General features: G+C 74.0%; 40 protein-coding genes. 22 read left to right on the top strand and 18 right to left on the bottom strand.

Features of this window, described 5'->3' with window-relative positions:
* A partial coding sequence (locus tag IO30_RS0127060) for an FHA domain-containing protein (RefSeq protein ID WP_031147069.1) occupies positions 1-297 on the bottom strand: 297 nt, incomplete at its 3' end.
* Between the two features lie 175 nt (positions 298-472).
* Between IO30_RS0127060 and IO30_RS0127055 the strand changes: the two genes are divergently transcribed.
* The 5 genes from IO30_RS0127055 (at position 473) to IO30_RS40845 (ending at position 5,739) form a co-directional block, all read left to right on the top strand.
* On the top strand, positions 473-1,579 hold the full coding sequence (locus IO30_RS0127055; RefSeq protein WP_031147067.1) for a cation diffusion facilitator family transporter: 1,107 nt from the start codon (positions 473-475) through the stop codon (positions 1,577-1,579).
* Positions 1,580-1,616: 37 nt separating this feature from the next.
* Positions 1,617-2,096 carry an NUDIX hydrolase gene (locus IO30_RS0127050; protein WP_031147065.1) on the top strand — a complete coding sequence of 160 codons (480 nt, stop codon included), beginning with the start codon at positions 1,617-1,619 and terminating at the stop codon, positions 2,094-2,096.
* Positions 2,097-2,144: 48 nt separating this feature from the next.
* Complete coding sequence (locus tag IO30_RS0127045) at positions 2,145-3,401, top strand: Tm-1-like ATP-binding domain-containing protein (protein WP_031147063.1); 1,257 nt, start codon at positions 2,145-2,147, stop codon at positions 3,399-3,401.
* A 110-nt stretch (positions 3,402-3,511) separates the two neighbouring features.
* On the top strand, positions 3,512-5,143 hold the full coding sequence (locus IO30_RS0127040) for a serine/threonine-protein kinase (RefSeq protein ID WP_031147061.1): 1,632 nt from the start codon (positions 3,512-3,514) through the stop codon (positions 5,141-5,143).
* Complete coding sequence (locus IO30_RS40845) at positions 5,140-5,739, top strand: hypothetical protein (RefSeq protein ID WP_051902613.1); 600 nt, start codon at positions 5,140-5,142, stop codon at positions 5,737-5,739. The genes IO30_RS0127040 and IO30_RS40845 overlap by 4 nt, the downstream gene beginning before the upstream one ends.
* Before the next feature lie 12 nt (positions 5,740-5,751).
* Here the strand turns inward: IO30_RS40845 and IO30_RS0127030 are convergent, their stop codons facing one another.
* Both IO30_RS0127030 and IO30_RS0127025 read right to left on the bottom strand, forming a co-directional pair.
* Complete coding sequence (locus tag IO30_RS0127030; protein ID WP_031147058.1) at positions 5,752-6,084, bottom strand: DUF6191 domain-containing protein; 333 nt, start codon at positions 6,082-6,084, stop codon at positions 5,752-5,754.
* A gap of 293 nt (positions 6,085-6,377) precedes the next feature.
* A complete protein-coding gene (locus IO30_RS0127025) occupies positions 6,378-7,667 on the bottom strand; it encodes an ATP-binding protein (protein WP_031147056.1) in 1,290 nt (429 codons plus the stop codon).
* A gap of 231 nt (positions 7,668-7,898) precedes the next feature.
* On the opposite strand from IO30_RS0127025, the gene IO30_RS0127020 reads away from it, so the two are divergent.
* Positions 7,899-8,687 carry a trypsin-like serine peptidase gene (locus IO30_RS0127020; protein WP_051859080.1) on the top strand — a complete coding sequence of 263 codons (789 nt, stop codon included), beginning with the start codon at positions 7,899-7,901 and terminating at the stop codon, positions 8,685-8,687.
* A gap of 9 nt (positions 8,688-8,696) precedes the next feature.
* Here the strand turns inward: IO30_RS0127020 and IO30_RS0127015 are convergent, their stop codons facing one another.
* The 3 genes from IO30_RS0127015 to IO30_RS0127005 form a co-directional block, all read right to left on the bottom strand.
* The gene (locus IO30_RS0127015) at positions 8,697-9,221 is read right to left on the bottom strand and encodes an NUDIX hydrolase (RefSeq protein ID WP_051902611.1); all 525 of its coding nucleotides are present in this window, start codon (positions 9,219-9,221) and stop codon (positions 8,697-8,699) included.
* A 36-nt stretch (positions 9,222-9,257) separates the two neighbouring features.
* Positions 9,258-10,910, bottom strand: a complete 1,653-nt coding sequence (lnt, locus tag IO30_RS0127010) for an apolipoprotein N-acyltransferase (protein ID WP_031147051.1) — start codon at positions 10,908-10,910, stop codon at positions 9,258-9,260.
* Between the two features lie 132 nt (positions 10,911-11,042).
* Complete coding sequence (locus IO30_RS0127005; protein ID WP_031147049.1) at positions 11,043-11,558, bottom strand: hypothetical protein; 516 nt, start codon at positions 11,556-11,558, stop codon at positions 11,043-11,045.
* A gap of 128 nt (positions 11,559-11,686) precedes the next feature.
* On the opposite strand from IO30_RS0127005, the gene IO30_RS0127000 reads away from it, so the two are divergent.
* On the top strand, positions 11,687-12,169 hold the full coding sequence (locus tag IO30_RS0127000; protein WP_031147047.1) for a VOC family protein: 483 nt from the start codon (positions 11,687-11,689) through the stop codon (positions 12,167-12,169).
* A gap of 38 nt (positions 12,170-12,207) precedes the next feature.
* Here the strand turns inward: IO30_RS0127000 and IO30_RS0126995 are convergent, their stop codons facing one another.
* Positions 12,208-13,326 carry an FAD-dependent oxidoreductase gene (locus tag IO30_RS0126995; protein ID WP_031147045.1) on the bottom strand — a complete coding sequence of 373 codons (1,119 nt, stop codon included), beginning with the start codon at positions 13,324-13,326 and terminating at the stop codon, positions 12,208-12,210.
* An 89-nt stretch (positions 13,327-13,415) separates the two neighbouring features.
* Here IO30_RS0126995 and IO30_RS0126990 point away from each other — a divergent pair, with 89 nt between their 5' ends.
* Both IO30_RS0126990 and IO30_RS0126985 read left to right on the top strand, forming a co-directional pair.
* On the top strand, positions 13,416-14,006 hold the full coding sequence (locus IO30_RS0126990) for a TetR/AcrR family transcriptional regulator (protein WP_031147043.1): 591 nt from the start codon (positions 13,416-13,418) through the stop codon (positions 14,004-14,006).
* A complete protein-coding gene (locus IO30_RS0126985; protein ID WP_031147041.1) occupies positions 14,003-14,968 on the top strand; it encodes an ADP-ribosylglycohydrolase family protein in 966 nt (321 codons plus the stop codon). The genes IO30_RS0126990 and IO30_RS0126985 overlap by 4 nt, the downstream gene beginning before the upstream one ends.
* Here the strand turns inward: IO30_RS0126985 and IO30_RS0126980 are convergent.
* Both IO30_RS0126980 and IO30_RS0126975 read right to left on the bottom strand, forming a co-directional pair.
* Positions 14,908-16,584: an ABC-F family ATP-binding cassette domain-containing protein gene (locus IO30_RS0126980; protein WP_051902607.1), complete on the bottom strand. Its 1,677-nt coding sequence runs from the start codon at positions 16,582-16,584 to the stop codon at positions 14,908-14,910. The two genes, IO30_RS0126985 and IO30_RS0126980, sit on opposite strands and share 61 nt — an antisense overlap.
* Before the next feature lie 210 nt (positions 16,585-16,794).
* Positions 16,795-17,586: a glutamate racemase gene (locus tag IO30_RS0126975; RefSeq protein WP_031147037.1), complete on the bottom strand. Its 792-nt coding sequence runs from the start codon at positions 17,584-17,586 to the stop codon at positions 16,795-16,797.
* Positions 17,587-18,034: 448 nt separating this feature from the next.
* Here IO30_RS0126975 and IO30_RS0126970 point away from each other — a divergent pair, with 448 nt between their 5' ends.
* From IO30_RS0126970 to IO30_RS0126950, 5 genes are all read left to right on the top strand, one after another.
* On the top strand, positions 18,035-19,213 hold the full coding sequence (locus IO30_RS0126970) for a glycosyltransferase (protein ID WP_031147035.1): 1,179 nt from the start codon (positions 18,035-18,037) through the stop codon (positions 19,211-19,213).
* 246 nt (positions 19,214-19,459) lie between these two features.
* Positions 19,460-19,969, top strand: a complete 510-nt coding sequence (locus IO30_RS0126965; RefSeq protein ID WP_031147033.1) for a DUF6643 family protein — start codon at positions 19,460-19,462, stop codon at positions 19,967-19,969.
* Between the two features lie 59 nt (positions 19,970-20,028).
* The gene (locus IO30_RS0126960; RefSeq protein ID WP_031147031.1) at positions 20,029-20,853 is read left to right on the top strand and encodes an MOSC domain-containing protein; all 825 of its coding nucleotides are present in this window, start codon (positions 20,029-20,031) and stop codon (positions 20,851-20,853) included.
* Positions 20,854-21,063: 210 nt separating this feature from the next.
* The gene (locus IO30_RS0126955) at positions 21,064-21,684 is read left to right on the top strand and encodes an Rv1733c family protein (protein WP_234321630.1); all 621 of its coding nucleotides are present in this window, start codon (positions 21,064-21,066) and stop codon (positions 21,682-21,684) included.
* Between the two features lie 114 nt (positions 21,685-21,798).
* Entirely contained in the window at positions 21,799-24,258 is a 2,460-nt protein-coding gene (locus IO30_RS0126950; RefSeq protein ID WP_031147028.1) for a right-handed parallel beta-helix repeat-containing protein, read from the top strand.
* Here IO30_RS0126950 and IO30_RS0126945 read toward each other — a convergent pair.
* Positions 24,200-26,647, bottom strand: a complete 2,448-nt coding sequence (locus IO30_RS0126945; RefSeq protein WP_425338115.1) for a hypothetical protein — start codon at positions 26,645-26,647, stop codon at positions 24,200-24,202. The genes IO30_RS0126950 and IO30_RS0126945 overlap by 59 nt on opposite strands.
* Positions 26,648-26,852: 205 nt before the next feature.
* Between IO30_RS0126945 and IO30_RS0126940 the strand changes: the two genes are divergently transcribed.
* Complete coding sequence (locus IO30_RS0126940; RefSeq protein ID WP_031147024.1) at positions 26,853-27,341, top strand: SRPBCC family protein; 489 nt, start codon at positions 26,853-26,855, stop codon at positions 27,339-27,341.
* A gap of 33 nt (positions 27,342-27,374) precedes the next feature.
* Here the strand turns inward: IO30_RS0126940 and IO30_RS0126935 are convergent, their stop codons facing one another.
* Complete coding sequence (locus IO30_RS0126935; RefSeq protein WP_031147022.1) at positions 27,375-28,103, bottom strand: hypothetical protein; 729 nt, start codon at positions 28,101-28,103, stop codon at positions 27,375-27,377.
* A gap of 98 nt (positions 28,104-28,201) precedes the next feature.
* Complete coding sequence (gene cds1 / locus IO30_RS0126930) at positions 28,202-29,338, bottom strand: L-cysteine desulfhydrase Cds1 (protein WP_031147020.1); 1,137 nt, start codon at positions 29,336-29,338, stop codon at positions 28,202-28,204.
* A 198-nt stretch (positions 29,339-29,536) separates the two neighbouring features.
* Between cds1 and IO30_RS40840 the strand changes: the two genes are divergently transcribed.
* Positions 29,537-30,085 (top strand): ATP-binding protein, encoded by a 549-nt coding sequence (locus IO30_RS40840; protein WP_031147018.1) that lies wholly within the window; start codon positions 29,537-29,539, stop codon positions 30,083-30,085.
* Between the two features lie 40 nt (positions 30,086-30,125).
* Here IO30_RS40840 and IO30_RS0126920 read toward each other — a convergent pair whose 3' ends face one another.
* Positions 30,126-31,391 carry an ROK family protein gene (locus IO30_RS0126920; RefSeq protein WP_031147016.1) on the bottom strand — a complete coding sequence of 422 codons (1,266 nt, stop codon included), beginning with the start codon at positions 31,389-31,391 and terminating at the stop codon, positions 30,126-30,128.
* A 43-nt stretch (positions 31,392-31,434) separates the two neighbouring features.
* Entirely contained in the window at positions 31,435-32,088 is a 654-nt protein-coding gene (locus IO30_RS0126915) for an alpha-ketoglutarate-dependent dioxygenase AlkB family protein (protein WP_031147014.1), read from the bottom strand.
* 38 nt (positions 32,089-32,126) lie between these two features.
* On the opposite strand from IO30_RS0126915, the gene IO30_RS0126910 reads away from it, so the two are divergent.
* On the top strand, positions 32,127-32,867 hold the full coding sequence (locus tag IO30_RS0126910) for a maleylpyruvate isomerase family mycothiol-dependent enzyme (RefSeq protein ID WP_031147012.1): 741 nt from the start codon (positions 32,127-32,129) through the stop codon (positions 32,865-32,867).
* Positions 32,868-32,984: 117 nt separating this feature from the next.
* Positions 32,985-33,491, top strand: a complete 507-nt coding sequence (locus IO30_RS0126905; RefSeq protein ID WP_107066932.1) for a hypothetical protein — start codon at positions 32,985-32,987, stop codon at positions 33,489-33,491.
* 16 nt (positions 33,492-33,507) lie between these two features.
* On the opposite strand, the gene IO30_RS0126900 is transcribed toward IO30_RS0126905, so the two are convergent.
* Positions 33,508-33,948, bottom strand: a complete 441-nt coding sequence (locus IO30_RS0126900; protein ID WP_031147008.1) for a hypothetical protein — start codon at positions 33,946-33,948, stop codon at positions 33,508-33,510.
* 100 nt (positions 33,949-34,048) lie between these two features.
* Between IO30_RS0126900 and IO30_RS0126895 the strand changes: the two genes are divergently transcribed.
* On the top strand, positions 34,049-34,642 hold the full coding sequence (locus IO30_RS0126895) for an SMI1/KNR4 family protein (RefSeq protein WP_031147006.1): 594 nt from the start codon (positions 34,049-34,051) through the stop codon (positions 34,640-34,642).
* Here IO30_RS0126895 and IO30_RS0126890 read toward each other — a convergent pair.
* Positions 34,639-35,640 (bottom strand): spherulation-specific family 4 protein, encoded by a 1,002-nt coding sequence (locus IO30_RS0126890; protein ID WP_234321629.1) that lies wholly within the window; start codon positions 35,638-35,640, stop codon positions 34,639-34,641. The genes IO30_RS0126895 and IO30_RS0126890 overlap by 4 nt on opposite strands.
* A 204-nt stretch (positions 35,641-35,844) precedes the next feature.
* Positions 35,845-36,543 carry a TetR/AcrR family transcriptional regulator gene (locus tag IO30_RS0126885; protein ID WP_031147002.1) on the bottom strand — a complete coding sequence of 233 codons (699 nt, stop codon included), beginning with the start codon at positions 36,541-36,543 and terminating at the stop codon, positions 35,845-35,847.
* A 172-nt stretch (positions 36,544-36,715) separates the two neighbouring features.
* Here IO30_RS0126885 and IO30_RS0126880 point away from each other — a divergent pair, with 172 nt between their 5' ends.
* Positions 36,716-37,174, top strand: coding sequence for a nitroreductase/quinone reductase family protein (locus tag IO30_RS0126880; RefSeq protein WP_031147001.1), 459 nt, complete (start codon positions 36,716-36,718; stop codon positions 37,172-37,174).
* 40 nt (positions 37,175-37,214) lie between these two features.
* On the opposite strand, the gene IO30_RS0126875 is transcribed toward IO30_RS0126880, so the two are convergent.
* Positions 37,215-38,699, bottom strand: a complete 1,485-nt coding sequence (locus IO30_RS0126875; protein WP_373316413.1) for a geranylgeranyl reductase family protein — start codon at positions 38,697-38,699, stop codon at positions 37,215-37,217.
* Between the two features lie 66 nt (positions 38,700-38,765).
* Here IO30_RS0126875 and IO30_RS0126870 point away from each other — a divergent pair, with 66 nt between their 5' ends.
* Positions 38,766-40,130, top strand: coding sequence for a dipeptidase (locus tag IO30_RS0126870; protein WP_031146997.1), 1,365 nt, complete (start codon positions 38,766-38,768; stop codon positions 40,128-40,130).
* Positions 40,131-40,250: 120 nt separating this feature from the next.
* Entirely contained in the window at positions 40,251-40,946 is a 696-nt protein-coding gene (locus tag IO30_RS0126865) for an MBL fold metallo-hydrolase (RefSeq protein ID WP_031146994.1), read from the top strand.
* The last annotated feature ends 252 nt before the right edge of the window (positions 40,947-41,198 follow it).

Raw genomic sequence — 41,198 nt, 5'->3', positions numbered from 1 at the left:
CGGGCCGTCCTCGACGCTGCCGAAGCGGAGCTCGCTGCCGGGACCCACGCTCCAGGCGTGGATGCGGTGGCCGTCGGCCCAGGTCCCGTTGGTGCTGTTCTCGTCCTCCACGGTCCAGTGGTCCCCGTCGGGGCGCAGGACCGCGTGGTGCCAGGAGACGCGGGCGTCGTCGAGGCAGATTTCGCAGAGGGGGTCGCGGCCGACGTGATAGATCCGGCCCGGACTCATCGCGGTGGAGCCCCTGTCGGTCTCCATGACGAGCTCGGGCGCGGTCGGCGCACCGGGGCGCTGGACCATGACCAGATTTTCCCACGATCTGGCCGGGGCGGCAGCGGCCGGACATCGTCGCAGGTCAGAGGCCTCTTATGGGTAATGACAACGGTCCCCGTTGCAGCCTTTGCCCATCGCGCCGCAGTGCGCTTCACTTCACGCGACGGGACCGAACAGCGGGCCGAACAGAGCAGGGGACGTCATGAGCGTGCACGACCACGCCCACGGCACGGGCCGGGTGCCGGACCACGGTCCGGACGAGCACGAGCACGGTCACGAGCCCGGCGGCCACGGTCACGAGCCCGACGGTCACGGGCCGAACGGCCACAGCCACGGGCCGGGCGGCCACAGTCACGGGGTCGCCGCGGACGCCGACCGGCGGTGGCTGGCGATCGCGCTCGGCCTGATCTGCTCGTTCATGGCCGTCGAGGTGGTCATCGGCATCATGGCCAACTCCCTGGCCCTGATCTCCGACGCGGCCCACATGCTGACCGATGCCGTCTCGATCGTCCTCGCACTGATCGCGATGCGGCTGGCCGCCCGCCCGGCGCGCGGCGGGTTCACGTACGGCCTCAAGCGGGCGGAGATACTCTCCGCCCAGGCCAACGGCCTGACCCTGCTGCTGCTCGCGGTCTGGCTGGCGTACGAGGCGGTGCGCCGGCTGATGGACCCGCCCGCGGTCGAGGGCGGCCTGGTCGTGGTGACGGCGCTCGCGGGCATCGTGGTGAACGTGGCCGCGGCCTGGTGCATCTCCCGGGCGAACCGTTCCTCCCTCGTCGTCGAGGGCGCCTACCAGCACATCCTGAACGACCTCTTCGCCTTCATCGGTACCGCCGTCGCCGGTCTGATCGTGCTCACGACGGGCTTCCGCCAGGCCGACGCGATCGCCACCCTCGTGGTGGTGCTGCTGATGGTCAAGGCGGGCTACGGCCTGGTGCGCGAGTCCGGCCGGATCCTCCTGGAGGCCGCGCCGGCCCATGTGGACCCGGACGCGGTGGGCGACCGGCTGGTCGGGCAGCCGCCGGTCACCGAGGTGCACGACCTGCACATATGGACGATCACATCCGGCCAGGCGGCGCTGTCCGCCCACGTGCTCGTGGAAGCGGAGGGCGACTGCCATGCGGTGCGCAGGGATCTGGAACAGCTGCTGGCCAAGGAGTACGGGATCACGCACACCACGCTCCAGGTGGACCACGCGCAGGACTGGCTGCTGACCGTCGGCCGCGCGGGCGAGGGCTCCGCCGACCGGGATCCGCACTGCGCGGACGCACACGGTCCGGTCCACCGGCAGGGCCCGCACGACCACTGATCACTGACCCGGGCGCGTACGGGGCATAGATGGGTCCATGACGCGCAAACGCAGTGCCGGCCTGCTCCTGTTCCGTAGGACCGGCGAGGAGCCCGGCCCCGGGGTCGAGGTCCTGCTGGGCCACATGGGCGGCCCCCTCTGGGCCGGCCGCGACACCGGCGGCTGGGCCATCCCGAAGGGCGAGTACGAGCCGGACGAGACGCCCCGGGACGCGGCGCGCCGGGAGTTCACCGAGGAGATCGGGCTGCCGCCGCCGGAGGGCGACTACCTGCCGCTGGGCGAGGTGCGGCTGGCCAGCGGGAAGCTGGTGACGATCTGGGCGGTGGAGGCGGACCTGGACCCGGCACTGATGGTGCCCGGGACCTTCTCCATGGAATGGCCGCCGCACTCCGGGGACGTACAGGAGTTCCCCGAGCTGGACCGGGTGGCCTGGTTCACCCCGCAGGTGGCCAAAACCAAGGTGATGCCACCTCAGGTCCCGTTCCTGGAAAGGCTGTTGGAACTCCTGAAGGGTTGACCCGACCTTGACTTGCCAACACACAGGACCTGCGTGGACATTACACACATGACGAACGTCGTGCTGGTGGGAACCCTGGACACCAAGGGTGTGGAGTACGGCTGGCTGCGCGAGAGGCTGCTGCGCGCCGGCGTCGAAGTGGTACTGGTCGACACAGGAATCATGGGCGAACCCCGGGTGCCCGCCGACGTGCCGCGGGAAGAAGTGGCCCGGGCAGCGGGAGCGGAACTGTCGGAACTGCGCGCGGCCGCCGACCGGGGTGCGGCCGTGACCACGATGGCGCAGGGCGCGGAAGCGACCCTGTCACGGCTGTACGCCGAAGGCCGGCTGGACGGGGTGCTCGCGATCGGCGGCAGCGGCGGTACCTCCATCGCCAGCCGGGCGATGCGGGCCCTGCCGCTGGGCGTACCCAAACTCATGGTCTCGTCCATGGCGTCCGGGGACGTGGCCCCGTACGTCGGATCCGCGGACATCACGATGATGTACAGCGTGGTGGACATCGCGGGGATCAACAGCATCTCCGAGCCGGTCCTGGCGAACGCGGTGGAGGCGGTGGCCGGCATGGCCAAGGCCCACGCCCGCGCCGCCCTGGACCTGCACCGTCCGCCCCGGCTCGGTGCCGGGTCCCGCCCGCTGATCGCGGCGAGCATGGCGGGCGTGACCACGACCGGGGTGGACGCGGCCCGGGAGCGGCTGACCGAGCTCGGCTACGAGGTGCTGGTCTTCCACGTGAGCGGAACCGGCGGCCGCACCCTGGAGACCCTGGCCGGGCAGGGCGTCTTCGCGGGGGTGCTGGACCTGACGCTCAGCGAGATCGCCGACGACCTGTGCGGGGGCATCCTCACCGCGGGCCCCGACCGGCTCACCGCCGCCGGGCGCGCCGGGATTCCGCAGGTGGTGAGCCTGGGCGCGCTGGACATGGTGAAGTTCGGCCCGTTCGAGACCCTGCCCGACCGGGCCCGCTACCGGCGGGTCCACGTGCACAACCCGTCCATCACGGTGATCCGCACGACCGAGGACGAGTGCACGGAGCTCGGCCGCCGGGTCGCCGCCAAGCTGAAGGCGTCGACCGGTCCCACGGCCGTCTGCGTCCCGCTCCGTGGACTGTCCACGCTCGGCGCGCCGGGCGGCCCCTACCATGACCCCGGCGCGGACCGGGCTCTGTTCTCGGCGCTGCGCGAAGGCTTGCGGGGCAGTGCCGCCCGGCTCTACGACTACGACACCCACATCAACGACCCGGCGTTCGGCCGGGCAGCGGCCGACCGGCTGCACGCCATGATCGGAGCGGTTTCGGCCGCCGCCTGAGACACCCCCCGCGGTCGGGAACCGGCCGTGGCGGAATCCGTGTCCCAGGGGGTGGCCGGTCGGGACCGGCCGCACTCGGGGCACGAAGTCACGGCAGGGGGGCGGGAACGATGGACGGTACGCGGACGACATGGTCGGTCCCCGGTTACACGGAGGTCAGGGAACTCGGTTCGGGGGGCAGCGGCCGCGTGGTGCTCGCCGTCCACGACGGTACGGGCACCGCGGTCGCGGTGAAGTACCTCAGCGACCGGCTGCGCGAGGACCCCGTCTTCGTGGGCGGGTTCCGGGCCGAGGCCCGTCTGCTCGGCGGGCTGAGGTCCCCGTACGTGGTGGGCCTGTACGAGTACGTGGAGGCGCCCGGCGGCGCGGCCATCGTGATGGAGCTGGTGGACGGCATCTCGCTGCGGGCGCTGCTGAAGCGTTCCGGGAAGGCCGACGCCGAGGCCGCGCTCGTGGTGCTGAAGGGTTCCCTGCTGGGGCTGGCCGCGGCGCACCGGGCCGGGGTCGTGCACCGGGACTACAAGCCGGAGAACGTGCTGGTCGCCGCGGACGGCTCGTCCAAGCTGGTGGACTTCGGCATCGCGGCGGACCACGGGGCGACACCCGGGGTGGCGGGTACGCCCGCCTACATGGCCCCCGAGCAGTGGCAGGGCCGGCCCGCCTCGCCCGCGGCGGACGTGTACGCGGCGACCGCGACCTTCTTCGAGTGCCTCACCGGGCGCAAGCCCTACGACGGGGAGAACTTCGCCGAGCTCGCGGTGCAGCACATCGAAGCGCCGGTGCCGGAGACCGAGGCGCCGGAGCCCGTGCGCCCGCTGATCCGGCGGGGACTGGCCAAGCAGCCCGAGCAGCGTCCGGAGAACGCCGAGGCCTTCGTCGCGGAGCTGGAGGGCGTGGCGCTCGCGGCGTACGGGCCCCAGTGGGAGGAGCGCGGTCAGCGCAAGCTGGCGGCGCTGGCGGCCCTGCTGCCGCTGCTGTTCCCCTCGGCGGGCGGGCCTGCGGCCGGCACCACCGACGTGGCCACGACCACGCTGAACAGCGGCTCCGGCTGGGCCCCGGGCAAGAGCGGCTGGCTGGCCGCGGGTCTCGCGCTGGTGCTGGGGACGGTGCTGCTGGTGACGACGGACGCGATCGGCGCGGCCCCGGACGGCGCCTCGGCGCTGACCGCGTTCGCCACGACGAGCCCGGCCCCGACCGGCCAGGCCTCGCCCGCCCCGGGCGCGGACCCGAGCCCTTCGGCGTCGGCGAGCCCTTCTCCGTCCGCTTCCGCCTCCCCCTCCCCGTCCCCGACCCCGTCCCCCTCCGGGACGCCGAGCCCGACGGTGACCGCCTGGCCGACGGGGAGCTGGTCGCCGACGGCGACACCCACCCCGACGCCCACTCCTACGCCCACGCCCACCCCCACGCCGACCCTGAAGGTCACGAAGGTCGACGTCTCGCTGAAGCCGGGGATCTACCGCGGCGACGCGACCGTCACGGTGGCCACCCAGGGAACCGGCCCGGTCACCGTCGTGCTGGAGTGGTACCTCGGCAGCACCCCGGGCGCCTTCACCGTGCCCGACGGCACGGACACGGTGGTGATCCCGTCCGGCTCGACGAGCGTGGTCCAGACGCACGCCTTCAGCCGGGGACGCGGCTGCTACGGCGGGGTCCGGGTCACCACCAAGCCGGCCGCCGGGAACAAGTCCGCGTCCGCCTCGCAGCAGCTGCTGCGCTGTCAGGACCAGGAGCCCCCGCGATGAGCGATCCGCGCGCCCCCGAGGGCGACGACTACAGCGCCACCGTTCTCGGCAGCCACTGGTTCACCGGACCGCCCGAGCCCGCGGAGGTGGCGCCCGACCGGGTCGAGGGGTCCGTGATGCGGTTCGGGCCCGGGGTCACCGCGGCCATGCCCGCACCGTTCCCGCTGACCGCCGCCGTCGCCCCGCCCCGGCGGCGCCGGTACGCCGGCCTGCGCCGGTACACCCTGGCCGCGGTCGTCCTGCTCGCGGTGATCGCGTACCTGGGCTGGCAGCGGCTCGGGCCCGGCATCGAGGTCCGGGACGTGGCCGTGACCACGGACACCGCGGGTCCGCCCTGCGACGCGGCGGCCGACGTGGTGGCCGTCGTACGGACCAACGGGCGCCCGGGGACCCTCACCTACCGCTGGATCCGCAGCGACGGAACGCAGTCGGACCAGCTGACCGAGCGTGTGCCGCGCGGGCAGCGCGAGGCCCGGCTGCACCTGCTGTGGACCTTCCAGGGCGCGGGGACCTACCCGGCGCGGGCCGAACTCCAGCTGCTCTCCCCCGACCGGCGCACGGCCGCCGTGGACTTCACCTACCGCTGCCGCCCGTAGCCACGGTCCGGGCTACGGTCCGGTCCGGGCAGGGGGCGCGGACGGCAGACGGATCACGGCGATCCGGCCGTCGAGGTCGACGCGGGAGCGCGGCGGTGCGCCGTCCTCCTCGTCGTCGCGCATCACGAGGGCGCTCTGGCGCTCCTTGAGCTCGTTCTGCTTGCCCGGCGAGAAGCTGGCGTGCAGCTGCTCGAAGCCGGTAGACGAGATCTGCCCCTGCCGCCCGTTCCACCGCCAGGGCAGCAGACCGGCGCGGCCCGCCCGCAGCAGCGCCAGGTCGAGGAACGCCACCGCGGTGAGCAGCAGCGCCAGCCCCGGAAGCGTCATGAAGATGACAAAGCCCATGGCCCGACATTAACCGACCCCTGCTGCAGCCGTTCAGCCGTTCGGCCGAGCCGGATCCGGCCGTCCGGCCGAAGCGCCGGTAGCCCGTCCGCTGGTTGACTCGTAAGCGTTGACGAGGGCTCAGGGTCGCCCTCAGGCACCCATGCGTGTCACGTTCCAGCCGGCGAACACCCCAACCGGAACGTGGCCGTCCCGCACGGATGCCAAGTCCGCGCGGGAGGCCCGCAGCCGCTTTGGGGAGGGGCTGCGGGCCATTCGCGTATCCGTCCCCCGCCGCAACCGGGGGACGGAGATCAGAAGCGGGCGTGCGCCGTGATGTCGGCCTCGAACTCGCCCGTCATCGCCGGCGTGACCGTCGGCCGGCACTGCCCGGCCGCCGCCAGGTAGTCCTGCGTGGTCGCGCCGAGCTGTGCGGCCGCAGCACCGCGGGCGCCCACAGCCTCCAGGTCCCGTTCGAAGGACACCTGGGCCGCGATCCGCGCCGCGTGCTCGATGTCGGCCGGGGTGAACAGCTCGGTGGCCGCCACCAGGGCCGTGACGTCGACGTCCGGCCGCCCGGCCGTGTAGCGGGACCAGATCGCGGCGCGGGCCCCTGCGTCGGGGGTCCCGATCGGGATCAGGTAGTCGAAGCGTCCGGGGCGCAGGAAGGCCGGGTCGAGGGAGCGGATGGAGTTCGTGGCACACACCAGCAGCCGCTCGTCCCCCTCCCGGAAGCCGGGTATCAGCTTCAGCAGCTCGTTCGTGACCCCGTGGATCCCGCCGGGCTGCGCGGGCTCGGTGCGCACCGGGGCGATCTCCTCGACCTCGTCGATGAAGACCAGGACCCGTTCCAGTTCGGCGATCCGGGCGAAGGCGTCGCGCAGCGCCGCCGCCAGGTTGCCCTCGTCCGCGAGGCGGGAGGGCAGCAGTTCGACGAAGGGCCAGCCCAGCCGGGAGGCGATGGCCCGGGCGAAGGTGGTCTTGCCGGTGCCGGGCGGCCCGAAGAGGGTGATGGCGCGCGGCGGCCGCACCCCGTGGGAGGCGGCCCGCTCCGGCTCGGCGAGCGGCAGCACGACCCGCCGTTCGATGAGGTCCTTCTCCTTCTCCATGCCGGCGACCTTGGCCCACAGGTCGTTGGGCAGGAACCGTCCTCCGAGGTCGTCGAGGAGGCCCGCGGCCGGTCCGTGCAGCGGCTCGGTCTTCTCGAAGTAGGCGACGGCGGGCTGCCGCGTGTACCCGGCGTTGAGGAGGCCCTCGCCGAGCAGGTCCTCCTCGGGAAGGACGTAGGCGATCCGGCCGACGCGGGCGGCGATGAGCCTTCGTTCGAGCTCGACGAGGAGGGCGCTGGCCAGGCCCCGGCCGCGCCATCCGGCGGCGATGGCGATGCGCATCACCCAGGCCCGCTCACCGGTGACGCAGGCCAGGGCCGCGCCGATCGGGACGCCCTGGTGGACGGCGACCACACAGGGCTGGCGGTCGGTGAGGGCGCTGATGCACTCGGCGAGCGAGAAGACGGACTCCTGGCCGAGCTCGGCCGTCGTGTCGATCAGATGGACCACCGCTGCGAGATCGCTCTCGCGGTAGTCGTGGATGAGCCAGTTCACCGGGTACCGCCCCTCGTTCGTGCTCCTGCGGCGAGGCTAGGCGCGGTGGTGCCCGCCGCTCACGCTCCGTCGTGCACAACAGGCGGTACGTGAACCCGCCGCGCCGTCCATAGACTGCCGCGCCCGGTCCGGGCGGCGTCGTCCGGCTTTCACACGGGGTCCACCGGATTCACAGCTGATTCATACGGAACTTTGGGCTCCGGACAAAGGTTCGGCGGGCAGGCTCGGATCATGATCCACCGCCTGCTCCCGCACCCCCGACCGGCCGGCCGCACCCGGGCCCGGGCCCGGCGGACGTCCAGGATCCTGCTGACGCTGACGGCGATGGCCGCCCTGATCAGCGTGGACCTGCCCGACGCCGCCGCGCGCCCGCCGCTGGGCGTCACCGCGCGGGCCGCGTCCGACGCCGCGGCGGACCGGGTGGGCGCCCTCTTCGCGGGCGGTCTCGACGGCGGGCACTTCTGCACCGCCTCCGTGGTGCGCAGCGACGACCGCGATGTGATCGCCACGGCCGCGCACTGCCTGGGCGATCCCGGCGGCACGGTCTTCGCGCCGGGCTACCGGGACGGCAGGGCCCCGTACGGCACCTGGAAGATCACCGGCGTGTACGTGGCCCCGGGGTGGACCGAGGGCGAGGACCCGGACGACGACATCGCCTTCGCGACGGTGGCCCCGGCCGAGGAGGGCCGGACGGGCGCCGTCGAGGACCTCGTCGGCGGGTTCCCGGTGGCCGCCGGGCAGCCGGACGACGCCACGGTGACGGTGATCGGATACCCGCGGGAGGAAGAGGCCCCGCTGCTGTGCACCAACACCACCGACCTGTTCTCGGACACCCAGCGCCGGATCGGCTGCCCGGACCTCAGCGGCGGCACCAGCGGAAGCCCCTGGCTGGTCGACGGCACGCTCGCCGGGGTGCTCGGCGGCTACGAGGGCGGGGGGACGGTGCCGGAGGTCTCGTACAGCGCGGTGCTGGGCGACCAGGCGGTGGAGCTCTACCGGGAGGCGGCCGACGAGGGCTGACGCCGGTGCTCAGCGGGGGCTGTGATCGGCGGGCTCGGAGGGCTCGGCGGGCTCGGCGGGCTCGGCGGGCAGCTCGAACCAGGTGGGTTCGTCCCGGAGCGCCTGGTGGATCCGGTCCAGCGCGAACCGCTCCAGCGGCGGCAGCGCGTCGACCTCGAACCAGGCCACTTCGAGCGATTCGTGGTCGTTCGCCCGGGCCTCGCCGCCGGTCGCCCGGCAGCGGAAGGTGATGTCCTGGAACTGGCAGACGTCGCCGTTGGGGTAGGTGATCGGGGTCAGCATCTGGACGAGGACGACCCGCTCAGGGACGCACCGCACCGCCGTCTCCTCGTACACCTCGCGCACCGCCGTCTCGGCGGGCTGCTCCCCCGGTTCCGCGATTCCGCCGATCACGGACCACCGTCCGGTGTCGGACCTGCGGCCGAGCAGCACCCGGCCCAGGTCGTCGAGCACGATGGCCGTGACGCCGGGCAGCAGGAGCAACTGGTGCCCGGCGGTGGCGCGGATGGCACGGATGAAATCGGGTGTGGTCATCCCCCGACCCTACGAGGCCCCGGGCCCGGACCGGCCTCAGGCGGCGCGGCGGGCGCGGATCCGGCGGCTCAGGACCCAGCCGAGCCCGGCAGCGGCGGCGGCCAGCAGGGCGTACTCGGGCAGCGGCCCGACGAGGGTGGCGGGGGTACGGCTGGAGCGCAGCGGGATCTCGGCGACCAGCGCGTCGGCGGTGAACAGCTCCGTCTGCTGGACGATCCTGCCGTCGGGGCGGATGACCGCGCTGACCCCGCTGGTGACGGGGACGAGGACGGTCCGGCTGTGCTCGATGGCGCGGATGCGGTCCATGGCGAGCTGCTGGTAGGTCATCTGGGACCGGCCGAAGGTGGCGTTGTTGCTGGGCACGGCGATGACCTGGGCACCGGCCTGCACGGTGGAGCGGACCGCGTCGTCGAAGGCGGCCTCGAAGCAGGTGACCATGCCGACCCGGCTGCCGGCCATGTCGAAGACGCCGGGGTCCTTGCCGGGGCCGAAGTCGCGGCGCACCCGGTCCACGTCTGAGCTGAAGAGCCGCACGACGGAGCGCATCGGGATGCGTTCGCCGAAGGGCTGGATCTTGCGCTTGTCGTAGGTCTTGGTGGGGCCCTTCACCGGGTCCCACAGGATCATCGTGTTGCGCAGCGGGCCTGATTCGGGGACCAGGACGGAGCCGATCGCCACGGGCACGCCGATGGCCTTGACCGCGGCGTCGATGGCCTCGTAGGCGTCCGCTTCGAGGTACGGGTCGAGGTCGGAGGAGTTCTCCGGCCAGACGACGAAGTCCGGCCTGCGGGCGGTCCCGGCCTTCACCTCTTCGGCGAGCTGGGTGGTCCGCAGCGCGTGGTTGTCGAGGACCTGGCGGCGCTGGGAGTTGAAGTCGAGCCCGAGGCGCGGGACGTTGCCCTGGATGACGGCGGCCACGACGGTGCCGTCCTCGGCCGCGTCGGTGACCAGCGGACGGGCGGCGAGTCCCGCCACGACCGGGGCGCCGACGGTGAGCACGGCGAGGGCGGCGGTGGCGCGGCGCGGGTGGCTGCGGGCGATACGCAGGGCCTCGTAGATCCCGAATCCGCACAGGGCCACGGCGAAGGACAGCACCGGGGTGCCGCCGAGGGCGGCCAACGGCGCGAAGATCCCGTCGGCCTGGCCGAAGGCGAGCTTGCCCCACGGGAAGCCGCCGAAGGGGGCCCGGGACCGCACCGCCTCTCCCGCGACCCACACGGCCGCGGCGAACAGCGGCCAGGCGGGGAGCCTGCTGACCAGGGCGATGCCGAGGCCGGTGAGGCCGATAAACAAGGCTTCGACGGCGGCCAGCGCCAGCCAGGGCACCGGGCCGACCTCCTCCCCGGTCCAGACGAGCAGCGGCAGCAGGAATCCCAGCCCGGCCAGGAACCCGATGCCGAAGCCGGACCGGGCGCGACGGCCGTACAGGCAGCCGGCCAGCAGGGCGAGGGCGAGGGGGGCGAGCCACCACAGCGGGCGGGGCGGGAAGCTCAGGTAGAGCAGCACCCCGGCCAGTGCGGCGAGGACGGCACGCGGCCAGAACTCCCTCCGCCTGGCCGACCGCGCGTCCTTCCGGGCAGCTGCGGCGTCTGCGGAGGCTGCGGCGTCTGCGGGTCCGGGGACCGCTCCGGTCCGGTCTGCGGGCTGCGCGGGCTCGTTACCGGCCGCGCGGGTGGCACTGCTGCTCATCTGGCGGAGTGTACGTCCCCGCGCGCCGGGACCCGGTAAGGACCTGCGGGTGTCCGCGGGTCCCCTCCGGCGTCCGTCCCGGCCAGGACGGACCCGGAGGGGACCCGAACGCGCCCCGGCGAAGGGTCGGGGTCAGCGGGCGAGCGCGCGCAGGTGGGTGCGGATGACCCGGACGGCGTTCTCGGCGTCGTCGACGGTGACGGTGAACCGCTTGCCGTCGTCGAGCTCCAGCACCAGCCCTTCACCACGCCGGACGATGATCGCGGTGCCCTTCTCGGGCCGCCAGCGGTGGCCCCAGCCGCCCCACTGCTGCGGGGTGATGCGGGGGAGGAACTCGGCGGAGGTGATCTGCGCGAGGCGGATCTTGCGTCGGGGAAGCCCTATGTGACCGCAGCGCACCTCAAGGGCCTCGGCGTCGACGGTCACGGCGACGTGGACGAAGGCGAGGGTGCCGTAGAGGATGAGCAGCCCTGCGGCGAGGCAGCCGATGACGGCCATGAGCAGCGGGATCATGCCGGCGGTCCAGGCGTTGTCCACGGCGAGTTCGATGCCGAGCGCCAGACAGGCCGCACCGGCCGCTGCGAGCAGCCACTGTGCACGGTTGGAGGCCCGGCCCGTCCAGAGCGGACCCGGGGGGTGACCGGTCATGAGTAGCAGCGTACTCACGTTCCGCATGCCTGCCACCGCCTCTCGCCCACTCGGTGCAGCGCGGTGTGCGCACGGCGCGTCTGCCCGGTGTTGACCTGAACCAAACTTGAGGTCCTACGTTCGTCCTCATGACCACTCACGAGGCAGTTCAGCCCACCCCCGAGACCCCCGAGCGCTACCGCACGGCCGTGGTGCCGCACGTCATGGTGTCCGACGCGGACGCCGCCATCGCCTTCTACGAGCAGGCCTTCGGCGCGGTCGAGGAGTTCCGGCTGGCCGCGCCGGGTGGCGGCGTCCTGCACGCGGAGATACGCATCGCCGAGGCCGTCCTGATGCTCGGGGACACCTCCGAGGGGCCCTTCGCCGCCCCTTCGGCCCTCGGCGGGACCTCGGTCGCGCTGCACGTCTTCGTACCGGACGTGGACGCGCTCACCCGGGCCGCCGTGACGGCCGGGGCCGAGGTGATCGAGGAGCCGGCGGACCGGTTCCACGGCGACCGGAGCGCCATCCTCCGCGACCCGTTCGGGCACCTGTGGGTGTTCCTGACCCACCTGGAGGAGGTCTCGCAGGAGGAACTGACGCGGCGCCTCGCGGACGCCGCGCAGGCGTAGCCGCGCACCCGCGCGTACCCGTGCGCTCACGTGCCGGGTCAGGGCCGCCGCAGGACGGGTTCTCCGCCGCCGGGGAGGAGGCGCAGGAGGGCGTCGCGCAGCCCCGGGCGGCCGGCCGTGACGAGGCGGTGCAGGCTCCGGGAGCCGAGGGCCACGCGCTGGGCGCTGCGTCGGCGCTCGGCATCGTAGGCGCGCAGGGCGGCGGGCAGCAGGGCCGGGCCCGCCGCGGCCACGGCGCGGGTCAGGGCTTCCGCATCGAGCAGGGCCGTACAGGCGCCCTGGCCCAGGTTGGGCGTCATCGCGTGGGCGGCGTCGCCGATCAGGGCGACCCGGCCGGCGGCGGTGAAGGAGGGCAGCGCCGGGTGGAGGTGGCGCATCTCGTACCGGATCCAGCCGGCGGGGTCGGTCTCGGCCAGGACGCGCGGGATCGGGTCGTGCCACCCGGCGAAGGCGGCCCGCAGCTGCGCGGCGGCGCCGTCGGCCGGTCCGGGGGCGGTGGGTGCGGTGGCAGCGGGGGCGGGAGGCGCCGGCACGGCGGCGTACCAGTTGGTGCGTCCCGGCTCCACGGGGGTCATCCCGAAGAAGCGGCCCTCGCCCCAGGTCTCGCCGTACAGCCCGGTCTCGAAGTCCGCGATGCCGATCCAGGCGACGGTGCCGACCGTCCGAGGGCGGCTCCGTTCGCCGAAGTACACGGTGCGGACGGTGCTGTTGATGCCGTCGGCGCCGACGACGAGGTCGGCGCCGAGCCCCGCGGGGTCGGTGAGGTGCTGGCCGTACGCGATCTCCACCCCGCCCAGCCCGTCGAGCCCGGCCAGCAGCGCTTCGATCAAGTAGGGCCTGGAGAGCAGGAGTTCGGGGCGCCCCGCCTTGCGCTCGATGCGTTCGAGCGGCAGCGAGGCCAGTACGGAGCCGTCGGGACGCCGGATCCGGGCCCCGCGGTACGGGACCGCGCGCGACCCCAGCGCGCCACCGAGGCCGAGCCGCTCCAGCGCGGCCTGGGCGGTGGGGTGGATCCCGAAGGCGGTTCCGTAGCGGTCGAGCGAGGCGCGGCGTTCCAGGACGGTCACCGCCCAGCCCGCACGGCGCAGCCCGATGGCGGTGGCGAGCCCGCCGACCCCTGCTCCGACGACGACGGCCGTGCCCTTCGCGCTCCCCATGACGGACCCTCGCTCCCGCGGCCACCCCGGAAATCACCACAGCCGTGTTACCACATCTGTGGTACCACGGCTGTGGTTAGGCTGGCAACGTGAATCAGGACCGGAGGGACCGGCTGCGGGACGCAGCGATCGCCGTGCTGGCTGAATCGGGCGGGCGCGGGCTGACGCACCGGGCCGTCGACGCGGCCGCGGCGGTACCCGCGGGCACGGCCAAGAACTACTTCCCCACCCGCGACGCACTGCTGCGGGGCGTGGCGGAACGCTGTCTGGAGCAGTACCGGGAGGTGGCCGCCGCGCTCGCCGGGTCAGGCCCGGGGCCCGCCGACGCCCGGCAACTGGCGGCGCTCCTCGCCGGGATGCTGCGGGACGTCGCCGGGCCCGGCCGGGTCCGCGTACTGGCCTATCTGGAACTCCAGGCGGAGGCGGCCCGGCGGCCCTGGCTGGCCGCCCTGCTCGACCCGATCGGCGCGGCGGACTTCGCTGCGTACGCGCACCTGCTGCGTTCGGCCGGGCTGCCTGCCGGACCCGGGCACGTCCGCGCCCTCACCCTCGCCCTGCACGGCGCCCTCCTCCATCTGCTGGCCGGCGCCCCCGCCACGCTGGCCGCGGCCGGCCTCGACGACCTGGAGGGCTTCGCCCGCGACCTGCTGTCCGCCGTCCTCCCGGAGGCGGCGCCGTGACCGGCCGCACCGACCGGGTCGACCGGGCCGTGGGCGCCGTACTCGGCTCGGCGGTGGGCGACGCACTCGGCGCTCCCTACGAATTCGGGCCCGCCGGGCAGTTGACCGCGCGCGGGCAGGAGATGCGCAGGGGCGGCGGCTGGGATCCGGGCGAGGCCACGGACGACACCCAGATGGCGGTCCTGGTCGGCGAGTCCCTGCTGGAGTGCGGCGGCCTCGAACTCCCGGACGTCTTCGCCCGGTTCCAGCAGTGGGCGGCGGGAGAGCCCAAGGACATCGGGCTCCAGACCGAGGACGTGCTGACGAACGGAGCGGCCTGGGACCTCGCCGCCGCACTGCACTTCCAGGTCAACCTGCGGGCCGCGGGCAACGGTTCACTGATGCGCGCCGCCACCTCGGCGGTGTACTTCGCCCCGGCCGGCCGGCAGGGCACGATGGACGCGGCCCGGCGGATCGCCGCCCTGACGCATGGCGACCGGGCGGCCTGGGAGGGCACGGCCCTGCTGCACGAGCTCGTACGGGTGGCCCTGGACGGCGCCGACCCGCTGGCCGCCCTCCCCGCGGCGCTGGACGCCGTCCATCCGGACCACCGCGAGCGCTACGGGCGGGTGCTGGCCCCCGACTGGCACCCGGACCTGGCCACCGAGTTCAACGGGGCCGTCTGGCCGTGTCTGGGGTCGGCCGTCTGGGCCCTGCGGACGACCACCGGGTTCGTACAGGCGGTCCGGGCGGCGGTGGACCTGGGCGGGGACACCGACACGGTGGCGGCGGTGACCGGAATGCTCGCCGGGGCCCGGTACGGGCAGGCCGCGGTGCCGGAGCAGTGGACGGGCCCGCTGCACGTACCGCTGCCGGGCTTCGGGGACCGCGTCCTGGACGCGGACGACCTGGCGGCGCTGGCTCAGCGGCTCGCGGAGGCGGGCTCCGCGGCTGCTGCCGGCTCGGCGGGCGCGGCCGGCTGACGCCCGGGGGCGAGCTCCAGGCGGCGGCCCCGGAAGGCCGTGCGCAGCCGCCGGTCGTGCGTGACCAGCACCAGGGTCCCCTCGAAGTGGGCCAGAGCCGCCTCCAGTTCCTCCACCACGGCCGGGGCCAGGTGGTTGGTCGGCTCGTCCAGGAGCAGCAGGTCCAGCGGCTGCGCCACCAGCCGGGCCAGTTCCAGCTTCCGGCGCTGACCCGCCGAGAGGTCGCGCACCGGCTTGGCCAAATCGCCGGGGTGGAGCAGCCCGAGGGCCGCGACCCGTTCGGCCTGCTCCTCGCCGAACGCCTCGGCCGCGCAGCGGTGTTCACGCGCCCACGGGTCGTCCTGCCGGAGCATCCCGGCCTGCGGGGTGGTGCGTACCAGGCCCTGCTCGGCCTGCACTTCACCGGCCAGCAGCTTCAGCAGGGTGCTCTTGCCTGCCCCGTTGGGGCCGGTGACCAGGAGCCGCTCGCCCGGTTCGAGCCGGAGGGAGAGCGGCGCCAGCCGCCCCGGCACGGCGGCCCCGGCCAGCTCCACCACGGGTGCGGCGCCCGCGGTGAACCGCCCGGTGAAGACGAGCGGGCGCGGCGGCGGCTGTACGGGGCGTTCGTTGAGCCGGTGGAGCCGTTCGCGGGCGGCGCGGATCCGGCCGGCCGCGCCGTGCGTACGGGAGCGGGCCCGGAAGGCACCCGCTCCGCTGAAGCCGCGCGGCATCTTCCGCGGGATTCCGGCGAAGCGCGCGATGTTGGTGTCGGCGAGCCGCTCGGCTTCGCGGACCTGCTCGCACCATTCCTCGTGCTCGCGCTCCCAGCGGGCCCGTCCGGCGGCCTTGGCGGTCAGGAAACCGGCGTAGCCGTTGCCGTAACGGCGCACCGTACGGCGGTCGGCGTCCACCTCCAGGACGGCGGTCGTGACGCGGTCGAGGAAGATCCGGTCGTGCGTGACGGCGACGACGGTGCCGCGGTGGCCTCGGAGCCGCTCCTCCAGCCAGGCGACGGCTTCGTCGTCGAGGTCGTTGGTGGGTTCGTCGAGGAGCAGCAGTTCGGGCCCGGCGGCGAGGGCCGCCGCGAGGGCGAGCCGGGAGCGCTGCCCTCCGGACAGGGTGCCGAGGCGGCGGCCGGGGTCGAGCGGGGTGCGCTCGCCGAGGTGGCGCAGGGTGGTCGCGACGCGGCGCCCGGCGTCACGGCCGCCGCGGGCCTCGTACGCGGCGAGCAGGTCCCCGTACGCGGCGAGCCCCTCGGCACCGGCCTCGTGCAGCCGGGCCTCGGCGGCGCGGATCCGGCGCTCCAACGCGCGCAGGTCTGCGAGTGCGAGGTCGATCGCGTCGCCGACGTGGGCAGTGGGCGGCAGGTCGAGGGTCTGCGCGAGGTGGCCGAGTCCGCCGGGCGCGGTGACGCTCACCTCCCCGTGGTCGGGGCGTTCGCGTCCGGCGAGCAGCCGCAGGAGGGTCGACTTCCCGGAGCCGTTGTCGCCGACGATTCCGACCCGCTCGCCGGGCCGGACCGTACAGCTGACGCGGTCCAGGACGACGCGGGTGTCGTAGCTCTTGGTGACCTCGGACAGGACGATCTGGGTGGAGGCGAGTGGAGCGCGCAAGGGCAGTTCCTCAGTCGGAGACATCGATACAGACAAGACGAGACGGGCCGTCTCGTTTGATGACAGTAAACGACCCGTGGTGACAGCGCAAGACGTTTCGTCTCGCCTTGGGAGGTGAGTCGCCGACGACGGGACTTCGGTACGACCGCTACGCAGGACGTTCAGGGCGCCGGCAGGGGCAGGCGTTCGGAACCGTGGAACACGGGCCCGGCGCCGCCGGTGCGCAGTCGGGCGTTACGCGACGACCGCGCCGCGACCCGCGAGCAGCCGGCCCTCCGCGTAACCGAGCGCTGCCGCGGGCAGCGCCTCGGTACGCCCGCTGCGCAGGACGGTCAGGGTGCCGGTGGCGGGCAGGGCGGTGGCAGACCCGGCCCCGATACGACGCAGCGCCTGCACGGCGACGGCCTCGGCGGAACCGTGGAACACGAGCCCGGTGCCGCCGGTGCGCGAGGCCAGGGCGGTGCGGATGGCGCCCGCGACCAGCTCGTAGTGCGTGCAGCCGAGCACCACGTCGGTGACGTCGGCCGGGGTCAGCTCGGCGGCCGCGGCCACCGCGGCGGCGACGGCGGCCTCGTCCGCGAACTCCACGGCTTCCGCGAGCCCGGGGCAGGGCACCTCGGTGACGGCGGCTCCGGCGGCGAAGTCACGGATGAGCCCGCGCTGGTAGGGGCTGCCGGTCGTGGCGGGGGTGGCCCAGATGGCCACGCGGCCACCGGCGGCCGCAGCCGGCTTGATCGCCGGGACGGTCCCGATCACGGGGATCGTGGGCTCCAGCTCGGCCCGCAGGGCGGGCAGGGCGTGCACGCTGGCGGTGTTGCAGGCCACGATCAACGCGTCCGGCCGGTGCGACGCGGCGGCCCTGGCGACGCCGAGCGCGCGCTCGGTGAGCGAGGCGGGGGTCCGCGGACCCCAGGGCATCCCGTCGGGGTCGGAGGAGAGGAGCAGATCGGCGTCCGGCCGCAGCCGCCGCATCGCGGCGGCCGCCGCGAGGAGGCCGATTCCGGAGTCCATGAGCGCGATCTTCACCTGGCCACCTTAGTCGAAGCCCCCACCGAAACGGCCCTCGCACACCCCACGCCACATCCCGACGCCCCCGGACCACTCGCCGGAACCCACGGACCCGCGACCCGTACCGCCGAGCGAAGTCCCAGGCGCCGAAGCACGCACCGCCGGGGCACGAGCCCAAGACCGACGGACGCAGAGCCGGGCAGGAACCCCGGGTCCGAGGCAGGCAGGCAGGGCAGGTGTCCCCGCCGGACAAGCCGCGCCCGTACACGGGCTGACGGGCTGCGGGAACGGCCAGAGGCGGACTCCGCGGACCGTCGGGCTGCGGAACCGGCGGAGGCCACCTCCGCCCCACCGGGCCGCGGGAAGCCGCCGAGGTCGGCGCAGCCCCGGCGGGTCCCGTGGACCGGCCGGGCCCCGCACGGGGTGGAGGCGCGACAGGGGGCGGGGGGAGCGGCACACTGCCGGGATGGGCCTTCTCCTCGCCGCCTGTGCGGCCTACGCCTCCCTCGCCGCCTGGCTCTGGCTCACCCTCGCCCAGGGCATGTTCTGGCGCACCGACGTCCGCCTCCCGCCCCGTACCGCCCCGGCCCGCTGGCCGTCCGTCGGGATCGTCGTGCCCGCCCGGGACGAGGCCGCGGTGCTCCCGTACAGCCTGCCCTCCCTCATCGCCCAGGACTATCCCGGCGAGGCCGAGGTGATCCTGGTCGACGACGGCAGCACGGACGGCACCGGCGAGCTCGCGCTGCGGCTGTCCCGCGAACACCCCGGGCTGTCCCTCACCGTGGTCTCCCCCGGCGATCCCGGCCCCGGCTGGACCGGGAAGCTCTGGGCCCTGCGCCACGGCATCGCCCTCGCCCGCACCGCCCACGCCGACGAACCCGACTACCTCCTCCTCACCGACGCCGACATCGCGCACGAGCCCGACAGCCTCAGCGAACTGGTCGCCGCCGCTACCTCCGCCGACCTCGACCTGGTGTCCCAGATGGCCCGGCTCCGTGCCGTCAGCCGCTGGGAGCGGCTCGTCGTACCGGCCTTCGTCTACTTCTTCGCCCAGCTCTACCCCTTCCGCCGGATCAACCGCCCCGGCTCCCGCACCGCGGCGGCCGCCGGCGGCTGCGTCCTGCTGCGCACCGCGGCCGCCGTCCGGGCGGGGGTGCCCGACTCCATCCGCCAGGCCGTCATCGACGACGTCTCGCTCGCCCGCGCGGTGCAGCGTTCGGGCGGGCGGATCTGGCTGGGGCTCGCGGAGCGGGTGGACAGCGTGCGCCCGTACCCCGCGCTCGCGGACCTGTGGCGGATGATCTCGCGCAGCGCCTACGCGCAACTGCGCCACCAGCCGCTGCTGCTGGCCGGGACGGTGGCCGGGCTGGTGCTGGTCTACCTGGTGCCGCCCGTGGCGCTCTTCGCGGGCCTTGCCGCCGGCCGCCCGGCCCTCGCGTGGGCGGGCGGCCTGGCCTGGCTGCTGATGGCCGGCACCTACCTGCCGATGGTGCGGCACTACCGGCAGCCCGCCGCGTTCGCGCTGCTGCTTCCGTTCACCGCGCTGCTGTACCTGCTGATGACGGTCGATTCCGCGGTCCAGCACTACCGGGGCCGCGGCGCCGCCTGGAAGGGCCGTACCTATGCCCGTCCCAGTGACGCCTGAAACGGCGAACTGCTGCCCGAAACAACGTCATCCGAGGTCACCGCGTTGTGACACTGCGTCAGCAACAAGTCGGTGCACCACACAACCGATGAGTACGAGTAGGAACAAGATGGGGTGGAAGTGGCGAATCGTGCACGTGAACGTCAAGTGAAAGCTGAGGTCCTGACCTGCGAATATGCAGGTCAGGAGGGTGTTGACGACACCTCGCTATGGACCCGGTGAAGTCGTGGGCTTAACTTAGGTCCCATGACCTCCCCCCGCTCCACTTATGGCGGCGGTTACTACTCCGCGCCCTCCTTCCCGGACACCCCCATCTACGACTCCCTCGTCGCCGAACGCGGCACCCCGCAGATCGCCCCGATCCGCGTCCCCGCCGCCTACGACTCCCCGAGTGCCGGGTATTCGAGCGGTGGGTACCTGCCGGCCCTCGCCTCGTCCCTGCCCGCGCTGCCCCCGGCCATGCCCCAGCAGCAGCAGGCCCCCGCCTACGGCTACCCGTACCAGCAGCAGGCCGCGCCGCAGCCGATGCCGCTCCAGCACGCGCCCGCGCCGTACATCCCGCAGCAGCAGCCGGTCGCGGCAAGGGCGGGCTACGTGCCGCAGCCCCAGCCGCAGCAGCCCCGTCCGGTCGCCGCCGGCACCGGGTACGAGGCCATGCGCCCGGCCGCGCCGCGCCCGATGCAGGCTCCGGTCCAGGGCCAGGCCCCCTCGTACGAGGACCCGTACGGCCGCCAGTACCAGGGGCGCGGCTACTGACCCAGCCGCTCGACCGAAAAGATGGGGAGGCTGTGAGGGCGGCTGGCAGTATGCCCCCCATGGCGAACATGTATGTCCAGGCGCTCCACGTGCACCCCGTCAAGTCGTTGGCGGGGACCGCCCCCGACGAGGCGGTCGTGGAGCCCTGGGGCCTGTCCGGGGACCGGCGGTGGGCGCTGGTCGACGCCGGGGGCACGGTCATCACGCAACGCCAGCAGCCGCGCCTGGCCCTGGCGACCGCACGCCCGACGGGGGACGGCGGGATCGCGGTGTCGGCGCCGGGCATGGCCGACCTGAGCGTCGCGGTGCCCGCGCCCGGCCCGCTGGAGCCGGTCGCGCTGTTCGGGAAGAAGATCGAGACGCTGGCCGCGGCGGACGCCGCCGCCGACTGGTTCAGCAGCTACCTCGGGGTGCCCGCCCGGCTCGTGCACCTGGACGACCCGGCCGTACGCCGGCCCGTCGACCCGGACTACGCGCTGCCCGGCGAGACGGTCAGCCTGGCCGACGGCTATCCGCTGCTGATCACCACCCTCGCCTCACTGGACGCCCTCAACTCGCTGATCGCACAGGGGGCCCATCCGCAGGAGGGCCCCGTTCCCATGAATCGGTTCCGGCCGAGCGTGGTGGTCTCCGGCGCCGAGGCCTGGGCCGAGGACGGCTGGGAACGCCTCGCGATCGGCGACGCGGTCTTCCGCGGGGTCCGCGAGTGCGGCCGGTGCATCGTCACCACCACCGACCAGGGCACGGCACAGCGGGGCAAGGAACCCCTGGCCACGCTGGCCCTGCACCGGCGGATCGGCCGGTCGCTGGCCTTCGGCCGGCAGCTGGTGCCGGTGCGCCTCGGTACGGTGCACGTCGGGGACGAAGTGCGCATCCTGGGATGAACGGATGACTCCGCTCGAATCCACGCAGCCGGAATGACACCTTCGAGGGCCTCTTGAAGCCGACTGGAACCAACGTGCACAGCAGCGCCGTTGAAGCATCCGAGACTGCACACTCGTGATCCATCATGGTGTGCACGCCCGGACGGTGCGGTGACCGCGCACCGGAGCGGGTGACCGGACAGACAGACGGGGGCAAGGGGGAGCCGGACGGTGCGGACGGTACGGACGGCCATGGGCGTGTGGCGCTGGCGGAGCAATCCGCTGCGCAGACAGACCGATCTTTTCGAGGCGTGGGTGGCGCTGGCCGCTTTCGTGTTCCTCCTGGTGGTGGCCCCGGCCGTGGGCTGCCTGGCCGGCCTCCAGGTGGAGAGCACGCTTCAGCGGGCCGCGCGCGAACAGCGGCAGGAGCGGTACCTCGTCCCGGCGACGGTGGTCCGGCAGGCCCCGGAATCGCTCCCGGCCGCCTCCGCCGATCCCTGGACGCAGCAGGAGGCCCCGCAGCGCACGCAGATCGTGGCCTCCTGGACCGCGCCCGACGGCAGCCCGCACCAGGGCACGGTGCCGGCCGCAGAGGAACCCCCGGTCCCCGGCGACCGGTTCCGGATATGGACCGACACCCACGGCCGGCTGGTGGGGCAGCCGCTCGACCCGTCTTCCGCCTCCTTCCACGCGGGGACGGCCGGCCTGGCCGCCGCCACCTGCGCGGCCGTCCTCGGGGAGACGGTCCGGCGGCTGGTCGTACGCCGGCTCATGCATCGGCGGTACGTCCGTCTGGACCGGGCATGGGCGGCGGCCTGGCCGGACTGGGGCCGGGCGGGCGCGGGCAGCTGACCTGGCAACTCCCCGGCCCTGCGCGCGCTACGGTGGGACGGCCAGATCAGTCGGCTTCAAGCGGCCCCGGTCGCTTCGACAGCGTGAGTAAGAGGGTGGGGGCACGACAGCACCATGGCTCAGGGCACGGTCCAGGTGACGCACGGCGGCACATCGCGGTGGCGGCGCCGCTCCGGTGAATATCCGACGCTGACCGCCGCACTGGCCGTCGCGGGTGACGGGGACGTCCTGTCGATCGGGCCCGGCACCTACCGGGAGAACCTGGTGCTGCACCACGCCGTCACCCTGCGCGGGCCCGAGGGCGGGCTCGGATCGGTGCGGATCGCCCCGCTGGACGGGGTCGCGCTGACCGTGCGCGCCTCGGCCGTGGTCCAGGACCTGCACCTGGAGGGCCAGGACCGGGCGGCGCCCGCGCTGCTCGTCGAGGACGGCGCTCCGGAGCTCACCGACCTGCGCGTGCACACCCGTTCCGCGGCCGGGATCGAGGTGCGCGGCAGCGGGGCCCGGCCCCTGGTGCGGCGGTGCACGGTCGAGAACCCGACCGGGGTCGGCATCGCCGTACTGGACGGCGGCGGCGGGGTGTTCGAGGAGTGCGAGGTGGTCGCCGCCGGCCAGAGCGGGATCTCCGTCCGCGGCGGCGGACACCCGCGGCTGGAGCGCTGCCGGGTCCACCACGCCACCGGTGCGGGCATCGGGGTCACCGGCGAGGGTTCGGGCCTGGAGGCACTGGGCTGCGAGGTCTACGAGATCAAGGGCACCGGCGTGCAGATCGCCGCGCGCGCCACGGCACGGTTCACGGACTGCGCCGTGCACCGCACCTCCGCGGACGGGGTCACCCTCGACACGGATGCGGTGCTGATGCTGGCGGGCTGCGACATCCACGACATCCCGGAGAACGCGGTCGACCTGCGTTCGCGTTCGGTGCTCACGCTCAGCCGCACCACGGTGCGCCGGTTCGGCCGCAACGGCCTGTCGGTGTGGGACCCGGGCACCCGCGTCGATGCCGACTCCTGCGAGATCCACGACAGTACGGGCGACTATCCGGCGGTGTGGATCAGCGACGGGGCCAGCGCCTCGCTGGACTCCTGCCGCGTTCACGACGTGCCGGACGCCGTGTTCGTCCTGGACCGCGGTTCGCGGGCCGACGTGGTGGACAGCGATCTGTCCCAGGTGCGCAACACCGCCGTCTCGGTGAGCGACGGGGCCACCGCACAGCTCGACGACTGCCGGATCCGGGAGGCGGCGACGGGGGCCTGGTTCCGCGACCACGGCAGCGGCGGCACCCTCGCGAACTGCACCATCGACTCCGTGCAGACCGGCGTGATCGTCACGAAGGGGGCCGATCCGACGCTGGAGCGGTGCACGGTCACCTCCCCCGCCGAAGCCGGGTTCTACGTGTCGGCGGGCGGCCGCGGCACCTTCACCGCCTGCCGGGTCACCGGCAGTTCCGGCTTCGGCTTCCACGTGCTCGACGGCTGCCGCACCACGCTCACCCGCTGCCACACCGAGCGCTGCGCGCGCGGGGGCTACGAGTTCGCCGAGGACGGACCCCTCGCGCAGGAGTGCACCAGCGACGAGTCCGGGCCGCGGCTGGCGGCCCAGGCCGCCTCGGGCGGCGGGCTCGCCGGGGCGCAGCCCGCGATCCGTACGGTCACCGCGGTGCAGGGCCCCGTACCGGGGGCGGCTGCGATGCCCGCGCCACGACCCGCCGACCTGCCGGGCGGTCCGGCCGCGGAGGGGTCCGTACGGGGCTCCGGCGAGGTGCTGGGCCAGCTCGACGGGCTGGTCGGCCTGGAGAGCGTCAAGCGCGAGGTACGGGCGCTGACCGACATGATCGAAGTGGGCCGCCGGCGTCAGCAGGCGGGGCTCAAGGCGGCCTCGGTGCGCAGGCACCTGGTCTTCACGGGCTCCCCCGGTACCGGCAAGACCACCGTGGCCCGGCTGTACGGGGAGATCCTCGCCTCCCTCGGGGTGCTGGAGCGCGGGCACCTGGTCGAGGTGTCCCGGGTGGACCTGGTCGGCGAGCACATCGGGTCCACCGCGATCCGCACCCAGGAAGCCTTCGAGCGGGCGCGGGGCGGGGTGCTGTTCATCGACGAGGCCTACGCGCTGGCCCCGGAGGACTCGGGCCGGGACTTCGGGCGCGAGGCCATCGACACGCTGGTGAAGCTGATGGAGGACCACCGGGACGCCGTCGTGGTGATCGTCGCCGGGTACACCGCGGAGATGGACCGCTTCCTGACCGTCAACCCGGGCGTGGCCTCCCGTTTCTCCCGCACCATCACCTTCGGCGACTACGGCCCGCAGGAGTTGCTGAGGATCGTGGAGCAGCAGGCGGAGGAGCACGAGTACCGGCTCGGCGACGGCACGGCCGAGGCGCTCCTGGGGTACTTCACGGAGCTGCCCAAGGGCCCGGCCTTCGGCAACGGCCGTACCGCGCGCCAGACGTTCGAGTCGATGGTGGAGCGGCACGCGGGCCGGGTGGCCCAGCTGTCGGAGCCGAGCACGGACGAGCTCACCCTGCTGTTCCCGGCCGATCTGCCGGCGCTTCCCGCCCTGCCCGCTCCTTGCTGACGCCGCCCCGCTGGTCGGGTACGCCGTCCCGCTGGTCGGTCACGCCGTCCCGGGCGGCCTCGTCCAGCCGGGCGAGCAGGGCGTCACGTTCGGCCGCGAAGGCCGGGTCCGCCTGGTAGTCGGAGTGGCCCAGGACCGGGGCGGGCAGCGGGTGGCGGGCGCTGCGCCCGTAGGCGACCGGATCGGCGAGCGGCCCCCGGTCCACCGCTCCCGGGACGGCGGGCAGCACCGGGCCGCCGATCGGGTCGGTGGCCCGCCACAGGTTGCGCCAGCAGTCGACCTCGCGGTGCAGCACGGCGAGCGGCCCGGGCCCGAAGTGGGCGGGGAACCAGCGGCCGTAGAGGCGGCTCAGCGGGGAACCGTAGGTCAGCAGGGCGACGCGGCGGCGGACGTGCGGCGGCAGCTGCCAGACGGCGGCCGCCGCGAGCACACTGCCCTGGGAATGGCCGGAGATCACCAGGCGGCCGCCGGTGCGCCCCGTCCAGCCGGACATGCGCCAGGTCAGGTCGGGGACGGCGCGCTCGGCGTAGCAGGGCGGCGCGAAGGGGTGCGCGGCGCGCGGCCAGAAGGTGCCGACGTCCCACAGGATGCCTATGGTCCGGCGGGCGGCGGGATCCCGGTAGGCCCGGCGGCCCCAGGCCACGAAGAGCACGAACCCGAAGCCGATGAGCCAGGACCCCGCGTCCTGCGCGGCCCGGGCGGCGGCCTCCAGCAGCGGATGGGCGCCGCGGGCCGCCTCCCCCGGGACCTCCCCGCTGAGCCGCGCCCCGACGAGGGCGACCGCGCCGAGCACGAGGGTGATCCCGGAGACGGCCCCCACGAACCAGGGCGCGGCATCGGTGAGCGCGGCGGCGGCCCGCGCTGAGGCGATCCGGCGGCTGCGGGCCAGGTCCGGCTGCGCCCCCGGGTACTCGGCGGCCACGCCCTCGGCCAGCCGCCTGCTGATGCGGGCCCCCCGGACCGCGAACCAGGCGGCGAGCAGGGCCAGTACGAGGAGCAGCGGCGGCAGTACGGCGGCCTGCCAGGACAGCAGCACGGGCGGCCCGGGCAGCGCCGCCCCGGCCATGCCGGGGGTGTCTCCCCCGTCGAGCCAGTCGGCGACCCGCTGGGCGACCCCGCCGGACATCACCCCGCCGAGCGCGCAGCCCAGCATGGCGATGGCGGGCCCGCCGAGGCCGTGCAGGGCGGCGGCCGGGTCGGGCGCCCGGCGGTGCAGGTGGGCGACGACCACGGCGAGGGCGAGCACGCACAGCCCCTGGCCGAGCATGAGCGCGCCGAAGGCGTACTCCCCGGGGAGCCTTCCGGCGGAGGTCCAGCCGGGGCGCGACCACGCGGCGTACAGCAGGACCGCGAGGAGGAGGGTCAGGGAGGCGCCGGGCAGCACGGTGACGGCGGCCCGGTCGAGGCGGTGGTCGGGCCGGGCCTCGGCACGGCCGCGCCGGCACACCACCCAGGCGACCGAGAGGGCCCCGGCGGCCACCAGCGCCTCCACGGCCCAGCCGAGGGGTTCCAGGACGGGGGTCCCGGCCCGCCGGTCGTAGCGGGCGGTGGGCACGACGACGGCCGCGGCCACGGTGAGCAGCCCGGCTGCGGTGTGTGCGGCGCGCAGCCGGGCCACGAGCCTGCGCCCGTACCAGAACCCGGGGCGGCCGAGCGCGGGCACCTCGGCGCGGGCGCTGTCGTCGGCCGTGTCCGGGGCGGCGCCGGGGGCGGTGTCCGGGTCCGGGGCGCCTTCGGGGGGCGGCTGGGACTCGTACGCGCTCCAGGTGCGGTTCGACAGGTACCAGAGCAGCCCGGTCAGTGCGGCCGGGACGAGGGCGCCGAGCACGAGGCGCCGCCCGGGCTGAGCCCACCAGCCGCCGTCGGAGAGGAAGGAGAGCCAGGACCGGGAGCCGGTGCAGGTGCCGGAGCCCGCGCACTGCCAGGCGACCAGGTCCAGTGCGACCTCGCAGGCGGCCGCGGTCAGGAGCACGGTCAGGGTGAGGGCGAGGATCCGGACGAGCAGCCCGTACGTCCGTACCGCGCGCCGTACGGGACCGGTGGCGTGCGGTGCGGCCGGGCGGGCCCAGTGGGCGAGGTTGACGACCATGAACGGCAGGAGCAGCAGCCACAGTGCGCGGGCGCCGTTGCCGGAGGTGAGCCGGGACCAGCAGTAGGCCTCGGGGACGGGCCGGCCCGCGTAGCGGCCGGGGTGTGCCTCGGCGTCGGCGTCCTCGGTGCGGCGGAAGACGGCCGCGGTGGAGTCGCCGGTGATGCGGACGGTGCGCGGATCGCCGAGCAGTTCGCCGGGGGTGGCGCCGCCCACGCCGTGGACGAGGAGTTCGAGGGCGAGGGGCGCGGGGGCGTGCAGGGGCGGCGCGGGGGTGCTCAGGGGCGCAGGGGTCTTCAGGGGTGTGGGGGTGGTGGCTTCCGGGCTGCTGTCCGGCACGGCGGGCTCCGCTCGCGGGGGCGGTCTGTGCACCTGCCAGCATCCCGCGCGGGGGACGGCCGGGCCAGACCGAGGGGTGATTTCCGGCCGCGTTGCGGACATCTGACGGTCAGCCAGTTAGGGTGGCCCGCATTCGCGTCCCGCACTTCACCCAGGGGGTACCGCCATGGCTCGCCGACTCCGCCCGGTCGGGCTGGACTTCGCCGAGGTCGCGCCGATCCGCCTGGTCTTCGAGGCCGATGCGACGGCGCCTCCCGAGGCCGTGTACCAGGCTCTGGCGGAGGAGCTCGAGGGCTGGCCCAAGTGGTTCAGGGCCGTCACCCTGGCCCGGCCCACCCATGGCGGCGCGGGCCGCGAGGTCAGGCTGATGGGCGGGGTCCGCTTCCAGGAGACGATCATGGCGGCGGATCCGGAGCAGCGGTACGCGTACCGGGCCGACGAGACCAACGCCCCCGGCCTGCGCGCCCTGCTGGAGGAATGGCGGCTGACGCCGGCCGGCTCGGGCACGCACGTCCGCTGGACCTTCGCCGCGGACGGGCCCACCCCCTTCCGGCTGGCCCTGACCGCCGCCCGTCCGGGGCTGGGCCACTCCTTCCGTACGGCGGTCCGCACGCTGGACCGGCGGCTCGCGGCCCGCCGCGCGGCGGGTCAGTAGCCGAAGCGTCCGCCGGTACCGGCGGACGGACCGTCAGGGCCCCGTGCGCTTCGCCGCCAGGTCCCCGTAGCCGCCTGCCGTCCACACCCGCGTACGGAACTCCCGCAGGGTCATCGCCCGGCCCCGGGCGAAGTGCACCGAGCCGCACCGGCCGCAGTACCAGCCGTCGGACCAGACGCGGTCGGCGGCGTCCCGGCCGGGTCCGGTACGCCGGCGCCACCGGGCGGCCGTCCCGTTCAGGATGACGATCAGCAGGATGCCCAGGACGAGCGCGGCGCCCGAGATCCACCCCAGGAAGGTGTAGGGCGGGTCCTCGACGAAGTGGCCGTCGCCGTTCCAGGTCTGCACGAACCGCCGTGCGCCGTCCCGGTCGAACCATTTCCCGGCGATGGCGCCCCAGATGAAGGTGCCGATCGCCGTCAGCACGAGTGCCCCGGCCCAGCAGCCGGCGCCGCCGTCCGAGGGCTCGGGCGGGACGGCTTCGAGGGCGGCCGCCAGCGCGGAGTTGTCCTCGACGACGGTGACCGTCTTCTCGTCGCCGGTGCCGGCCTCCTCCCGACGGGTGGACTTCGCCGCGAGGTAGGCGGCCGGGACCCCCCGCACCTGGTCCGCCCGGCCGCAGCGCGGACAGGCCGACGGACCGGCGGGCCGCGCAGCGGCGCCGTCCTGGAGCGCGGCAGCGCCGTCGCCTTGGAGCGCGGCAGCGCCGTCTTCCTGGAGCGCGGCCGGGTTCGGCCCGCCGCCGTCGTCGTTGCCCGCCATGGCTTCCCCCCGGGTTCCGGCGCGTTCGCGAGTCGGCACAGCGTAGCCAGCCGGCCCGGGCCCGGCCAGGGGCATTCCACCCCGTCCGGCGGGGCCGGTCAGGCCGCGGGCTCGCGCCAGACCCCGGTCGTCAGCAGGGTGTCCAGGGTCGCGGCGTACGGGGCGATGTCGAGGCCCTGGGCCGCGAGCCACTCGTCGGAGTAGTACTTGTCCAGGTAGCGGTCGCCCGGGTCGCAGAGCAGGGTGACGACGCTGCCCTTGCGGCCCGCCGCGGCCATCTCCGAGACGATCTTCAGGGCGCTCCACAGGCCGGTGCCGGTGGAGCCTCCGGCCTTGCGCCCGATGGCTCGTTCCAGCGCCCGGCAGGCGGCGACGCTCGCCGCGTCCGGGACCTTCATCATGCGGTCGATGGCGCCCGGTACGAAGCTCGGCTCCATCCGCGGCCGCCCGATGCCCTCGATGCGCGAGCCGCAGTCGCTGCTGGCGTGCGGGTCGTGGTGGGTCCATCCGTCGAAGAAACAGGAGTTCTCCGGGTCCGGGACGCACAGACGGGTGTCGTGCTGCATGTAGTGCACGTAGCGCGCGATGGTCGCGGAGGTGCCGCCCGTGCCGGCGGTCGCCACGATCCAGGAGGGCTCGGGGTACCGCTCCAGGCGCAGCTGCTGATAAATCGATTCTGCAATGTTGTTGTTGCCGCGCCAGTCGGTGGCCCGCTCCGCGTAGGTGAACTGGTCCATGTAGTGGCCGCCCGTGCGGGCGGCCAGCTCCGCCGACTCCTCGTACATCTTCATCGGGTCGTCGACGAAGTGGCATTCGCCGCCGTGGAATTCGATGAGGCGGCACTTCTCCGGGCTGGTGGTGCGCGGCATGACGGCGATGAACGGGACGCCGATCAGCTTGGCGAAATACGCCTCGGAGACGGCGGTGGAACCGGACGAGGCCTCGATGACCGGGCGGCCGGGACGGACCCAGCCGTTGCAGAGGGCGTAGAGGAAGAGCGAGCGGGCGAGGCGGTGCTTGAGGGAGCCGGTCGGGTGCGTGGACTCGTCCTTGAGGTAGAGGTCGATGCCCCAGGCCTCGGGGAGCGGAAAGCGCAGCAGGTGGGTGTCGGCGGAGCGGTTGGCGTCGGCCTGGACCTTGCGGACGGCTTCCTTCAGCCAGGCGCGGTAGTCCGCGTCGCTGCGGTCGACGTCGACGGTCGTACGGGTCGTGGCAGTCGAACGGGTCGTGCTCATGCGCCGTGCTCCTTCGTGTGTTTCTTCGCCCCCTGCTTTCGAAATGTACCTCCCCCACCTGCACAAACAGTCACTTTGGGTTTCTATGCGGAACGCTTTCGATCGCGTTCGGTTGCACTGCGGCGCACCGTAGGTGACCCTGGTGGAGCATTACCGAGGGTGCAGCACCCGTAACACTCATGTCGGGGAGTCGCAGCCGTGATCAGTCATTCCCGCAGGCACTGCGTCGTCGAACTGCAGGCCTTGCCGTCGCGCATCGGGCAGATCCGCAGAATCGTTTCTGCGCAATTGCGCCACTGGCAGCTCGATCCGCTCATCGACCGGGCCGCGCTCGGCGTGACGGAACTGCTCAGCAACGTCCATCGCCACGCCGCGCCCGACAAGACCTGCACGGTCGAGATCGAGCTCCGCCTCGGACGGCTCACCGTCTCGGTGTTCGACAGTGATCCCCGGCTCCCCGTGCTGCGGGAGTCGCAGCCGGGGTCGCTGGAGACCTGCGGACGCGGGCTCGCGCTCGTCGCGGCGGTCAGCGAGGCCTGGGGCGCCCGGAACCGGGCCGACGGGCCGGGCAAGGTGGTGTGGTTCTCGCTCCGGGCGCAGCCCGCGCCCTCGGCGCCTGCGCACCCGGTGTCGATCGGGTCCAAACCCGTACGGGAACCCGCGCGGGCGGTCGTCGTGGCCGTGGACCCCGCAGCGGTCGGGTCGGCCCTGCCGGTGGCCGCGTCGGCCGGCGCCAGGCCGGGATAGGGCCCGGCGTCCGGTGCGCGCGGCGGCTTCGGCCAGGGGCCTAAGCCGCCGCGCCCAAGGTCCCCAGCGGGTCGTCGAGCACCGGCTGCCAGGCCAGCTCCGCCGCCCCGACCAGGCTGTTGTGGTCCAGGGTGCACGGCAGGATCGGCACTCCCCCGCTGCGCCCCCACAGGCTCCGGTCCGCGACCACCGCGCGCAGCCGCTCCGGGTCGGCGTGCAGCAGCTCCCGGTGCAGACCGCCCAGGATGATCCGGTCCGGGTTCAGGATGTTCACCAGCCCGGCGAGGCCGAGCCCGAGCCGGTCGATGAGCTCCTCGGTGGCGGCCCGTACCGCGGGCGCCCCGGACTCCTCGCGCAGCAGGTCGCGGGCCTGCTGGAGCAGGGACACCTCCGGGCCGGGGGTACGGCCCGCCGCGGTCAGGAAGGCCAGGGGGTCGGCCTCCACGTCCAGGCAGCCGCGGCTGCCGCAGTGGCAGGCCCGCCCCTCCGGGTTCACCGTGAGGTGGCCTACCTCGAGGGCGAGGCCCGAACTCCCGCTGTGCAGGCGGCCGTCCAGCACCAGCGCCCCGCCGACGCCGCGGTGCCCCGTGGCCACGCACAGCAGGTGCTGGGCGCTGCGCCCCGCGCCGTGCCGGTGCTCGGCCAGCGCCGCGAGGTTGACGTCGTTGCCGGTCAGGGCGGGGCCGTCGATCCCGGCCGCCTTGACGCACTCGGCGAAGATCGCCCGTACGGGAGCACCCGCGGGCCAGGCCAGGTGCAGCGGGTTCAGCGCCGTCCCGTCGGGTTCGGCCACGGCCGAGGGGACCGCGAGGCCCGCACCGACGCAGCGGCGGCCGGTCCGCTCCAGCAGCTCCGCGCCGGCCTCCACCACCGCGCCGAGCACCTGTGCCGGGTCGGCGGAGACGGTGACCTTGCCGGGGGCCGTGGCCACGATCCGGCCGCCGAGGCCGACCAGGGCGGCCCGGAACCCGTCGGAGTGCACCTGCGCCGCCAGCGCCACCGGGCCGTGCTCGTCCACCGAGAGCCGGTGCGAGGGCCTGCCCTGGGTGCCGCCGCCCGCGCCGCCGGGCCGGGAGTCGACGCGGATCAGCCCGAGCGCCTCCAGCTCCGCCGCGACGGCCCCGGCGGTGGCGCGGGTGACGCCGAGCTCGGCCGTCAGGACCGCCCGGGTCGGGGCGCGGCCGGTGTGGACGAGCTCCAGCGCCGGCCCGAGCGCGCCGCGGCCCCGTTCCAGTTTGGTCCTCGCGGAAGCAGTGGACACCGTGGTCACATCCCCCACCCGCGGCGGGGCCCCGTTGCCGTTCATGACAGCGATCCTCGCACGGCCGGAGGACGTCGGGCGCCGCCGCTCAGCCGAGCCCGCCGACCCGGAGGGTGATGTTCAGCCGCCCGGTCAGCCCGAGGCCTTGGGGGGCCGTGCCCGGCAGGACCTTCGGCACCCCGTGATAGGCCAGTCGGCTCGATTCCCCGAAGACGAACAGATCACCGCTGCGCAGTTCGACGTCGCGGTACGGGCGGCCCCGGGAGAGCGTGTTCCCGAAGCGGAAGACACACGTATCGCCGAGGCTCAGCGAGACGACCGGTGCCGTGGAGTCCTCGTCCGCGTCGCGGTGCATGCCCATCCGGGAGTCGGCGCCGTAGAAATTGACCAGCGCGATGTCGTACGCCGTTCCCGGCTCCGGGGGCCGGCCGTACGCGGCGGCCACCGCCGCCGGCCCCAGTGCGGCAAGCTCCGGGGGCATCGGTTTGACCGGTGCGCCGTCGCCGTCCACGGCGGTGCGGGCGTAGCCGTACGGGTACCAGTGCAGCCCGAGGCACACCTGCCGGGCGCTCATCACCCCGCCGCCGGGGATGCGCACCGTGCGCAGGCCCGCGGGCGGGCGGGCCCAGTCGCGGCAGTCCGCCAGCAACTCCCGCTGCCGGTCCGGCCCGAGCCAGTCGGGCACGTGCACGGCGCCGGGGGCGATCACGGTCCGCTCGCGCGGGAAGAGTTCCCCGTCCATCCCTCCATTGTCCCGGGTCGGGCTGAGAGACTCCGGGCATGGAGATCAACGACTTCGTGAAGACCTTGGAGCGGGAGGGCGAGCTGCTCGCGGAGGTGGCCGAACGGGCCGGCCCCGACGCCCAGGTGCCCACCTGTCCGCAGTGGCGGATCGCCGACCTGCTGCGGCACACCGGCTCGGTGCACCGCTGGGCGGCCGCGTACGTGGCCGAGGCCCGGCGGGATCCCGTCCCCTTCCCGGACCCGCCGGAGCTGACCGGTGCGGAGCTGTTCGCATGGTTCCGTGCGGGCCACGCCGATCTGGTGCGCACCTTGCAGGAGGCCCCGGCCGACGTGCAGTGCTGGACGTTCCTCCCGACGGCCCCGCCCTCTCCGCTGGCTTTCTGGGCGCGCCGCCAGGCCCACGAGACCGCCGTGCACCGGATGGACGCGGAGTCGGCGCTCGGTGCGGAGTTCTCGCCGGTCGATCCCGGGTTCGCGGAGGACGGGGTGGACGAGCTGCTGACCGGTTTCCACGCGCGGCCGCGCAGCCGTGTGCGGACCCCGGAGCCCCGGGTGCTGCGCGTACGGGCCGCGGACACCGGAGCGGTGTGGACCGTGCACCTGTCACCCGAACCGGCCCGCACGGTGCTCGGTGACGAGGGGCCGGCGGACTGCGAGCTGAGGGCCGAGGCGGGCTGGCTCTACGCGGCCCTGTGGAACCGGCTGCCGCTGGCGGGGCCGGCCGTGACGGGCGACCCCCAGCTGGCGCGGCTGTGGGGGGAGACGGCGGGGGTCTGACGCCGGGTTCCCGCCGCGGGCGTCCCGCTGACCGGCAGGCTCAGCGGGGCACCCCCGATCCGGTGGCCGCGGGGCAATCGGTAGGGTCGGCACCTCGAACGATCACGGGGGTAACCGATGTCCTTTGTCATGTACCGGAGAGCGGCGGTCCTCGCCGTGGCGCTGGCGGCGTTCACGGTGTCCTGCGACGCGGAGCCGTCGGCCTCGCCGGGCTCCTCGGCGTCCGCGCCCGCGTCCCAGGGGGTCCCGGAGCCCGGTTCGACGCCCTCGGCCGCGGGCTCGCCGACGGCTTCCCTGCCCGATCCGGAGAACCTGCCTCCGGAGAAGGTCCGGGACTCGTTCGCCGGGCTCCAGGCGACGCTGGACGATGCGTGCACCCCGGGCAACTGCGCCTACTTCCTCGGGCGGGTCTACGACGAACTCCACCGCCTGGACCGCTCCATGAAGGCCGACCCCAAGGGCCCGGGCCACTTCCCGGAGCCGATCGCCCTGATCGCGAAGCTCGACAAGGAGCTGGGCGGCGACCGGACCTTCGAGAACCTGAAGAAGCACCAGACCTCGCTGATCGGCACCCGCGACAAGATCAACACCTGGATGCAGGGCCACCCCGACGACTACCGCTAGAGCGGCGGGGGGCGGGTCAGCCGAGAGCGGGGCTCGCGAGGTCGAGTGTCAGGCGGTTGCCCCAGTCGTTGGTCAGGACGGCGCTCGTGCCTTCGAAGCGCACCCTGACGAAGGGGTTCGAGTGGAACATGACGGCGAGCCACCGCAAGGAGTGGTCGGCGTCGAGACGGGCGAAGTGGCCGATGTTGCCCATCCCGCCGCCCCCGCCCGTCATCCATCCGGATCCGTCCGGCAGCGGGCTCTCGAAACGGGTGTCCACCTCGCCGACGCCGTCCTCCTCGATGGCCCGGGCCACGTCGAACGGCCCTGAGACGCGGAACGGGATCGGCTGCCCCGCATCCGGGTGGTAGGCCCCCGGACCGTCGACGTGCAGCTCCAGGCCGGTGTCGTCCGGACGGTACAGGCCGTCGCAGAACGGCATCTCCCCCGCCTGCCAGAGCGCCTCGACCATCCCCATGACCCACCCCACCGTCAACGACTGGTAACGAACGACCGATCTGTACACCCTCTTGATCGGACTGCGATAGATTGCGCGCCATTACAAGAAGAGAGCGCGCATGGACTCCCGCATCCCGCGGCTGCGACGCAAACTGGCACGCATCCCCTACGTATACGGCCGGAGCCGGTCGTTCGGTGAGGAACGGCACGAATTCCGGCTCGGCCCGCGCCTGTCGCGGGCCCGGGTCGACGCCTTCGAGGCCGAGCACGACATCGAACTCCCCGAACCCTACCGGGACTTCCTGCTGCACATGGGCGGCAGCGGCGCCTCCCCGCGCTACGGGCTGATCCCCTTGGAGGAATGCCTGCTGTTCACGATGGACCCCGAGGGCGCCGACGGACTCCCGCGGGGGTTCAGCCGGGCCCACCGCCCCACGCGCCGCGGCGACCTGTTCCTGGAGATCGTCGGGAGCGGCTGCAGCGACCTCACCCTCCTCGCCGTGACCGGCCCGCTCACCGGGCGCGTGCTCTTCGGCAACGCCTGCGGGTTCTTCGCCCCCGACGTCTCCTCGCCCCGGGACTTCCTCGCCTGGTACGAGCGCTGGCTCGACCACATGGCCCGGGGCCTCGACGACAGGGCGCTGTCCCTCACCTCGCCGGGAACCGAGAGCCGCCGGCGCAACCCGACGGCCTTGGCCGCGGCCGCGCCCTAGCCGAGGGTCGCGGCGTACGTGGTCTGCGGGTGGTACTTCCACACCGGGCCCGTGTTCCAGGGGTTGGGCATCGTGGCGCCGGTGGCGTACGCGTAGCCGGCGCCGCGGTCGAAGGCGGTGCGCAGGGTCGTGCGCATCGCCTCGTCGTCGGGGACCCCGTGGACGAGGTGCCAGAACGCGGTCCCGCTCGGGTCGAGTTCGGTTCCGGCGCGGTAGCCGGTGGCATGGTCGAAGACGTTGCCGCCGAGCCAGCCGCCGGAGGTGTAGGCCGCGTAGGTGTCCTCGTAGGTGACGAAGACGTCGGCGGTGCGGCGGCCCGGCTCCAGGTAGCAGTCGGCTATCGCGGTGCCGGGGTTGTTGACGACCAGGTCGGCGGCGGCGGGGTCGACGGCGTGCATCGTGTCCTGGACGTAGCGCCGAAGGTCCGCGTAGTGGTCGCGGGTGGCGTTGCCGGGCCCGCAGTCGCGGCTGACGACGTCGAAGAAGATGCCGTCGACGTGGAGGCGGCCGTCCGCGGTCCTGAGGTAGTTGTCGACGGAGGCCTTCACGGCGGCCGGGTCGCGGCTTCCGTGGTCCGTGTGGACGTAGCCGAGGACCTTGGTCCGCTCGCCGGTGGCGGTGGTGCCGCCGCGCAGGGCGTCGGCGCGGGCCTGCCAAGGGGTGTCGAAGGGGGAGTCGCCGTTGCCCGGGTTGAGGACGACGACCGAGGCGGCCGGGCCGGTCGCGGTGAGGTCGCTGAGCATGTGGTCGTTCGCCCAGACGTAGGCGGGCACCCCGATCTCCAGGCCCCGCACGCCAGGGGCCCGGGGCACGGGAGGCACGCTGGGCGCCGGGGCCGGGGCGATCGGCTCGGCCTTCGGCTTCGAGCGGGCGGACCGCTGCGGGTCCGCAGCCCGGGCCCCGTCCTCGGTACGCGCCGACGCCGTGACGGCGGGTGCCGGTGCGGCCAGTGAGGCGGTGACGAGGACGGCGTAGAAGGCCTTGACGGCGCGGCGCATGAACGTTCCTCCGGCGGCGGCTGGGGGCGACCCGAAGAACACTAGACGGGCGCTGCGCCCTTCAGGCCTGAACGCCCGCATTGGACCGAGGAACAGCAGTACGACCTGCCGCCTCCGTAGGTGAACCCTCGTCAGCGACCCGGCACGCCCGGCCCGCCCGCCCTGCACACCAGGCCCGGCCCACCCGACCGGCCCGCCCGGCCGTCAGACGGGTGGCAGCCCGACCGCGTGGGCCAGCTGATCGGCGGCGTGCGCGAAGAAGGCCGACCGGTCCTCGACGACCCGCTCGAACTGGCCGAACAGCTCGAAGGAGACCAGCCCGACCAGTTGGGCCCAGGCGGCCACCAGCGCGGCCGTGACCTCCGGGGGCAGCCCCTGGGCGAAGTCGGCGGTCATCCGCTCGGCTTCGGGGCGCAGGGCCGCGGGAAGGGGCGGCAGCGCCAGGCCGCGGCCCTCGTAGGCGGCGCGCAGGACGCCGATGAGGGCGTTGCCCACGCGGGAGGCGGGGCCGACGGTGTCCATGGGCGCGCTGTAGCCGGGGACGGGGGAACCGTAGATGAGGGCGTACTCGTGCGGGTGCTCCAGTGCCCAGGCGCGGACGGCCTCGCAGACCGCCGTCCAGCGGGCGCGGGGCGGGGCTCCGGCGGTGACGGCGCGGGCGTCGGCCTCCTCCGCGGCGGCGCCGATGCTGTCGTACGCGTCGATGATCAGCGCGGTGAGCAGCTCGTCGCGGCTGGGGAAGTAGCGGTAGAGGGCGGAGGAGACCATGCCCAGCTCGCGGGCGACGGCACGCAGGGAGAGTTTAGCGGCACCCTCCGCCGCGAGCCTGCGGCGCGCCTCGTCCTTGATGGCGGCGGTGACCTCGATGCGGGCCCGTTCCCTGGCCCCTCGCACGGTGTTCATGCGCTTCAGCCTGCCACAAGTCTGGAGCACCGCCCAAGAAACGGATCGCCGATCCATTCGGAGAGCAGTGCTCTTGTTTTGGTGCACCGATCCATGCACACTGTTCTCAAGCGAGAGCAGTGCTCTCGCAAGACCCGCCCGCATACTCGAAGAACCGGCATCGGAGGCCACCATGAACGCGCCCACCCCGTACTACGCCCAGGCCGGCCCGTTCGCGGTCCGCCTCAACGCGCTCTTCGGGAAGCTCGCCCGCTTCGGCATCAGCCTGGCCGGTACGGCGGAGCTGTCGGTCCGCGGCCGCAAGTCCGGCGCGATGCAGCGGATCCCCGTCAACCCTCACACGTACGAGGGATCCCAGTACCTGGTCTCGGCCCGCGGGCACTCCCAGTGGGTCCGCAACATGCGCGCCGCGGGCGGCGGTGAGCTGCGCGTGGGACGCAAGGTGCGCACCTTCACCGCCGTCGAGGTCACCGACCCCGTGCAGCACGCCGCCGTCACCCGCGCGTACCTGGAGAAGTGGGGCTGGGAGGTCGGCCGGTTCTTCCAGGGGATCACCGCGAAGTCCTCCGACGCGGAACTCCAGGCGGCCGCGGCGGACCACCCCGTCTTCCGCATCACGGTGTCCGGCTGACTCGCCCCGGCGGCACGCCGGGGCGAGTCAGCCGGCAGCGCTAGGAATTGTCTGCGGGAGCCGTCGGACCTGCGGGAGCCGCCGGGCCTGCCTGCCCACCCGAGCCCGCCGGGCCCGCCGAGCCGGTTCCGCCGCGGCCTCCGGTGCGGGCCGCCTGGCGGGCGTCCAGCAGGTGCAGGGCCTTGCGGATCAGCGGGTAGGTGCGCACCAGGTCCGGCAGCGTCGCCCCGCCACGGGTCACCTGCGCGAAGGCCAGCCACGCCGGCCGCAGGCCGGTCAGCACCGCGTGCATCAGCCCCGGCCTGCTCTCGAAGGCGGTCAGCATCCGCTTGCCCACGGCCATCTCCACCCCCAGGCCCGCCTTGACCGCGAAGGTGTAGTTGAGGGCCTGACGCCGGGCGTCCACCGCGTCCTGCGCCTCCGAGATCTTCACGGCCCACTCCCCCGCGAGCCTGCCCGAGCGCAGCGCGAAGGAGATGCCCTCCCGCGTCCACGGCTCCAGGAGTCCGGCCGCGTCGCCCGCCACCAGCACCCGGCCGCGCGAGAGCGGCGAATCGGGCTTGCGGCAGCGGGTCAGGTGCCCGGAGGAGACGGCCGGTTCGAAACCGGCCAGCCCGAGCCGGGCGATGAAGTCGTCGAGGTAGCGCTTGGTCGCCGCACCTTCGCCCTTGGCCGAGATGACCCCGACGGTCAGGGTGTCGCCCTTGGGGAAGACCCAGCCGTAACTGCCGGGCAGCGGGCCCCAGTCGATGAGGACCCGCCCCTTCCAGTCGTCCGCGACCGTCCGCGGGACCGGGATCTCCGCCTCCAGGCCCAGGTCGACCTGGTCCATCTCGACGCCGACGTGCGCGCCGATCCGGCTGGCACTGCCGTCCGCCCCGACCACCGCGCGGGCCAGGACGGTCTCCCCGTCGGCGAGGACCACGGCCACGGTGCGCCGGTCGGGCACGGCCGCGCCGTGCTGCTCGACCCGGGCCACGGCCGTTCCGGTGCGCACCGTCGCGCCCGCCTTCTCGGCCTCCGCGACCAGCCCGGCGTCGAACTCCGCGCGGTTGATGAGCCCGAACAGCATCTGCTTCGAGCGGCGGGTGCGGGCCAACTTGCCGTTCAGGGAGAAGGTGACCGCATGGATCCGGTCCTTGAACGGCAGCACGAAGCCCGGCGGGAGGGCGTCGCGCGACGGGCCGATGATGCCTCCGCCGCAGGTCTTGTAGCGGGGCAGGACGGCCTTCTCCAGCAGCAGCACGCGCCGCCCCGCCGCCGCCGCGGCGTGCGCCGCCGAGGCCCCGGCCGGCCCGGCGCCGACCACGACCACGTCCCACACCTCGCCGGTCTCCCCGGCTGTCCCGTCGCCCGCGCCCTGCTCGGCCTGACCTGCGCTTGCGTCGCGTACGTCGTCGTCGCTGCTCACGATGTGCTGCTGCTCCTGATCACCCGTTGCCTCCGATGCCGGGGAAATCCTACGGCGCGAGTCCGCCTCGTCCTGCTGTGCGAGGATCGGAGCTGACTTCGCCGTACCCGGCATACGCGCACCACGCGGATGCGGGTGGCGTACACATACGACAACGTCGCACCCAAGAGGAGCGTGCCCATGTCCCAGAATCCGATCGCCGAGACCATCGCCTCGTTGATGCCCCGCGCCAAGCAGGAGCTGACCGAGCTGGTGGCTTTCCAGTCGGTCGCGGACTGGGCACAGTTCCCCAAGAGCGAGAGCGAGGCCGCGGCGAACTGGGTGGCCGACGCCCTGCGCGCCGAGGGCTTCCAGGACGTGGCCCTGCTCGACACCCCCGACGGCACCCAGTCGGTGTACGGCTTCCTGCCCGGCCCGCAGGACGCACCGACCGTACTGCTGTACGCGCACTACGACGTGCAGCCGCCGCTGGACGACGCGGCCTGGATCTCCCCCGCGTTCGAGCTGACGGAGCGCGACGGCCGCTGGTACGGGCGCGGTTCCGCCGACTGCAAGGGCGGGTTCATCATGCACCTGCTGGCGCTGCGCGCCCTGAAGGCCAACGGCGGCGTGCCGGTGAGCGTGAAGGTGATCGTCGAGGGCTCCGAGGAGCAGGGCACCGGCGGTCTCCAGCAGTACGCGGAGGCGCACCCCGAGCTGCTTGACGCCGACGCGATCGTGATCGGCGACGCGGGCAACTTCCGCCTCGGCCTGCCGACGGTGACGGCCACCCTGCGCGGGATGACCCTGCTCAAGGTGAAGATCGACACGCTGGGCGGCAACCTCCACTCCGGCATGTTCGGCGGCGCCGCCCCCGACGCGCTGGCCGCGCTGATCCGCGTACTGGACTCGCTGCGCGCGGCGGACGGTTCGACGACGGTGGACGGGCTCGCCTCGGACGCGGTGTGGGAGGGCCTGCAGTACCCGGAGGAGGACTTCCGCGCGGACGCACGGGTGCTGGACGGGGTCGGGCTGATCGGCGACGGCACCGTGGCGGACCGGCTGTGGGCGCGTCCCGCGGTGACCGTGCTGGGCATCGACTGCCCGCCGGTGGTCGGGGCCACGCCGTCCGTGCACGCGGGCGCGGGCGCGCTGATCAGCCTGCGCGTGCCGCCGGGTGTGGACACCCTGGAGGCCATCAAGCTGCTGGAGGCGCACCTGGTGGCGCACACGCCGTGGAAGGCGCGCCTGGAGCTCGAGGTCGTCGGCAAGGGCCAGCCCTTCCAGGCGGACACGAGCAGCCCGGCGTACGCGTCGATGGCGGCGGCCATGCAGGTGGCGTACCCGGGCCAGGAGATGCAGGTCAGTGGCATGGGCGGATCGATTCCGCTGTGCAACACGCTGACGTCGCTGTACCCGGGGGCCGAGATGCTGCTGATCGGGCTGAGCGAGCCGGAGGCGCAGATCCACGCGGTGAACGAGAGCGTGTCCCCGGAGGAGCTGGAGCGCCTGTCGGTGACGGAGGCCCTGTTCCTCGTCAACTACGCGCAGTCCAAGCGCGGCTGACGGCGTCCGCAGGTACGCAGTGCGGCCGGGGTGCGGCCGGGGTGTGATTGCGCCCCGGGCGTACTTCGCCGAGGGTGAAGCAGCCACCGCCGGGCGGGTGGCGCTGCGTAGGTTCACCGTATGGATCTTGTCGAGGTACTTCCGGACCGGCTGCACATGTTCCGCTTCCCGATCGGCCAGGCCTACCTCTGGCAGGACGGTGGGGCGCTCACCCTGATCGACGCGGGCAACAGCGCGTCCGCCGCCGCGATCGAGGGGGCGATACGGTCCCTCGGGCTGCGTCCCGAGCGGCTGGAGCGGATCGTGCTGACCCACTGCCACCGCGACCACGTCGGTTCGGCCGGTGAACTCGCCGACCGCTGGGGCGCGCGGGTGCTGGCCCACCGGCTCGACGCCCCCGTGATCCGGGGCGAGGCGCCGGTGCCCGTGCCGGTACTGCGGGACTGGGAACTGCCGTTGTGGGAGAAGGGCCTGAGCGTCCCCGAGGCCCCGGCGACCCGGGTCGACCAGGAGCTGGAGGACGGCGACGAGCTGGGCTTCGGCGACGGGGCGCTGGTGGTGCACGCGCCGGGCCACACGGACGGCAGCATCGGCGTCCACCTGCCGCGCCACGGCGTGCTGTTCACGGGTGACTGCGTCGCCGCCGTGGGCCCCCTGATGCTCGGCGTCTTCAACACGGACCACGCCCGGGCGCTCGACTCCTTCCACCGCCTGGCCGCTCTGGCGCCCGCCGTGGCCTGTTTCGGCCACGGCGACCCGCTCACGCAGGACACCGCATCCGCCCTGGCGCGCGCCGCGGCCGACACCGTGCTCTAGGTCGTCTCTTTTGGATCTTGTCGGTCAGGTCCGCGTCGTCCGGTGCCGTGCCTCGGCGTGCTGCCGGGGCTGCCGTGTACTGGACGTACTCGGTTGCCCCGGCAGTGCGGTGAGGCGCGGTGCCGGGCGGCGCGGACCCGGCAAGAGCCGAAAGAGACGGCCTAGATGTGTTGTCCGGACAGGTTGGTGACGCGGCTGGCGGGTGTTTGGCCTTGGATGCCGGTGTGGGGCCGGTGGTAGTTGTACCAGTCG

Source organism: Streptomyces xanthophaeus (assembly GCF_000725805.1).
Classification (GTDB): domain Bacteria; phylum Actinomycetota; class Actinomycetes; order Streptomycetales; family Streptomycetaceae; genus Streptomyces; species Streptomyces xanthophaeus.
This window is presented reverse-complemented; position numbering and strand designations above follow the sequence as displayed.

Excerpts from the sequence above, each read along its gene's own strand:
- IO30_RS0126900 (WP_031147008.1), bottom strand. The coding sequence starts at position 33,948 with ATGGGGATGGTCGAGGCGCTCTGGCAGGCGGGGGAGATGCCGTTCTGC.
- IO30_RS0127005 (WP_031147049.1), bottom strand. The coding sequence starts at position 11,558 with ATGACCGGTCACCCCCCGGGTCCGCTCTGGACGGGCCGGGCCTCCAAC.
- cds1 (WP_031147020.1), bottom strand. The coding sequence starts at position 29,338 with ATGAGCACGACCCGTTCGACTGCCACGACCCGTACGACCGTCGACGTC.
- IO30_RS0126950 (WP_031147028.1), top strand. The coding sequence starts at position 21,799 with ATGGCTCAGGGCACGGTCCAGGTGACGCACGGCGGCACATCGCGGTGG.
- IO30_RS0127050 (WP_031147065.1), top strand. The coding sequence starts at position 1,617 with ATGACGCGCAAACGCAGTGCCGGCCTGCTCCTGTTCCGTAGGACCGGC.
- IO30_RS0126870 (WP_031146997.1), top strand. The coding sequence starts at position 38,766 with ATGTCCCAGAATCCGATCGCCGAGACCATCGCCTCGTTGATGCCCCGC.
- IO30_RS0126980 (WP_051902607.1), bottom strand. The coding sequence starts at position 16,584 with ATGTCTCCGACTGAGGAACTGCCCTTGCGCGCTCCACTCGCCTCCACC.
- IO30_RS0127055 (WP_031147067.1), top strand. The coding sequence starts at position 473 with ATGAGCGTGCACGACCACGCCCACGGCACGGGCCGGGTGCCGGACCAC.
- IO30_RS0126895 (WP_031147006.1), top strand. The coding sequence starts at position 34,049 with ATGGACTCCCGCATCCCGCGGCTGCGACGCAAACTGGCACGCATCCCC.
- IO30_RS0127040 (WP_031147061.1), top strand. The coding sequence starts at position 3,512 with ATGGACGGTACGCGGACGACATGGTCGGTCCCCGGTTACACGGAGGTC.
- IO30_RS0127030 (WP_031147058.1), bottom strand. The coding sequence starts at position 6,084 with ATGGGCTTTGTCATCTTCATGACGCTTCCGGGGCTGGCGCTGCTGCTC.
- IO30_RS0126970 (WP_031147035.1), top strand. The coding sequence starts at position 18,035 with ATGGGCCTTCTCCTCGCCGCCTGTGCGGCCTACGCCTCCCTCGCCGCC.
- IO30_RS0126880 (WP_031147001.1), top strand. The coding sequence starts at position 36,716 with ATGAACGCGCCCACCCCGTACTACGCCCAGGCCGGCCCGTTCGCGGTC.
- IO30_RS0127045 (WP_031147063.1), top strand. The coding sequence starts at position 2,145 with ATGACGAACGTCGTGCTGGTGGGAACCCTGGACACCAAGGGTGTGGAG.
- IO30_RS0126865 (WP_031146994.1), top strand. The coding sequence starts at position 40,251 with ATGGATCTTGTCGAGGTACTTCCGGACCGGCTGCACATGTTCCGCTTC.
- IO30_RS0126910 (WP_031147012.1), top strand. The coding sequence starts at position 32,127 with ATGGAGATCAACGACTTCGTGAAGACCTTGGAGCGGGAGGGCGAGCTG.
- IO30_RS0126885 (WP_031147002.1), bottom strand. The coding sequence starts at position 36,543 with ATGAACACCGTGCGAGGGGCCAGGGAACGGGCCCGCATCGAGGTCACC.
- IO30_RS0127015 (WP_051902611.1), bottom strand. The coding sequence starts at position 9,221 with ATGACCACACCCGATTTCATCCGTGCCATCCGCGCCACCGCCGGGCAC.
- IO30_RS0126920 (WP_031147016.1), bottom strand. The coding sequence starts at position 31,391 with ATGAACGGCAACGGGGCCCCGCCGCGGGTGGGGGATGTGACCACGGTG.
- IO30_RS0126965 (WP_031147033.1), top strand. The coding sequence starts at position 19,460 with ATGACCTCCCCCCGCTCCACTTATGGCGGCGGTTACTACTCCGCGCCC.
- IO30_RS0127000 (WP_031147047.1), top strand. The coding sequence starts at position 11,687 with ATGACCACTCACGAGGCAGTTCAGCCCACCCCCGAGACCCCCGAGCGC.
- IO30_RS0127020 (WP_051859080.1), top strand. The coding sequence starts at position 7,899 with ATGATCCACCGCCTGCTCCCGCACCCCCGACCGGCCGGCCGCACCCGG.
- lnt (WP_031147051.1), bottom strand. The coding sequence starts at position 10,910 with ATGAGCAGCAGTGCCACCCGCGCGGCCGGTAACGAGCCCGCGCAGCCC.
- IO30_RS40845 (WP_051902613.1), top strand. The coding sequence starts at position 5,140 with ATGAGCGATCCGCGCGCCCCCGAGGGCGACGACTACAGCGCCACCGTT.
- IO30_RS0126995 (WP_031147045.1), bottom strand. The coding sequence starts at position 13,326 with ATGGGGAGCGCGAAGGGCACGGCCGTCGTCGTCGGAGCAGGGGTCGGC.
- IO30_RS0126905 (WP_107066932.1), top strand. The coding sequence starts at position 32,985 with ATGTCCTTTGTCATGTACCGGAGAGCGGCGGTCCTCGCCGTGGCGCTG.
- IO30_RS0126935 (WP_031147022.1), bottom strand. The coding sequence starts at position 28,103 with ATGGCGGGCAACGACGACGGCGGCGGGCCGAACCCGGCCGCGCTCCAG.
- IO30_RS0126960 (WP_031147031.1), top strand. The coding sequence starts at position 20,029 with ATGGCGAACATGTATGTCCAGGCGCTCCACGTGCACCCCGTCAAGTCG.
- IO30_RS0126890 (WP_234321629.1), bottom strand. The coding sequence starts at position 35,640 with ATGCGCCGCGCCGTCAAGGCCTTCTACGCCGTCCTCGTCACCGCCTCA.
- IO30_RS0126940 (WP_031147024.1), top strand. The coding sequence starts at position 26,853 with ATGGCTCGCCGACTCCGCCCGGTCGGGCTGGACTTCGCCGAGGTCGCG.
- IO30_RS0126915 (WP_031147014.1), bottom strand. The coding sequence starts at position 32,088 with ATGGACGGGGAACTCTTCCCGCGCGAGCGGACCGTGATCGCCCCCGGC.
- IO30_RS0126875 (WP_373316413.1), bottom strand. The coding sequence starts at position 38,699 with ATGCCGGGTACGGCGAAGTCAGCTCCGATCCTCGCACAGCAGGACGAG.